This window comes from Oceanobacillus sp. CFH 90083 (genome assembly GCF_009389585.1).
Taxonomy (GTDB): domain Bacteria; phylum Bacillota; class Bacilli; order Bacillales; family Amphibacillaceae; genus Oceanobacillus.
In genome coordinates this window covers 403,698-461,368 of the sequence record NZ_VIYG01000001.1, presented here as the reverse complement: position 1 = coordinate 461,368, position 57,671 = coordinate 403,698, and the positions used below count along the sequence as shown (strand labels likewise).

At 38.8% G+C, this 57,671-nt stretch carries 55 protein-coding genes (1 of these 55 only partly in view); 37 read left to right on the top strand and 18 right to left on the bottom strand.

The window, feature by feature from the left end:
* Window positions 1-2 precede the first annotated feature (2 nt).
* Together sigI and FLK20_RS02220 are read left to right on the top strand one after the other, a co-directional pair.
* Entirely contained in the window at window positions 3-746 is a 744-nt protein-coding gene (sigI, locus tag FLK20_RS02225; protein ID WP_194165494.1) for an RNA polymerase sigma factor SigI, read from the top strand.
* A complete protein-coding gene (locus FLK20_RS02220) occupies window positions 743-1,576 on the top strand; it encodes an anti-sigma factor domain-containing protein (protein WP_152654923.1) in 834 nt (277 codons plus the stop codon). The genes sigI and FLK20_RS02220 overlap by 4 nt, the downstream gene beginning before the upstream one ends.
* Before the next feature lie 169 nt (window positions 1,577-1,745).
* Here FLK20_RS02220 and FLK20_RS02215 read toward each other — a convergent pair whose 3' ends face one another.
* Entirely contained in the window at window positions 1,746-1,985 is a 240-nt protein-coding gene (locus FLK20_RS02215) for a YhdB family protein (protein WP_152654996.1), read from the bottom strand.
* A gap of 209 nt (window positions 1,986-2,194) precedes the next feature.
* On the opposite strand from FLK20_RS02215, the gene FLK20_RS02210 reads away from it, so the two are divergent.
* The 5 genes from FLK20_RS02210 (at window position 2,195) to map (ending at window position 7,138) form a co-directional block, all read left to right on the top strand.
* Entirely contained in the window at window positions 2,195-2,761 is a 567-nt protein-coding gene (locus FLK20_RS02210; RefSeq protein ID WP_152654922.1) for a YhcN/YlaJ family sporulation lipoprotein, read from the top strand.
* 314 nt (window positions 2,762-3,075) lie between these two features.
* Window positions 3,076-4,455: a dipeptidase gene (locus FLK20_RS02205; RefSeq protein WP_152654921.1), complete on the top strand. Its 1,380-nt coding sequence runs from the start codon at window positions 3,076-3,078 to the stop codon at window positions 4,453-4,455.
* A 356-nt stretch (window positions 4,456-4,811) separates the two neighbouring features.
* The gene (locus FLK20_RS02200; RefSeq protein WP_152654920.1) at window positions 4,812-5,561 is read left to right on the top strand and encodes a (S)-benzoin forming benzil reductase; all 750 of its coding nucleotides are present in this window, start codon (window positions 4,812-4,814) and stop codon (window positions 5,559-5,561) included.
* 141 nt (window positions 5,562-5,702) lie between these two features.
* Entirely contained in the window at window positions 5,703-5,843 is a 141-nt protein-coding gene (locus tag FLK20_RS02195) for a YjcZ family sporulation protein (protein ID WP_152654919.1), read from the top strand.
* A 542-nt stretch (window positions 5,844-6,385) separates the two neighbouring features.
* Complete coding sequence (gene map, locus FLK20_RS02190; RefSeq protein WP_152654918.1) at window positions 6,386-7,138, top strand: type I methionyl aminopeptidase; 753 nt, start codon at window positions 6,386-6,388, stop codon at window positions 7,136-7,138.
* Between the two features lie 65 nt (window positions 7,139-7,203).
* Here the strand turns inward: map and nhaC are convergent, their stop codons facing one another.
* On the bottom strand, window positions 7,204-8,568 hold the full coding sequence (gene nhaC, locus FLK20_RS02185) for a Na+/H+ antiporter NhaC (RefSeq protein ID WP_152654917.1): 1,365 nt from the start codon (window positions 8,566-8,568) through the stop codon (window positions 7,204-7,206).
* A 604-nt stretch (window positions 8,569-9,172) separates the two neighbouring features.
* Entirely contained in the window at window positions 9,173-10,054 is an 882-nt protein-coding gene (locus tag FLK20_RS02180; RefSeq protein WP_152654916.1) for a cation diffusion facilitator family transporter, read from the bottom strand.
* 387 nt (window positions 10,055-10,441) lie between these two features.
* Here FLK20_RS02180 and FLK20_RS02175 point away from each other — a divergent pair, with 387 nt between their 5' ends.
* Together FLK20_RS02175 and FLK20_RS02170 are read left to right on the top strand one after the other, a co-directional pair.
* Entirely contained in the window at window positions 10,442-10,678 is a 237-nt protein-coding gene (locus FLK20_RS02175) for an IDEAL domain-containing protein (protein ID WP_152654915.1), read from the top strand.
* A gap of 129 nt (window positions 10,679-10,807) precedes the next feature.
* Window positions 10,808-12,118 carry an MFS transporter gene (locus FLK20_RS02170; RefSeq protein ID WP_152654914.1) on the top strand — a complete coding sequence of 437 codons (1,311 nt, stop codon included), beginning with the start codon at window positions 10,808-10,810 and terminating at the stop codon, window positions 12,116-12,118.
* Window positions 12,119-12,173: 55 nt separating this feature from the next.
* On the opposite strand, the gene FLK20_RS02165 is transcribed toward FLK20_RS02170, so the two are convergent.
* Window positions 12,174-13,088: a zinc dependent phospholipase C family protein gene (locus tag FLK20_RS02165; RefSeq protein ID WP_152654913.1), complete on the bottom strand. Its 915-nt coding sequence runs from the start codon at window positions 13,086-13,088 to the stop codon at window positions 12,174-12,176.
* 160 nt (window positions 13,089-13,248) lie between these two features.
* On the opposite strand from FLK20_RS02165, the gene fumC reads away from it, so the two are divergent.
* Together fumC and FLK20_RS02155 are read left to right on the top strand one after the other, a co-directional pair.
* Entirely contained in the window at window positions 13,249-14,634 is a 1,386-nt protein-coding gene (gene fumC / locus FLK20_RS02160; RefSeq protein WP_152654912.1) for a class II fumarate hydratase, read from the top strand.
* A 596-nt stretch (window positions 14,635-15,230) separates the two neighbouring features.
* Window positions 15,231-15,428 carry an alpha/beta-type small acid-soluble spore protein gene (locus tag FLK20_RS02155; protein ID WP_152654911.1) on the top strand — a complete coding sequence of 66 codons (198 nt, stop codon included), beginning with the start codon at window positions 15,231-15,233 and terminating at the stop codon, window positions 15,426-15,428.
* An 82-nt stretch (window positions 15,429-15,510) separates the two neighbouring features.
* Here the strand turns inward: FLK20_RS02155 and FLK20_RS02150 are convergent, their stop codons facing one another.
* Window positions 15,511-16,608, bottom strand: coding sequence for an ABC transporter ATP-binding protein (locus FLK20_RS02150; RefSeq protein ID WP_152654910.1), 1,098 nt, complete (start codon window positions 16,606-16,608; stop codon window positions 15,511-15,513).
* Between the two features lie 114 nt (window positions 16,609-16,722).
* Window positions 16,723-17,622: a PucR family transcriptional regulator gene (locus FLK20_RS02145; RefSeq protein WP_227994816.1), complete on the bottom strand. Its 900-nt coding sequence runs from the start codon at window positions 17,620-17,622 to the stop codon at window positions 16,723-16,725.
* 421 nt (window positions 17,623-18,043) lie between these two features.
* On the opposite strand from FLK20_RS02145, the gene FLK20_RS02140 reads away from it, so the two are divergent.
* A complete protein-coding gene (locus tag FLK20_RS02140) occupies window positions 18,044-18,388 on the top strand; it encodes a YlbF/YmcA family competence regulator (protein WP_152654909.1) in 345 nt (114 codons plus the stop codon).
* Window positions 18,389-18,441: 53 nt separating this feature from the next.
* On the opposite strand, the gene FLK20_RS02135 is transcribed toward FLK20_RS02140, so the two are convergent.
* Window positions 18,442-18,627 carry a YhzD family protein gene (locus FLK20_RS02135; protein ID WP_152654908.1) on the bottom strand — a complete coding sequence of 62 codons (186 nt, stop codon included), beginning with the start codon at window positions 18,625-18,627 and terminating at the stop codon, window positions 18,442-18,444.
* Between the two features lie 273 nt (window positions 18,628-18,900).
* Here FLK20_RS02135 and FLK20_RS02130 point away from each other — a divergent pair, with 273 nt between their 5' ends.
* Both FLK20_RS02130 and FLK20_RS02125 read left to right on the top strand, forming a co-directional pair.
* Window positions 18,901-19,797: an ABC transporter ATP-binding protein gene (locus FLK20_RS02130; protein ID WP_152654907.1), complete on the top strand. Its 897-nt coding sequence runs from the start codon at window positions 18,901-18,903 to the stop codon at window positions 19,795-19,797.
* Window positions 19,790-21,046, top strand: coding sequence for an ABC transporter permease (locus FLK20_RS02125; protein WP_152654906.1), 1,257 nt, complete (start codon window positions 19,790-19,792; stop codon window positions 21,044-21,046). Before FLK20_RS02130 ends, FLK20_RS02125 begins: the two co-directional genes overlap by 8 nt.
* 40 nt (window positions 21,047-21,086) lie before the next feature.
* Here FLK20_RS02125 and FLK20_RS22200 read toward each other — a convergent pair whose 3' ends face one another.
* Window positions 21,087-21,401, bottom strand: a complete 315-nt coding sequence (locus FLK20_RS22200) for a putative holin-like toxin (RefSeq protein WP_227994815.1) — start codon at window positions 21,399-21,401, stop codon at window positions 21,087-21,089.
* A gap of 193 nt (window positions 21,402-21,594) precedes the next feature.
* On the opposite strand from FLK20_RS22200, the gene FLK20_RS02120 reads away from it, so the two are divergent.
* The 5 genes from FLK20_RS02120 (at window position 21,595) to FLK20_RS02100 (ending at window position 27,404) form a co-directional block, all read left to right on the top strand.
* On the top strand, window positions 21,595-21,870 hold the full coding sequence (locus tag FLK20_RS02120; protein WP_370453153.1) for a metal-sensing transcriptional repressor: 276 nt from the start codon (window positions 21,595-21,597) through the stop codon (window positions 21,868-21,870).
* Between the two features lie 130 nt (window positions 21,871-22,000).
* Window positions 22,001-23,215: a metallophosphoesterase family protein gene (locus tag FLK20_RS02115; RefSeq protein WP_152654904.1), complete on the top strand. Its 1,215-nt coding sequence runs from the start codon at window positions 22,001-22,003 to the stop codon at window positions 23,213-23,215.
* Window positions 23,212-26,154, top strand: a complete 2,943-nt coding sequence (locus tag FLK20_RS02110) for an AAA family ATPase (RefSeq protein ID WP_152654903.1) — start codon at window positions 23,212-23,214, stop codon at window positions 26,152-26,154. The genes FLK20_RS02115 and FLK20_RS02110 overlap by 4 nt, the downstream gene beginning before the upstream one ends.
* A 30-nt stretch (window positions 26,155-26,184) precedes the next feature.
* Window positions 26,185-27,129, top strand: coding sequence for a 3'-5' exoribonuclease YhaM (yhaM, locus tag FLK20_RS02105; RefSeq protein WP_152654902.1), 945 nt, complete (start codon window positions 26,185-26,187; stop codon window positions 27,127-27,129).
* A 98-nt stretch (window positions 27,130-27,227) separates the two neighbouring features.
* Complete coding sequence (locus tag FLK20_RS02100) at window positions 27,228-27,404, top strand: sporulation YhaL family protein (protein ID WP_152654901.1); 177 nt, start codon at window positions 27,228-27,230, stop codon at window positions 27,402-27,404.
* 245 nt (window positions 27,405-27,649) lie between these two features.
* Here the strand turns inward: FLK20_RS02100 and FLK20_RS02095 are convergent, their stop codons facing one another.
* The 5 genes from FLK20_RS02095 to FLK20_RS02075 form a co-directional block, all read right to left on the bottom strand.
* The gene (locus tag FLK20_RS02095; RefSeq protein ID WP_152654900.1) at window positions 27,650-28,528 is read right to left on the bottom strand and encodes a peptidylprolyl isomerase; all 879 of its coding nucleotides are present in this window, start codon (window positions 28,526-28,528) and stop codon (window positions 27,650-27,652) included.
* 117 nt (window positions 28,529-28,645) lie between these two features.
* On the bottom strand, window positions 28,646-28,831 hold the full coding sequence (locus FLK20_RS02090) for a hypothetical protein (protein WP_152654899.1): 186 nt from the start codon (window positions 28,829-28,831) through the stop codon (window positions 28,646-28,648).
* Window positions 28,832-29,297: 466 nt separating this feature from the next.
* Window positions 29,298-29,669 carry a YtxH domain-containing protein gene (locus FLK20_RS02085; RefSeq protein WP_152654898.1) on the bottom strand — a complete coding sequence of 124 codons (372 nt, stop codon included), beginning with the start codon at window positions 29,667-29,669 and terminating at the stop codon, window positions 29,298-29,300.
* Window positions 29,670-30,080: 411 nt separating this feature from the next.
* Window positions 30,081-30,599: a tryptophan transporter gene (locus FLK20_RS02080; RefSeq protein ID WP_152654897.1), complete on the bottom strand. Its 519-nt coding sequence runs from the start codon at window positions 30,597-30,599 to the stop codon at window positions 30,081-30,083.
* A 123-nt stretch (window positions 30,600-30,722) separates the two neighbouring features.
* Window positions 30,723-31,154, bottom strand: coding sequence for an HIT family protein (locus FLK20_RS02075; RefSeq protein WP_152654896.1), 432 nt, complete (start codon window positions 31,152-31,154; stop codon window positions 30,723-30,725).
* 197 nt (window positions 31,155-31,351) lie between these two features.
* Between FLK20_RS02075 and FLK20_RS02070 the strand changes: the two genes are divergently transcribed.
* Window positions 31,352-32,095 (top strand): ABC transporter ATP-binding protein, encoded by a 744-nt coding sequence (locus tag FLK20_RS02070; RefSeq protein ID WP_152654895.1) that lies wholly within the window; start codon window positions 31,352-31,354, stop codon window positions 32,093-32,095.
* Window positions 32,088-33,308 (top strand): ABC transporter permease, encoded by a 1,221-nt coding sequence (locus FLK20_RS02065; RefSeq protein WP_152654894.1) that lies wholly within the window; start codon window positions 32,088-32,090, stop codon window positions 33,306-33,308. The genes FLK20_RS02070 and FLK20_RS02065 overlap by 8 nt, the downstream gene beginning before the upstream one ends.
* Before the next feature lie 92 nt (window positions 33,309-33,400).
* Here FLK20_RS02065 and FLK20_RS02060 read toward each other — a convergent pair whose 3' ends face one another.
* Window positions 33,401-34,585 carry a M20 family metallopeptidase gene (locus tag FLK20_RS02060; protein ID WP_152654893.1) on the bottom strand — a complete coding sequence of 395 codons (1,185 nt, stop codon included), beginning with the start codon at window positions 34,583-34,585 and terminating at the stop codon, window positions 33,401-33,403.
* Window positions 34,586-34,760: 175 nt separating this feature from the next.
* Window positions 34,761-35,195 carry a ferritin-like domain-containing protein gene (locus FLK20_RS02055; protein ID WP_152654892.1) on the bottom strand — a complete coding sequence of 145 codons (435 nt, stop codon included), beginning with the start codon at window positions 35,193-35,195 and terminating at the stop codon, window positions 34,761-34,763.
* A 111-nt stretch (window positions 35,196-35,306) separates the two neighbouring features.
* On the opposite strand from FLK20_RS02055, the gene FLK20_RS02050 reads away from it, so the two are divergent.
* From FLK20_RS02050 to FLK20_RS02035, 4 genes are read left to right on the top strand one after another with little or no spacing between them, the layout of a single operon-like run.
* The gene (locus tag FLK20_RS02050) at window positions 35,307-35,972 is read left to right on the top strand and encodes a phosphatase PAP2 family protein (RefSeq protein ID WP_152654891.1); all 666 of its coding nucleotides are present in this window, start codon (window positions 35,307-35,309) and stop codon (window positions 35,970-35,972) included.
* A gap of 53 nt (window positions 35,973-36,025) precedes the next feature.
* Complete coding sequence (gene liaF / locus FLK20_RS02045) at window positions 36,026-36,805, top strand: cell wall-active antibiotics response protein LiaF (protein ID WP_152654890.1); 780 nt, start codon at window positions 36,026-36,028, stop codon at window positions 36,803-36,805.
* A gap of 13 nt (window positions 36,806-36,818) precedes the next feature.
* Window positions 36,819-37,877 carry a sensor histidine kinase gene (locus FLK20_RS02040; protein WP_152654889.1) on the top strand — a complete coding sequence of 353 codons (1,059 nt, stop codon included), beginning with the start codon at window positions 36,819-36,821 and terminating at the stop codon, window positions 37,875-37,877.
* Window positions 37,878-37,895: 18 nt separating this feature from the next.
* The gene (locus tag FLK20_RS02035; RefSeq protein ID WP_152654888.1) at window positions 37,896-38,537 is read left to right on the top strand and encodes a response regulator; all 642 of its coding nucleotides are present in this window, start codon (window positions 37,896-37,898) and stop codon (window positions 38,535-38,537) included.
* A gap of 339 nt (window positions 38,538-38,876) precedes the next feature.
* On the opposite strand, the gene FLK20_RS02030 is transcribed toward FLK20_RS02035, so the two are convergent.
* The gene (locus FLK20_RS02030; protein WP_152654887.1) at window positions 38,877-39,374 is read right to left on the bottom strand and encodes an antibiotic biosynthesis monooxygenase family protein; all 498 of its coding nucleotides are present in this window, start codon (window positions 39,372-39,374) and stop codon (window positions 38,877-38,879) included.
* Between the two features lie 183 nt (window positions 39,375-39,557).
* On the opposite strand from FLK20_RS02030, the gene FLK20_RS02025 reads away from it, so the two are divergent.
* The 5 genes from FLK20_RS02025 (at window position 39,558) to FLK20_RS02005 (ending at window position 46,132) form a co-directional block, all read left to right on the top strand.
* Window positions 39,558-41,765 (top strand): transglycosylase domain-containing protein, encoded by a 2,208-nt coding sequence (locus tag FLK20_RS02025; RefSeq protein WP_152654886.1) that lies wholly within the window; start codon window positions 39,558-39,560, stop codon window positions 41,763-41,765.
* Window positions 41,766-41,919: 154 nt separating this feature from the next.
* Window positions 41,920-42,957, top strand: coding sequence for a uroporphyrinogen decarboxylase (gene hemE / locus FLK20_RS02020; RefSeq protein WP_152654885.1), 1,038 nt, complete (start codon window positions 41,920-41,922; stop codon window positions 42,955-42,957).
* A gap of 118 nt (window positions 42,958-43,075) precedes the next feature.
* Entirely contained in the window at window positions 43,076-44,011 is a 936-nt protein-coding gene (gene hemH, locus FLK20_RS02015; RefSeq protein WP_152654884.1) for a ferrochelatase, read from the top strand.
* Window positions 44,011-45,423: a protoporphyrinogen oxidase gene (gene hemY, locus FLK20_RS02010; RefSeq protein ID WP_152654883.1), complete on the top strand. Its 1,413-nt coding sequence runs from the start codon at window positions 44,011-44,013 to the stop codon at window positions 45,421-45,423. The genes hemH and hemY overlap by 1 nt, the downstream gene beginning before the upstream one ends.
* A 166-nt stretch (window positions 45,424-45,589) precedes the next feature.
* Complete coding sequence (locus FLK20_RS02005) at window positions 45,590-46,132, top strand: GNAT family N-acetyltransferase (protein WP_152654882.1); 543 nt, start codon at window positions 45,590-45,592, stop codon at window positions 46,130-46,132.
* Window positions 46,133-46,238: 106 nt separating this feature from the next.
* Here the strand turns inward: FLK20_RS02005 and pepF are convergent, their stop codons facing one another.
* Complete coding sequence (pepF, locus tag FLK20_RS02000) at window positions 46,239-48,059, bottom strand: oligoendopeptidase F (RefSeq protein ID WP_152654881.1); 1,821 nt, start codon at window positions 48,057-48,059, stop codon at window positions 46,239-46,241.
* A 401-nt stretch (window positions 48,060-48,460) separates the two neighbouring features.
* On the bottom strand, window positions 48,461-48,592 hold the full coding sequence (gene yhfH, locus FLK20_RS01995) for a protein YhfH (protein WP_152654880.1): 132 nt from the start codon (window positions 48,590-48,592) through the stop codon (window positions 48,461-48,463).
* A gap of 260 nt (window positions 48,593-48,852) precedes the next feature.
* On the opposite strand from yhfH, the gene FLK20_RS01990 reads away from it, so the two are divergent.
* The 7 genes from FLK20_RS01990 to addA all read left to right on the top strand — a co-directional run.
* A complete protein-coding gene (locus FLK20_RS01990; protein WP_152654879.1) occupies window positions 48,853-49,581 on the top strand; it encodes an MBL fold metallo-hydrolase in 729 nt (242 codons plus the stop codon).
* Window positions 49,582-49,656: 75 nt separating this feature from the next.
* Complete coding sequence (gene lplA, locus FLK20_RS01985) at window positions 49,657-50,652, top strand: lipoate--protein ligase (protein WP_152654878.1); 996 nt, start codon at window positions 49,657-49,659, stop codon at window positions 50,650-50,652.
* 231 nt (window positions 50,653-50,883) lie between these two features.
* Window positions 50,884-51,351 carry a competence protein ComK gene (locus FLK20_RS01980; RefSeq protein ID WP_152654877.1) on the top strand — a complete coding sequence of 156 codons (468 nt, stop codon included), beginning with the start codon at window positions 50,884-50,886 and terminating at the stop codon, window positions 51,349-51,351.
* A gap of 344 nt (window positions 51,352-51,695) precedes the next feature.
* Complete coding sequence (locus tag FLK20_RS01975; protein WP_152654876.1) at window positions 51,696-52,349, top strand: TVP38/TMEM64 family protein; 654 nt, start codon at window positions 51,696-51,698, stop codon at window positions 52,347-52,349.
* Window positions 52,350-52,512: 163 nt separating this feature from the next.
* Complete coding sequence (gene lepB / locus FLK20_RS01970) at window positions 52,513-53,061, top strand: signal peptidase I (RefSeq protein ID WP_152654875.1); 549 nt, start codon at window positions 52,513-52,515, stop codon at window positions 53,059-53,061.
* A 201-nt stretch (window positions 53,062-53,262) separates the two neighbouring features.
* On the top strand, window positions 53,263-56,760 hold the full coding sequence (addB, locus tag FLK20_RS01965; protein ID WP_152654874.1) for a helicase-exonuclease AddAB subunit AddB: 3,498 nt from the start codon (window positions 53,263-53,265) through the stop codon (window positions 56,758-56,760).
* Window positions 56,753-57,671, top strand: partial view of a helicase-exonuclease AddAB subunit AddA gene (addA, locus tag FLK20_RS01960; protein WP_152654873.1) — the 5' portion only. It continues 2,795 nt past the right edge of the window; only the first 919 of its 3,714 coding nucleotides appear in the window; its start codon is at window positions 56,753-56,755; the stop codon falls past the right edge of the window. Before addB ends, addA begins: the two co-directional genes overlap by 8 nt.

Sequence of the window (57,671 nt, the reverse complement as noted above, 5' to 3'; positions counted from 1 at the left end):
AAATGATGATGACTAGGCAATTAGCAGATACCCCTATTGAAGAGAAAATTGAAGAAATTCAAGAAGGTAATATTGTATTACAAAATGAACTTCTTCAAACGTACAAGCCATTTATTGCCAAGTGTGTTTCGGAGGTTTGTAAACGGTATATTGATCCTAAAAAGGATGATGAATTTAGTGTCGGATTAATGGCATTTAATGACGCTATCTTTTCCTACGAGCGGGATAAGGGCAGTTCATTTCTATCCTTTGCCAAGCTTGTTGTGAAGCGAAAAGTGATTGATTATATTCGCTATCATCAAAAGCGGCCGCACCTGTTATCATTAGATGAAATATATGAAGAAGAGCAGATGGAAAATCCGCTTGTGATTGCTGCAGCAAAAGAAAAGTATCAAATTGAAATAGAGAATAATAAAAGAAGAGAAGAAATTGCTTTATTCAAAGAAAAATTAAAAACGTACCGGCTTACGCTGGAAGAGCTTACAGATGTTTCCCCTAAACATAGAGATGCCAGAGAATCAGCAGTGCAGGTAGCTTATATTTTATATCAGGACAGTCAATTAAGTGAGTATGTTTATCGCAAGAAGAAGCTGCCAATTAAAAAATTATTAATGAAAGTGGGAGTAAGTAAAAAAACTTTAGAGCGGAACCGGAAGTTTATTATAGCCATCTTTATTGTGCTGAGCAGTGAATATGCTTATCTTAAGGATTACCTTAAGGATTATCTCAAGGATGTGAAAGAATGAAAAAAGGAATTGTGATGGAAATCCATCGCAAATATGCTGTTTTACTTACAAAAGACGGCAGTTTTGAAAAAGGTATCATTTTAACAGAGCATGCAGAACTGGGAGAAGAAGTTGTTTTTCAGCCAGTATCAAAGCAAACCATGTGGAGGAGGTTTTGGAAAAAGTCTTCAATCACTGTAAGGCTATCCGCTTTTGTTATCCTGGCTCTATGCATTTTTTTCTTTTCTCTGCTTCAGGAAAGCGATGATAATAAAACACATGCTTATGTTGCAATTGATATCAACCCCAGTATTGAATTAGAGCTGAATGATGACTTCATAGTTACTGATATCAATATGTTAAATGAATCTGCGGGTCAGCTGATAGACAAAATTAGCAATATGCAGGATAAATCCTTTAGCTCAGTTTTAACAGATATTGTTAATGATAGTGAAGATCAGGGCTTTGCGGAGCATAAAACAATGATTGTAGGAATTAGCTATGAGGACCAGAATGATAATCCGGGAGAACTTATTTCGAAAATTAGTCCCTACATAGAATCACTATCCGATTGGAAAGTGGCAACGTTGATTATTCCAGAGGAGATTCGGGAGCTTGCTCAGGATAAAAATAAATCAATGAATGAAATGCTGGCTTTGGAACTGGTGAATCACAATATTGAAATAGAACAGGTAAATTTTCAAATGACAGACTCTGATGATCATGCTATTATTGAATTTTTTTACGGAAAACGAGAGTCTGATATTAATGTTGACCGTTCTATAGAACATGAAAAAATACCAATGGATCCGGGAGATAGTCAATATATGGGTGATATTCCAAATGGTTGATAAATTCAATATGCTGATTACTTCCAGATGCAACAAGATGATGAAAAATTGCTTAATCCAGAAAGTACCTTATCTCTCTTGAAGCTGAACTGAGTACAGGGTACGGCAGCAAAAAGCAGATGTCAATCCAGTTTTGGTGTGACATCTGCTTCCCTGAATCCTGATCAGATTATTCAAATTCGTACATCCATGGACTGCTGATTTGAAGGGCGTGTTCTAAATAATAAAGCAGTGTATCATGTGATTGATCGACATGTTTTTGGCTCGAGGAATGATGATAAGCGTAGAGAAAGTGCTCAATTTTTTTAGCGAGCAGATCATCATTTGTCCGTGACATTAATAGGAATAAATTATCCCATTGTCCCCAGATGGTGTAATATAAAGCTTTATCGTAGTCAGGTATCAACATTTTCACTCCTTTTATTAAGAAGGAACTCTGTAGGAAATAAAGGGCAGATGACCCCATTCTCAGAAGGTCTCCTTACATATCTTCTCCAGTGTGCTTTAAATATCTCCTTTACTTTCATGGTCTCATTTCCATAAATTAACGTTTTCCATATGCATAAATCCTTCTCTGCCTAACCATAATAAAAAGCAAACAGGTAAGGAGGAATGAAAATGAAATTACGTTTATTTACGGTTTTAACCGTTCTGATGATGGTTTTAGTTGCTTGTCAAAATACGAATAATGAGGATACAAATCCAAATAACACAGATGGAAATGTAGAGCCGACACGTTATCAGGGTCAAGACATTGGTGATGATGCAAGAAATCAAGGGCGTGACAATACGTTTGAAAGAGTTTCTGACCGTGACGCAGATGCGGATTATAATGTATCCAAAGAAGCAGCAGAAAAAATCACAGATGAAATGGATGAAATTGATAATGCCTATGTATTAACAACAAGAAATAATGCATACGTAGGGGCAAACCTGGATATAGACAATAATAATGATGCTGCGAATGAAAGTAGTATGGAGGTTACGGATGAGGTGAAAGACAAAATTGCCGATATCGTACGCTCTGTCGATTCATCCATTGATAATGTTTATGTAACCACTAATCCGGACTTTTTAGACTTAGCTGACAGATATGTCAATGATATGGACAATGGCCATCCGGTTGAAGGCTTTTTTGACCAAATTGGCAGTATGATTGACCGTGTTTTTCCAGATGCAAAATAACACATTTAACGAATTGTGTATCATTTAATCTGATTAAAATCCAATTTCTTCGTTATCGTAAGGGATTGGATTTTTATTTACATAAGTATCATGAGCTTTTCAGCTTAAGGATATGCAAAGTATAAAAAGGCTTAATTATTTAAATATAACGTTAACGCTCTCTGCTTTTCTTACTTCATTTTTTCATGTATGATGGAAAAAGATAAGTACCCCACAAAGATTTTTGCATACCTGAAAAGGATACTTCTTACTAAGGAAATTTTTCGATGTAGTACAATGATGGATGTGCGAAAAGGTGAAAGAGGAGTGGAATAATGAGTGAAAAAGCAATTGCTTATTTAAAAGAGAATCAAGATGCGTTATTACAAAAATTATATGACTTTTTGGCAATACCAAGTGTAAGTACAGATCCTGCTCATAAAGCTGATGTACAACGTGCAGCTGATTTTTTAACGGATTATTTACGTGAGTTAGGATTTGAAGGTGTTGAAAAAATGGAAACGAAGGGTCACCCGCTTGTCTATGCAGAATACACAGAAGCGGGGCCGGATGCTCCGACAGTTCTCCTTTATGGACATTATGATGTACAGCCGGTTGACCCGCTTGATTTATGGGATAGTGAACCATTTCGGGCAGAGGTTCGCGATGGAAGAATCTATGCCCGTGGATCGAGTGATGATAAAGGACAAACCTTTATGCATCTTGCCGTTTTTGAAGCTTTCTTAAAAACAGAAGGAAAATTGCCAATGAACGTAAAGGTTTGTATCGAAGGTGAAGAAGAGATTGGCAGTGAAAATCTCTATGAGCTCCTGCAAGATAAGAAGGATCAATTTCAAGCAGATTTTGCGGTGATTTCTGATTCTGGTATGGCCGAAAAAAATCAGCCGACTATTTTATATGGCTTAAAAGGGTTTACAGGAATTGAAATTACGTTGACAGGACCAGACCATGATCTTCACTCTGGTATGTATGGCGGTGCAGTCCGTAATCCGTTAATGGCCATGAGTCACCTGCTTGCATCGATGAAGGATGAGAATGAAGTGATTACGGTAAACGGATTTTACGATGTTGTAGAGGATCTGACACCAGCTGAAAGAGAGCTGATGGAAAAAGCACCGGGAGAAGACTTTGTAAAAGCAACAAATATTCCGGAGACTGTATCGGAAAAAGGTTATACAGCAAAAGAGCATACGATGGGCAGACCGACGCTGGAGGTGAATGGACTTTTTGGCGGATATCAAGGAGAAGGAACGAAGACAATCATTCCATCTAGAGCAACTGCCAAAATCACCTGCCGCCTTGTCCCGGGTCAGGATCCGCAGGACGTTCAGGAAAAATTAGTAAATCATGTTCGTCAGCATGCGCCATCAGGTGTACATGTTCATGTGCAAAAAGAAAAGCTCTCTGCAAAAGCTTATAAAGTAGAGCCTGACCATCCATTAATAAAAAAAGCAGCGAGAAGCTATACAAAAGCATTTGGAAAAGAAACAGTTTTCCTGAGAATGGGTGGCTCGATTCCTGTTGTAGAGTGGTTAGAGGCTACCTATCAATACCCGATTGTACTATTAGGTTTTGGAACACCGGAAGACCGTCTGCATTCGCCAAACGAAAGCTTTCCGGTAGACAGTTTTGAAAAAGGCATGGAAACATTGGCTTACTATTGGAGTGAGCTGGATGAGACTATTCCTGAATAAGAAGTTATGCACGCAAAACTATTCCATTTTCCTATTCCATAAAAAGAAAATGCTTTTATAAATTTGAAAAAGATCAGCTTTAATGAGCAGGACCTTGTTGAAGCGGATCTTTTTTCCATTTTAAGAAAGTATAAAGAATCTAAGGAAAAAAGCATACATGCAACGCTTTTTGTGGAGCGGGTAATCGCAGACCAACTAAGGCAATCCTGCGCCTTTCAGGCTTGGTTTGCCAAGTTTTCTTTAAATTATATAAGAATAATAAACGTATTTTATAATGGCTATAAAAATTTCATGTGCAAAGGACAGAAAAAAGGGGTATACAGTAATAAGTTATTATATAGAGAGGAGCGAAGCAGATGGAGGTAGCAATAATTACGGGGGCTTCAAAAGGCTTGGGAGCATCGGTTGCCAAGCTATTTTTAGAATCGGGAATTAATGTAGTGGGGATTTCCCGGACAGATAATGCCAAGCTGTATCAATATGCAAAAGAAAATAACACAAATTATCATTTTATCGCATGTGATTTATCGGAGAAAGCTTCGATACAAAGAGCGTGTGACCGTCTTGATGAGATGCTGTTTAAAGAAACGCTGTCCCAAATATTCTTAATTAATAATGCAGGCTTAGTAGATCCGATTGAACGTGCTGAAAATATTGATATGGATGATTTAATGAAGCAGGTTCATGTCAATACAGTTGCACCCATGATTTTAACGAATCATTTCTTAAAAAAAGCATCAGAACATCATGTCCGGCTTCTTACAGCCATAGTGACCTCGGGAGCAGCTGAAAAGCCAAAGTATGGCTGGAGTGTTTATTGCTCAACAAAAGCTAGTATGAATATGTATACACAGACCGTAGCGATTGAGCAGGCAGACACAGAGCATGCGATTATTGCGTTCAGCCCGGGGGTAATGGACACAGGGATGCAAGAGACAATCCGTTCCAGCTCACAAGGAGCGTTTCAGGATGTAGAAAGTTTTCGTGCATTAAAGGAAAACAATGAATTAAGAGATGCCGAAATTATAGGCGGTGTTTTAGTAGATATTTTAATGGATGACAACATGGAGAATGGAAAAATTTACGACATCCGGGAGTATATTTAGTATCAGCAACATATTATACGATTTCGGATGAGAGAAATAATGGATGTCGGTGTTTTTCTGAAAAAAAATAGTCATTCGCCTTCCCAATTTGGATGAAGCTGCATAAGTTAAAGTAGTTCAAATAGAGGAGGTTATATACACATGGGTAAAGAATGTTGTGATGATCGCCAAAGCTTTGGCTCAGCGGGCTTTGCGTTATTAGTTGTGTTATTTATTTTGTTAATTATTATTGGAACAGCATATTCAGGCAACCAGTGCTACACGGGTGGCCACTACTGTTAATCATTTAAAGAAAGCCTGGTTGTCACCAAGCCTTTAGGTGACAACCTTAGTTACGCTTATACTTTCTTAAAGTAAAAAATAAGAAGACTTGCTGGGGGAAGTTCTCAGGCAAGTCTTTTTTCCATTAGCTCTCTAAATGTTTCAATGTTTTCCATATTATCCTTTTTTTATAAATAGGGGTTTGTGCAAAATTGATAACTGCGAGTGTAACAATCAGCAAAATGAACATAACCGGATCAACATGCATTTTATTTGTATTCCAAAGTATAGTCATTAAAAAGCCAATGAATTATATCCAAAGAAATTTTTACATAAATTCAAGCTCTAAAAATACATTTTTCAGCGACTGTTCTGTTTTTTTATTGCTGCTGATAATCAGCTTTACACAAATGTGGTTACTGTACAGGTAAAGGTAATATGCTGTTCGTTTCAGAATGGTTGTGTTAAAATTTACAATGGACTGTAAATACGAACCCTCAATTAAAAATAGTTGATTTCCATTAAATACTGCGTAGATAGAACATGGAAAGGAAGAAGAGTAAATGATAACTAGAAAAAGTAAACGTGAAGTACAGCAAATGCAAAAAGCGGCTGATTTGCTTGTTGCTACACATAAAGAAATAGCAAAGCGGATCAAGCCCGGTGTGACTACACTGCAATTGGACACATTTGTGGAAAAGTTTTTAAAAGAGCATGGAGCAACGCCGGAGCAAAAAGGCTATAACGGTTATCCATATGCTATCTGTGCTTCTTTAAATGATGAAATTTGTCATGGTTTTCCTAATGATAAGCCTTTACAGGACGGTGATATTGTAACAATTGATATGGTTGTTAATTTAAATGGAGGCTTAGCTGATTCTGCCTGGACCTATCCGGTCGGAAATGTAGATGAAAAAGGTCAGAAGCTGATTGAAGTCACGAAGGAAGCTTTATATAAAGGAGTTGCTCAAGCAAAGCACGGCAGCCGTTTAGGTGATATCGGTCATGCTATTCAATCGTATGCAGAGGCAGAAGGATTTTCTGTTGTACGTGATTTTACTGGCCATGGAATTGGATCAACGATTCACGAAGATCCGCATGTGCCGCATTACGGCTTGCCGAATAAAGGTATCCGTTTAAAAGAAGGTATGGTGATTACCATTGAACCAATGATTAATGAGGGTGACTGGCGCAGTAAGATGGATGATAATGGCTGGACTGCGAGAACGCTTGATAAAGGTCGTTCTGCACAGTTTGAACATCAAATTGTCATTACAAAAGAAGAGCCGATTATTTTAACGGAACAGGATAAATAATAAGGAAGTAAATCAAAATAATCCCTCATGAATGAGCATAGTCACGCATGAAGGATTATTTTTTTCTATTTTTTAGCTGTTCTTGCGCCAAATAAAATTGTAATGACTGGACTCAACAAGCAAAAGAATGCAAACGGCAGGTAGGCCAGTACTGATACACCCAGGACGTTGGCGATAAATACACCGCAGACACTCCAGGGAACAAGCGGGTTAATTACTGTTCCTGCATCCTCTAAAGTCCGGGCTAAAGCTTTCTTTGTTAAGCCTGCGCGTTCATAAATTCGCTGGAACGTTTCGCCGGTAAGTAATATGGATAAATACTGCTCTCCGATAAAGACATTGATACCAATTGCTGTACCGGCAGTTGAAGCGATAATAGATCTTGTTCTTTTAAGCTTTGTTTGAAGTGCTTTTAGTATCACAGGCAAAACCCCTGTAACAAACAATAATCCTCCAAAGCTTAAAGCAAGGATGACAAGGGTTATCGTGAAAAACATACTTTCCAGACCACCTCTTGTAATTAATTCATTGACAGGTTCGAAGTCAGAATTGCCAGCATATCCGCCAAACCAAGCTCCAAGAATATCACTTAATGGAAAATGATTTACTGCAAATGCAAGGATACTGGCAATCACGCTGCTGATCGATAATGATAAGAAAGCAGAGAGTTTAAAAACAGTACAAAGAATTAACACAATTAATGGAATCCAGGAACTCCAATGAATCAACCCTGTTTCCTGTAATGCTTCCTGGTAGCGGGCAATATTATTTCCGGTATTGGCTTCACTTGGCGATAATATAGCAAAAGCAATAAATGATATGATAAATGCAGGAATAGTTGTTAAACTGATATGTTTAATATGTTCAAATAAATCTACACCGACAATTGCTGATGCGAGATTAGTTGTATCAGACAATGGCGACATCTTATCGCCAAAGAAAGCACCGGAAACAATCGCTCCTGCCGTAACTGCTAAAGAAGCATCCATGGCACCAGCCATTCCAATTAATGCAACCCCCACAGTTGCTGTCGTTGTTAAAGAGCTTCCTAAAGAAATACCGATAATGGCGGTGACAGCAAATACAATGGCATAGAACCAAGTCGTCGAAATGATGGATAAGCCCGTCATCATCAGTACAGGAATGGTCCCGCTGATCATCCAGCTGCTGATTAAAATACCGATAACAAAAAATAAAAATACTGCTCCCATGGCAGAGCCGGCACCTAATCCCATCGCATTTTGCAAGGATTGATAGCTGATTTTATTCCATAAACCATAGCCGATTAAAATAAAAATAGCGATAAGAATCGGTATATGTGGTGCGGCCTCCAGACCGATCATGAAAAAGCTAATAATACCTACAATCATGATCAGAAAAATGATTGACACAGTTAATGAGGGATGATGCTTTGCTTTAATTTCGTTCATTTTATTATTTCCTCCTTTGACCCTACCTGCGATATAATAATTTTTTAATAAGTGCGTGTTCTGCACTGTATATCGTTTTTTACCAATAAAAAACTCCGCCCCTTAAATAGGGACGAAGTGTATCTCCGCGTTACCACCCTAGTTGATGTACGAATATATTTATCGCAGTGTAACCGACTGTAAAACTCCCGCTTCTAGAATAGAGAAAAATCGAATATTCTAAACAGGAGGGGGCAGCCAGTAACAGCCCGATTGGTTCAAGAGCCTTTAGATCATGCCCTTGTGGTACTAACATTCAGTGGGGATGAAATAACCCCCACTGAATGAAGCTCCACTTTATGTACATCCACTTTATTGAAGTGACAAGTATGCTTACAAAGCCTGTAATTCAATTCATTATACACCAAGGTTTGCACCGGCCACCTTGTCTCTAACCGCTGTTATATAATGATTTACTGCGGACTTTTACTGTCAAACGATAGAATTGTTAATAATGACTATACAATTAATTTACTTGAATTGTCAATAAGAGATTTGAACAGAACTTCTAATTAACATACAGGCACAGACTTACCTAAACCGAGAATGATTTATATATCCCTGTTTATTTTTTATCTTCCTCATAAGGCTCAATATGAATTAATGCATGATTAATTCCATATTCTTTGTAAAGATAGTCTTCAATATGCTCTGTAATGGCGTGACTGTCTGCTACATTCAAAGTGGCGTCCACGGAGATAGTTATATCTAAAAGCTCTTGATTCCCATGAATACGTCCTTTGATATCAATCACATCCCGTACATTCTTAAATGTCCGGATATTCTCCTTCATTTCATCTAATTTTTTATAATCAAATCCATCTGTTAATGTAACCGTGGAATCTTTAAAAATATCCCAGGCTGTTTTACAAATAATTAATCCGACTAATATAGCCACAATCGGGTCTAACCAAAAAAGGCCAAATTGTGCACCGATAATACCGATAAAAACACCAATACTTACAAAAGCATCAGATCGATTATCCATAGCAGCCGCATAAAGTGCACTGCTTTCGATTTTTTTGGCCAGCTTTAAATTGTAGCTGAATACACCCAGCATAACAAATGCAGCAAATAAAGCTACCCAGGCTGTCAGCATATCAGGCTGTTCGTAATCAGATGCGTAAAGGGTCTGCCCGGCAGTAAATATAACCTGAAGTCCGATAAACATCATAATAAATGCAGCAAATAAAGAAGCGATACTCTCTGCCCGGTAATGTCCATAACGATGTACAGAATCAGCAGGTTTGCGCGCTATCTTTAACCCTACTAAGACAGCAACCGAAGCAATAATATCTGTAAAGTTATTTAATCCATCTGCTCGCAGTCCTTCTGAATTCCCGACAGAAGCGAAATAGAGCTTTAAAATAGCTAAAAAGATATATGCGATGATGCTCAACCAGGCACCCTTTTCTCCTGTTTTTAAGTTTTCATTATGATTATTCATAGTTATCCCACCATATTTAAAATTTGACTGTATCGTGTGTGTTGAAAAGTTCCGTTTTCGATTTTTGGCACAGCTGTACATCTCCTCCGTAAGGATTTATAGTATTTTCAAGTCAGCTTATATAGTCTACCAAATCACTATCTGGTGGGTCTAGAGAAAAATAACAGAATGCAGGAAGAGTTATTGAGAGTTGTAAGCATATTTTCCTTTGGGAAACAATCATTGCTTTGGCATTATTTAGTGTTGCTTTTCGTAAAAAAATAATTCAGAAAATAAGGTTTTAATATAGAAGTAAAATAATCGGAAATATTTTTAAAAATATCTTATAGTTGAAATTTAGGGAAAGTTTATGCATAATGAGTAAAAGGCTTTAAGGGGGAAACTTCCATGAAACAAGAAAAAATCGTTTACCGCTTTTTTCAGTACGTAGGAGAGCCATTAACAGCACGAAAAGAGCTGGCATTTGAAGATAAGCTGGCTGCTCAATTATTATTGGACGAACTTGTGTTTAAGTGGAATAAAGCCCACTTGGAAGAAGAAATAAATCAAGCTATTGAAACAAATAATTATGCAGATTTTAAAAAATATAGTGAAGCTTACAAGCAATACGTGTGGGAAGATTAAAAATATTACAAGGCATAGCGTACAAAGTAAAGTGCGTCTATGTCTTTTTTTATGAATTGTATTAAAATTAAAAAAAGATAGGATTTACTAAATAAATCCACTATAATGCAAGTAAAGGAGGGGGATAAAGTGGACGAAAAATCAAAAAAGAAAATACAGAGCAGTTGGATGATGTACGACTTCGGGAATTCTGCTTTTGCGACAACAATGATGGCAGCTGTACTTCCGGTTTATTATTCAACTGTAGCTGCATCCGGTCTGGAGGAGCATTTAGCAACAAGCTACTGGGGGTATTCACAATCTATCTCTGTTTTAATTGTTGCGATCCTTGCACCAATTTTAGGTGCAATCAGTGATTTTTCGGCAGCTAAGAAAAAGTTTCTCCGTTTTTTTGCATTTATGGGTATTATTGCGAGCATTCTGATGATATTTATTAGTGAAGGAGATTATTTACTGGCTTCGTTATTATTTATTATTGGTTCCATTGGATTCTCCGGCGGGAATATATTTTATGATGGTTTTTTGCCGGAGATTGCGGAAAAGAAAGAAATTGATAAAGTTTCATCAGGCGGCTTTGCCTATGGATATATTGGCGGCGGCATTTTGTTAGCAATTAATGTCATGATGATATTAAATCCATCCTGGTTTGGAATTCCTGATACAGAATGGGCAACCAGGCTATCACTTGCTTCTGTAGGTATCTGGTGGCTTGTTTTTACGATTCCGCTTCTGAAAAATATAAAAGAAGAGAAAAAGGAAAAAGTAGAACGGAATAAATCCTATGTAGCCATTGGGTTTTCCAGAGTTGGAAATACTTTTCGGGAAATAAAGCAATTTAAGCAGCTGGCTATTTTCCTGCTTGCTTTTTGGCTTTATAATGACGGTATTTCAACGATTATTCGAATGGCGACCGTCTATGGAAGTGAAATCGGCATCAATCAAAACGATTTAATTGTTGCCTTATTAATCACACAGTTTGTCGGCATTCCTTTTACATTCTTTTTCGGCTGGCTGGCATCAAAGATTACAGCGAAGAAGGCATTATTTATAACCTTATACATTTATTTAGGAATCGTCATTATTGGTTATTTTATGAATACAGCATTCCATTTTTATATTTTAGCTATTATTGTAGGTATGGTTCAAGGGGGAGCGCAATCATTGAGCCGGTCTATTTTTGGAAGAATGATACCAACGGGCAAGCATGCGGAGTTCTTTGGTTTTTACGGAATTTCGTCCAAGTTTGCGGCTGTTGTTGGCCCATTTATGTTTGCAGCAATCGGGCATTTGACCGGGAATAGCCGGTTAGGAATTTTGTCGCTTATTTTCTTCTTTATTGCCGGAATTATTCTCTTGAAGTTTGTGGATGTGGATAAAGGAATAGCAGAGGCTGAGAGAGCTTCAGATAGAAAGGATGAAGTCAACATACGTCCGCAATAGCAAGAAGCACATGCTGTCTGGTTTTTATTAAACCAAATAGTATGTGCTTTTTCTGCTATACAATCGGCACACTAAAACGGTTTATATCATGATTTGCCAAAGGAGTTCCTGTATCATATGAAATATTGCCAATACGGCGAATAAGCTGTTCTTTCACGGATTTCCCCCCCTCATCCCAAAAGTCTATCACAAGAGGAAGCAAACTGACAGCATCATCTAACGCATCAGCATACAGTTCTTCAAAGCTTTCCGTATGACTTTCCCCTGTAGCTGAATGAATCCATAGGGATTTTTCTTCATTCAGATAATCGATATTTTCATTAACAGGCTGGTGGGAATAGGGGCTGATCAAGGTCATGAAGATTTTATTTTTCAAACCGGCAGGATCTGCGAACAGCTTTTGGGCAGTAATCATATCCTGATAGGCAATTTGAATATCTTTCGTTTGAAAAGATAATTCAGGGTAATACTTACGAATGCTTTCATCTAACAAATAAAGAATAGATGCAGGTAACGTTTTACCGACATTAATTTCTTTATATGCCGGATGCTTCCATAGTTCCATTTTACGGGTGTTTAAAGCCCATTTTGTATCAATGATGGTTTCCAGTTTCTGATGGTTATTAGCCTGATAGCCGGATCGATAGTGGATATAAGGATGTGTATGGAGATCCAGCAGATGGTGGGTAATAAAACCCATCACATACGCTTTTATTTCATCTGATTGTTTTTGCGCTTTTTCGATCAGGTGCATTAAAAAAGAACCGCATTCTTTTGTATGCAAAGCATGACCAATTTCTTGGCCTGTTTTTTGATTGGAAAGCCATGGCCAGAACCGGTAATAAAAGAAAGGATCAGGACCCTGTGCTCCCAAGAATAAGGCATGTCTATCGGGAGAGTCAGGTATATCATAGGATAGAGAGCTGCAGACATCCTCTGCGAAAAAAATATGTGTCCACATATTTGGCATGCTGTATTCCGCCTTTCTATCAAGTTGAAGTATACGAAAAATGTCATGTATTTTAAGGAAATATATTTATCCTTATCATATCAGAAAAAGAAATCGAAAAAAATTAAAAAATTTGGTACACTAGATATGGATAAAAGGATAAGTTCAAGGAGGAGTCAGTATGGATTATCGTATAGAAAAAGATACAATCGGGGAAATCAAAGTTCCAGCAGACAAATATTGGGGGGCACAGACACAGCGCAGTAAGCAGAACTTCCCGATTGGACAGGAAACGATGCCTGTAGAAATTATTAAAGCGTTTGCAATTTTAAAAAGAAGTACAGCGATTGCTAATTTTGAGTTAGGTTTAATGGAAGAAGAAAAAGCAGAGGCTATTAAATATGCTGCCGATCAGGTATTAGCAGATAATTTAAATGACCATTTTCCATTGGTTGTTTGGCAAACAGGAAGCGGTACACAATCAAATATGAATGTAAACGAAGTATTGGCTTATGTTGGAAATAAGTGGCTGAAAGAGCAGGGAAGCGAATTAAAGCTTCATCCTAATGATGATGTAAATAAATCACAAAGCTCAAATGATACATATCCGACCGCAATGCATGTCGCAGCTGTGTTAAAGCTTGAGGATACGGTACTTCCGGCTGTAAAGCAGCTCATGGGAACGCTTGAAGAAAAGCAAAATAAATTCGCTGATATTGTTAAAATCGGCCGAACACACCTGCAGGATGCGACGCCATTGACATTAGGGCAGGAAATCAGCGGCTGGCACCGGATGCTGGAAAAATCATATACCATGATTAAAGAAAGCAATGAGCATCTGAGAGAGCTTGCCATTGGCGGGACAGCCGTAGGAACTGGTTTAAATGCACACCCGGATTTCTCAGAAAAAGTTTGTAAAGCAATCTCGGCATATACTGGAAAAACATTTATTTCTGCTAAAAATAAATTTCATGCCTTAACAAGTCATGATGAGACTGTGTATGCACATGGTGCCTTAAAAGGGCTTGCAGCAGATATGATGAAAATAGCTAACGATGTTCGCTGGTTAGCAAGTGGACCCCGCTGTGGTATTGGAGAGATTACAATTCCGGCGAATGAGCCGGGAAGCTCTATTATGCCAGGAAAGGTAAATCCGACACAAAGTGAAGCAGTGACAATGGTTGCAACACAGGTAATGGGAAATGATGCAGCAATCGGCTTTGCAGCAAGTCAGGGAAACTTTGAATTAAATGTATTTAAACCAGTCATTGCCTATAACTTCCTGCAGTCCAGTCAATTATTGGCAGATAGTATTATTTCCTTTGATGAGCGTTGCGCTGTCGGAATTGAAGCAGACTTAGCACAAATTGAGAAAAACCTGCATGGATCATTGATGCTGGTTACTGCCCTAAATCCGCATATCGGCTATGAAAATGCAGCAAAAATTGCCAAAACAGCCTTTGCAGATAATGCAACATTAAAAGAAACAGCGGTTAAACTTGGTTTATTAACTGCCGAGCAGTTTGATGAATATGTAAAACCGGAAGAAATGACATATCCAAAATAAAGCGAGCTGGAAAACTGCTAAGTTTTAAAACTTAGCAGTTTTTTGCACGAAGAAAAATAGATATTTGTGAAAAAACTTTTTAAGAAAAATCCAATATGTAGAGGAGCGCTCTCTATAAACAACATAAGCGTGATCATTACCGGGAAATTATCATGAGATTCATTTTGCTTCCCTTGCAACCTTTTGCAGGGTACTATAAGCTGAATTTATAATAAATTATTAATTGTCGAATTTTACTTATTTCACTTTTACTTATTTTCTTGTTCTCCTCTCTCTATTTTTTTGAACAAATCAATGCAGAGCCAACTCCGAAAGCTGTAATAGATAATATTGAACAAATATGCCGAAAAAATGTACAGCGTTTATTTACAGAAGCAGAGAAACAGCAGATGGTGTGGTAAATGAACTTTTTCAGCCTGGAAAATGTGATTCATTAGCATACGGACTCTTTTTAAAGAGCAAAATGGAGAATACAGCAATGTGTTCTCCATTTTTTACATACAAATATAATGGTTGTTTCCCATTGCTATTACCAATAATTAACTATCATAACTTCAACAAAAATGCAGATGATATGTGTACAGGAGGTGATAACTATGGCAAACAACAATTCAAACCAATTACTAGTTCCTGGAGTACAACAAGCTCTTGATCAAATGAAGTACGAAATTGCTCAAGAATTTGGTGTAAACCTTGGTGCAGATTCAACTTCTCGTGCAAACGGTTCTGTAGGTGGGGAAATTACAAAACGTTTAGTACAAACTGCTCAACAACAAATGCATCATGGTCAATAATTTTATTAAATAAAATATTACTGGCTAAGAAGGGGAACTTATCATGAGTTCCCCTTTACCAATATTCGTTCTCATTAATGTATTAACGTATACGCTGTTCATTCTCCTTATCAAAGAAATGGATTTTATTCATATCAAAGGAAAGCTCTAATTCGTCGCCTCCTTGTACATCTGCACGAGAGTCAACGCGCGCAACAAATTCTTGGCCATCAATATTGGAATAAAGGATGGATTCCGCTCCCATTAACTCAGCAACCTCAATTTTTGCTGTTAACTTTGATTCAGGAGATGATTCTATGAAGACTAATTCATCATGAATATCTTCCGGACGAACACCGATAATCAGCTCTTTTCCTTCATAGCCTTGCTCTTTCAGCGGTGCAAGCTTTGGTTGTGGAATCAGGAATGAATTGCTGCCTATTTTAAATTTGTCTCCTTCTAATGTACCGGTAAAGAAATTCATAGACGGGGAGCCAATAAAACCGCCGACAAATACGTTTTCAGGTAAGTCATATACATCCTTTGGAGCACCGACCTGCTGGATAACTCCATCCTTCATAACAACCAATCTTGTAGCCATTGTCATTGCCTCTGTCTGGTCATGGGTTACATAAATGGTTGTCGTTTGCAGGCGCTGATGAAGCTTTTGTATCTCTGCCCGCATTTGTACACGCAGCTTTGCATCTAAGTTAGATAAAGGCTCATCCATTAAGAATACCTTTGCATCCCGGACAATAGCACGTCCTAATGCGACACGCTGTCTTTGTCCGCCGGATAATGCTTTTGGCTTTCTATCCAAGTATGCCTCTAAGCCAAGAATTTTAGCCGCTTGATCGACACGTTTTTTAATTTCTTCTTTTTTAAATTTACGCAGTTTAAGTCCAAATGCCATATTATCGTATACATTCATATGAGGATACAGGGCGTAGTTTTGGAATACCATCGCAATATCACGATCTTTGGGAGAAACATCATTCATTAGCTTTTCATCAATATAAAATTCTCCTTCAGAGATTTCTTCCAAACCGGCAATCATACGCAATGTTGTTGATTTCCCGCAGCCGGATGGACCGACAAATACAATGAACTCCTTATCCTGAATATGTAAATTGAAATCTTTTACCGCTAAAACGTCTTTATCGTACCTTTTCTGAATATGATTTAATTTTAATTCTGCCATAATGTACATCTCCTCTAAATGGTTTTGATAGAAACTCTAAAATGAAAGCGTTTTTTAATCTGATTTCATTCTACTGAAAAAATTGCAAAAACAATATGGAGATGTTGCATAAAATTACGTTTGGTTATTGTGCATGTTTGCTAAAATAGCTAAATACACAGTAAATGCTTTATTAAACTGCTTTATATCAATGCCTGTGCTGTCATAAAATTTATCCAGGCGGTATTGCAGGCTGTTCCGGTGAATGTATAGTTTCTTTGCTGTTTCGGAAACATTCAAATTGCACTGGATAAACATCCAAATTGTTTCTAAGGCCTCCGGATCTGTTAGAAACTCCTTTAAAACCCATTCACTTAATTGCTGTCTCTGCTGTTCGGGGATGCTTTCAATAAGAAAAAGCGGGTATCCTTCTGTGTAATCCATGACAGGTGTATCCATTTTTCGGGAGCTGCTCTCTGCCATTTTGGTTATTTGCTGCATATAGTCTTCTAATACCTTATCATTTTCTAAATATGGACCGATAAAAAAGTTGGTTTTCACATACAATTCACTCATTAACGTATCAGCAATATGATGATACGTGATTTCTTCCTCTAAAACACTGTTCGGCTCCTCGATGATAAAGCCTTCATGAGCGTTATTCCATAACACAGATAAACCCCCGTTAAAAAATTCCTGTAATGTATTTTTAAATATGATGGGATCAAGCTGTCCATTATCAATCCGAAAATAGATAAAGCGGTAGCGTCCTTCTTTTCCAAGGTTTTTGTCTGTTTTTTTCTGAATACGTACTGCCCAATCTTTTTCTCTTGGCGATTGAGCCGGCAATTGAATCTGATAAGAAGAAAGAAAAGTCCCTAAAAGTATTTTATCTTTATCTGTTAATTCTTTCTTGTCGATGCCGATGATTTTGTTTTCAAACTGATACCACTTATAATCAGGATGAATATCCTTCTGATTTTTTGGGAGCTCCATGATACTGGGGTAGAGCTTCTTCAATCGCTGTAAATACAATGGGATTCCTCCTTCTGAAGCTTATATAAATATTACATTAGATCTTATTATAGAGGATGTTCAAAAAGTCCCCAAATGATAAGCGGCAAATTCTTTAGTTGGCATGTCTTTTCCGATGGTACTGGGACTGGAACTGCGATTCCTCGCCCTTTCAAAACCGTATTTAAGCATAAAGGAACTTCTGTTAAGACCGTCACGTTCTTGTGGACAAAAACAGTAGTCATCACATCCTGTGAAAGCCCGTTCGTAAAAGCTGCGTCGCATTGACCTTCTTGCTTCTAATTTAGCTCCTTTTTGAACACCCACTTATACTATGAAAAATCAATTGAAGTTATTTTTTCCTTCATCAAATAGATATGGCTATACATACTCAGGCAGCTTTGTTATAGTAGCAAGAGACGATGAAGGAGGAGTTACTTTAATGGCAAATTTACAAGAGCAAGCAAATCATTTAGAACAAGCACTTCGTGAAAGCAAAGAATTTCAAGATTTAAAGCAGGCCTACGATGCAGTAATGTCTGATGCTTCTGCAAAGCAAATGTTTGAAAACTTCCGTGAAACACAATTAAACCTGCAGGAAAAACATATGCAGGGCTTAGACATTTCCGAAGAAGAAATTGAAAAAGCAAGACAAATTGTTGAAACGGTTCAACAGCATGATGCCATCTCGAAATTAATGGAAGAAGAACAAAAACTAAACAACGTCATTAATGAGATCTCTCAAATTATTACAAAGCCATTAGAAGAACTCTATGGTACTGAGTAATCCAATTTGATAATCCCCCGCTGCTACGTAACTATCTGTAGCAGCGGGGGATTTTAACGATGGAAGAGAACCAGCTTAGCACTTGGACTGACGCAGCGATGTGTATGTTCAGAGTAGTTCTCTTTATCGAGCTTCTCTTTTCCAATTTCTTTTGCATCTGAATCATTAGAAGCTTCGAAATGTTCATCAAGCAGTTTTTCTCCGGTTTTTGAAAATACAGTTAAATAGTACGTACCCATGATGCACCCTCCAATCAATGAAATCGCTTTATTCATAAATTGTAAATCAAAACAAGTCCTTATTGCAATAATTATGAATTAGTATTCATTTTTAAGATTGGGAAATGTTTTAAATATGAATGTCAGGGAAAAAGAGATAGTAGGCACAAAGGAATAAAAAATGAAACGATTTTATTTTTTGTACGTATTACAAGTTGAAAAAAATTTGAAATATCAGTGAACCTTTTCATCCGTTTAATTGTATAAGGTAGTAAAGGGAGAGGAGAGAGTTATGTGCTAAAACTAACAAATGTAACCAAGCAGTTTGGAAATCATACTGCGGTAAACAATTTATCTCTGGAGATACCGGAAAGTGAAATGTTTGGCTTTTTAGGCGGAAATGGTGCGGGAAAGACAACGACCTTCCGAATGATTCTCGGCTTACTGGATAAAACAGCAGGGGATATTACCTGGCAGGGAGGGTCCATTTCTTATAATGAAAGTCATTTAATTGGTTACCTGCCGGAAGAAAGAGGGCTGTATCCGAAATTAACTGTGAAAGAACAAATTATTTACTTAGGACGGCTACGGGGAATGCAGAAGCAGGATATTCTAAAAAAACTGGATGAATGGCTGGACCGGTTTAAAGTGCCAGAGTACTTAGATAAAAAAGTACAGGAATTATCGAAAGGAAATCAGCAGAAAATACAGTTTATTTCTGCCGTGATTCATGAGCCGAAGCTATTAATATTAGATGAACCATTTTCCGGATTAGACCCGGTTAATGTAGAGATGCTGAAGGATGCAGTCAAAGACTTGAAAAACCAAGGGACATCAATTGTTTTCTCCTCACATCAAATGGAGCATGTCGAGGAAATGTGTCAGCATATCTGTATTTTGCAAAAAGGAACTCCTGTGGTTCATGGTTCATTACGGGAAATTAAACAAAGCTTTGGAAAGAAAAATCTTGATATCCGTGGTGATTTTTCCATGGAATTTTTAAAGGATCATCGTGGTGTTGCTTCTTATAAAGAGTTACCGGATGGGTGTGCCCTTCAGATTGAGAATGAACAGGTTGCACAAGAAATTTTTTCTGAGCTGCACGGCAAGGGGTTTGTCCGAAAATTTGAAATTGAAGAACCATCCTTAAATGACATTTTTATCGCGAAGGTAGGTGCTTCCTATGAGTAAGTTCTGGACAATAGTCAGCCACACATATTTTTCACGGGTGAAGTCAAAATCATTTATTATTACTACGGCAATTACGTTAGCGATCATCATCGGATTGGCAAACTTACCTTCGATTATTGATATGTTTTCTGGTGATGAGGACTCATCTGAGCAGGTACTTGTTATAGATGATTCAGAAAGATATAGCGCTTATTTAGCAGAAGACGGGCTTAGTCAAGGTACAGGAGTTGCCTATGAATTTTTTGAAGGAACGGAAGAGGAAGCAAAGGATGCAGTAGTGAATGAAGAGTATGATGGCTTACTCGTCATTACAACCGACGAAAATAATCTGCCTGAGGGGGAATACTATGCAAATCGTATTACTGAATCGGGAGAGCAGATACAGATTGAACAAACACTGCAGCAGCTAAAGGTTATTGTGGGAACACAGGAGGCAGGAATTGATCAGCAAACTTTAGATACGATTTACGCTCCAGTGACTTTGCAGACAGAACAGCTGGATGACAGTGCCAGAACAGCTGAAGAGATGAATCAGTCAAGAGGATTAGTGTATGTGATGCTATTTGTACTGTATATGACTGTTTTAGTCTATGGACAAATGATTGCCACAGACGTTGCAACGGAAAAATCTTCACGAGTAATGGAGCTGCTTATCTCCAGTGCTCCGCCGATTACGCATATGTTTGCAAAAATCGTTGGAATTGCCTTCTTAGGATTGACACAAGTCATCGTTCTGCTTGGCGGAGGTTATTTTGCGATTCAAGCAAATCAAGGTACGATGGCAGGAGAATTTTTTGAAGTGATGGGACTTACGAATAATGATCCGGTTATTTATATTTATGCAGTTGTCTTTTTCTTATTAGGATATTTCCTTTATGCAACCTTAGCTGCGATGCTGGGATCATTAGTCAGCCGGATTGAGGATGTTAATCAATTAGTTATGCCAATGGTCATGTTAATTGTGATTGCATTTATACTTGCGGTAACAGGTTTAAGCATGCCTGAATCGACAATGATTACCGTAACATCCTATATACCATTCTTTGCGCCGATGATTATGTTCCTGAGGATCGGCATGCTGAATATTCCAATCTGGGAAATAGGCTTATCCATCGGAATTCTTGTGTTAACGATTGTTTTATTTGCTGCATTGGCAGCGCGGGTCTACAAAGGCGGTGTGTTGATGTACGGCAAGTCAGGCTCATTAAAAGACTTAAAACGTGCGATAAACCTGTCGAAAAAAGAATAGGTGCGGGAAACACCAATATTGAAGCTGGGGGCTGCAGGCTTCAGATAAAAAATAGTTGTTTCCTTAATGAAAAATAAGATATCGTATAAGTGAAGCAGAAGCAGCATACAATAAACGTCCGGTAGCGGTAACACCGAACGTTAGCGCAACAGCCCTTCAAGGGGGCAGCTACACGAATTGGTTGAAAATAACCACTCCATCCGCTTGCCAGGCTGGTGAACTGCACCCCGATTGTTAGACACAAATCTAATAATTGGAGGTGCAGTTTTTTATGGCTAAAGGACAGAATTGCAACAATTAACGAGCCGAAAGAAATCATCAGTACGAGTGCTCCAAACACTGTCAGGGGCTTCATCTCCTTCTAAAGGGGGAGGAAAGTCTTATGCTAGCATCATTATTAAATATGTTCGGTTGATTAATAATTTACTATTAGCAATTAGATACCAATTTTTAAGAAAAGTTTTCCTGTTGACATATATACGGTAGGGTGGTATTTTAAAAGTGAAGACAAAAGGAGGGATACGGTGGATTCCTTACATGAGCATACAATGAAACCAAGAACAGAAGCAGAGAAAAAAGCAGTTACGAACCGGTTAAAACGAATTGAAGGCCAGGTGCGCGGTATTCAAAAGATGATTGATGAAGATAGGTATTGTGTCGATATTCTTGTCCAAATCAGTGCGATCAATTCTGCTTTAAAGCGTGTAGGCTTTGAAGTAGCTGAACGGCATATTAAGCATTGTGTCAGTGATGCAGTGAAATCTGGAGAAGGCGATGAGGCCATTGATGAGCTGATGGATGTTCTTAATCAGTTTACAAAATAATACATGTATCAAAAAAAGTCTACGCTCATAGTAGGCTTTTTCATTTGCTTGCAATAACCAGCTTATAGAACGTGCATTCTGTTATGTCCTCTGTTAAAATAAGGATATCATGAAACGGGGAGGGGATACCATGCATTCATCGGTTACTTTTTTGCATGCAGCTGATTTGCATTTAGACAGTTTATTTAAAGGGTTAAGGCATATTCCGGCAAATATATTTAAAGAAATTCAAGAGAGTACGTTTACCGCTCTGAATCATTTAGTTGATAAAGCGATTGAGCACAGGGTAGACTTTGTTTTATTAGCAGGCGACTTATACGATCATGAATCACAAAGCTTAAAAGCACAAATAAGACTGCGACGTGCTTTTGAACGGCTGGCAGATGAAAATATTGCTGTATTCTTATCGTATGGAAACCATGATTTTATAAAAGGTGATTCCTTTGATGTGGAATATCCTGATAATGTACATATTTTTCCTGGCGAATCTGTAACATCCATTCCTTTTTATAAAAAGGGCGAGCCGGCTGCAGCTATATATGGGTTCAGCTATGAAAACAGGGCAGTATATGACAATAAATCTTCAGAGTATGAACCGGCAGATGGGGAATTTCCATTTCATATTGCTATGCTGCATGGCAGTGTAGCAACAAATACAGAGCATGATAGCTATGCGCCATTTCAGCTTAAGGATCTGTTAAATAAACAGATGGACTACTGGGCATTGGGTCATATACATAAACGGCAGCAGCTCCATACAAACCCTCCCATTATTTATCCCGGCAATATACAAGGCAGGCACCGGAAAGAAACTGGAGAAAAGGGATGTTATCTTATTACTTTGGACAAACATCAGGTCAAACAAACATTTTTACCCCTCCAGGCAATCCGTTATGAAGAAGCAGAGGTGGATATTCAGGACTGCCTTACACCGTCCCAGGCCGAAAAAGAAATTATGAGACAATTGCCGAAATACAGTGAACCCAGCTTATTGTATTTAAAAATAACAGCTAAAGAAAAGGAAACGCTCACGCTGGATGAAGTAATGGTGCAGGAATTAATCGAAGTGATAAATGAAGCATTAGTTGAGGCTTTTCCATGGCAGTATATTTATCATTATAAAATTATCCTGGAAGAGGAGTCATCTCAGCTGGCAGATGCTTTTTTAAAAAATATATTAGCAGAATCTGATACGGCATTTATTCGGGAAGGGATAAACGAAATCTATCAACATAAGGATGCCCGAAGGTTTTTATCCTCTTTGTCAGATGAAGAGGAGCAGGCTATCCAAGCAGATGCATACAGGTTGCTGAATAAACTGTTACGGAAGGAGCGGGCAAAGTGAAAATAAAGGAAATAACAATTTACGGGTTTGGCAGGTGGGTTGACCAGACATTTTCCTTTTCTAATTCGCACCTGATAACGCTTCTTGGCAATAATGAATCTGGAAAAACAACCTTGCATCAATTTATTTTATATATGCTTTTCGGAATGACCAAGAAGAAAGGTGATTTTTATCGTCCAAAGACAAGCAGCAAGCTTGGAGGAAGAATGGTCATCGAACACTCTTCTGAAGGGATGATTATCATTGAACGATTGGAAGCCTCGGAAATCAGGTGCTTTGGCAGCGACGGGGAGGAAAGAGGCCCATCCTGGTTTAGTGATCTGTTGGGAAATGTGAATAAAGAAACTTTTCAATCCATTTATTCCTTTTCCGATCAGGACTTAGCGGTATTAGAGGGGATGAAAGAGTCGGATCTGAGTGAGCTCCTATTAAGTGTCGGCTTAACAGGCTCAGCAGCGATTTATAATGTGGAGAAGAAGCTTACGTCTGAGTTACAAAAGCAATTTAGACCATCCGGGACAAAACCGGTTATTAATGAAAAATTACGTGAGCTGCGTGTAAAGGATAAACAGGCAGCAGAAAGCAAGCAGCTGGAAAAATCCTATAAAGAGCAGATAGAAAAAATGCATGCACTGGAAAAAAAATATATCTTAAAAAAAGAGCAGATTGCAGTAACAAATGAGCAGCTGGAAAAAGAAAAACAGCTGGAAAAAATCCTTCCCATTCGGAAAGAAATGCTGCGTATTTCAAAGGAACTGCAAGCGCTGGCAGATGTTCGTGATTTTTCATTGGATAATCAGGAGCAGATCGAGACGTTACATGCAGATATGAGTCATGTTGATAGAGAGCTCAGATCCCAGCAGACTGCAATAGATACCTATACCGAAAAAATGAAAAATCTGGAATCAATTTCTCTCCCAGATAAGGAAAAAGAGCAATTAAACCAATTCTTAAATCAAAAATCGGAAATAGCATTAATGATAGAACGTCAAAAAACCTTAAAGCAGGACTATAACTATAAGACCCGTGAAATAGCGGAGATGATTCAGGAGAAGCAGGTTCATATTACCATGGATGATTTAGAACAGCTGGATTTGCCGTTTTATCTTGAAAAAGAATGGGCAGTGCTGCGGAAAGAGCGGGAAAGTATCCACGAGAACTTGGCTGATAATATGCGGCAAAAAGAGCAGCTTATCCAAGAGCAGCTGAGAATCCAGACAGAATGTAAGGCTGTAGAAAAAGAATTGCTTGCAGATGTGCATGTAGAAGAATTACAACAGCGAATAAATGCTTATCAACAGACAAATAATCTGGATAAAACGCAGCAAAGGTATATGGACCAGATGCTTAATCAAATGCTTCAGGAGAAGCTGAAGCAAGCAAGATTCGTTGTCATTATCGGGGTTATGGTAGCCTTGGGAGCAGCTTTGATCGGGTACACTGGAAACATGCCCTGGTTATATTTATTAAGCCTTGCTAGTGTAGTTGGGGTATATTATTATCGACGTGTACAACAGCAGGATATCAAAAATATAAAGCAGGAGCAGGAAAGCTGGCAGACAAATCAATCAGAACCTGAAACCGATGTAACGGAAGCGGAATATTTAGAGGCACAGGAAATTCTAAAAGAGCAGCAAGCCTTGCACAGGCAGATGCATAATTTAAAAGCTGCATTACAACAAATAATTAGTCAGATCGAGGTAAATGAAGCAGTACGATATGATTTAACAGAGCAAAAGCAAAGACTAGAGGAGCGTATCGTCAGCCAGCAAAAGCAGTTTCCGTTTTTACAAGCTGTCGATGTTTTTTATTGGCAGGATATCTATCACTTGCTGCAAAAACTGCTTCAGCTGACCAATGAAAAGAATAAATTAAAAAAGGAATTAGATAGAGTCAAAGAACGAATAAGTACATTTTCTGCTCAGGTTAAGAAGTGGTTTGAACAACAAAATGGGGCGGCCAGTGAGATAAGTTTGGAAGAGATGATGCTTACATTAGAGAAGATACAGCAACAGGAGCAGCGGTATCAGTATGAGCGCGGGCAGCTTGCCCAATGGATAAAAGATGTACAAAATAAACAGTCAGTGCTAACCCAAAAGAAACAGTATTATAAAGAGGAGCTGGATAAGCAATTAAAAGCAGCAGGAGCAGCGTCTGTAGAGATTTATGCTGAGAAGAAAGCAAGGAAAGAAGATTATAATAAATTGGATGCCCGCCAGGAGGAACTGAAAGAAAGAATCGATATCATGCTTCCGGAAAAATGGCAGCAGAAATGGACAGAGGAGTCATTGGAATTTGATAACCATTATAAAAATATAAAAGACCAGGAGCTGGCATTAGCAGATTACGAAGAAGAATTAGAACAATTAAAAAGTCAGCAGGCAGAACAGAAATTACGCATTGAACAGCTGGAATCAGCGGAGGACATATCCTTACAGATGCATCAACTGGCAATGGGAAAGGAAGAATTAGAGGATTTAGCCAAGAATTGGGCTGTACAAAAAACAGCTTTACGGATGCTCACTGCTGCAAAAAAACAATACAAGGATACCTATTTGACTCTTGTAATGGAGGCTGCACAAATATATTTTAAAGAGATTACTAGAAATCAATATGATACAATATACTCACCAGCAGCGGAACAGCCTTTTCAGGTAGAAAACAGTAAGACGAAACAGCGGTTTCGTATCGAGGAGCTTTCCCAGGGTACAAGAGATCAGCTATATATATCCTTGAAACTTGCGATTAATGAAGTGATGGCCAAAACATCCGGCTTGCCATTTCTTATGGATGATGCTTTTGTGCATTTTGACAGGGAACGTACAGAGAGCATGCAACAGGTATTAAAACGGTTGTCTGAGAATCAGCAGGTCTTATTATTTACATGTCACAGGGAGCTGGCTCAGGCGGTCAATGGAGAAGTAATTATTCTTGATTGATGCGATGCTTGATTTGGGAGGAGGAAGAAAATGAAAAAAGGAATTGCAAATTTAACAGTCGGGGATAAATTTGAAGGGTTTTTATTAATAAAGGAAGCTACCAAGGGCACCACGAGCAATGGAAAACCATTTTTAACATTAATGCTGCGGGATGAGTCTGGTGAGCTGGAGGCCAAGCTTTGGGATGCCACCAAAGAGGACGCAGAGAATTTGATTGCTGAGCAGATTATTCATGTGACAGGAGATATTAATCAATTCCGCGGCAAAAATCAATTACGGATACATGCGATTCGCTTATCACAGGCTACGGATCAGGTACAGGTAAGCGACTTTGTCGGCAAGGCTCCATTAGGAAAAGAGGAGCTCGGTGCCAAGCTGACAGAAGCCATTTTTGAAATGAAAAACCCTACTTTACAACGTATAGTACGTGGTTTTGTGAAAAAATATCAGCATGAATTACTTATCTATCCGGCTGCTGCGAAAAATCATCATGATGTAGCATCCGGGCTGGCGTATCATATTGTCAGTATGCTGGGGATTGCACGTCAGCTTCATGAGCTGTATCCTTCCATTAATAAAGATTTACTATATGCAGGCATCATTCTTCATGATATTGGAAAAATAAAAGAACTATCCGGTGTTGTATCAACAACATATACACTGGAAGGCAAGCTGCTTGGCCATATTACGATTATGGTAGAGGAAATAGCAGAAATGGCTAAGGAATTGCAGGTAGAAGACAAAGAGGAAGTGCTTATTTTACAGCACATGATTTTAAGTCATCATGGTAAAGCGGAATGGGGCAGCCCAAAGGCTCCAATGATCAGAGAAGCTGAGCTGCTGCATATTATTGATTTAATTGATGCGAAAATGAATATGCTGGATAAAGCTTTGGACAAGGTGCAGCCAGGTGAATTTACAGAGCGTCTCTTTGCAATGGAAAACCGCTCTTTTTACAAGCCTTCTTTTGAATAAATTTAACAGTGAATCCAACAGATGAAAGTAAAGATGATGTCATTTTCTATGAACTTGTTCATATATATTTAGTAAGGAGTGGACAAGGGGGATGTAAGATGAGCTCGATTCCAATTTGGGTTTTTGCAGTGATTCTGTTAATTTTATTCAGCGGATATATGGCAGTACGTGCATTTTTAGCTGAAAGAAAGCTGGACAGGCAGTTTATTGAACGTGAAGGTAAAATATATATGGAACGCATTCAAAAGGAGCGGATGAAAAGAAGAGAGCAATAAAGCAGCTGCATAAACACGATACTATTCACATTGCCAATGAATAATATCGTGTTTTCTGTTGGAAAAACAGGATTGCCAAATAACAGAATGTATTCGAGGCTTACTATTTGTTTGAAGGGGAGGTCTATAGAAGAGGAGAAAACGAACCAGGGGTTTGAACACGAACGATAACAAAATAAAAACAATCACATGCATTATGGCAGTGATTGTTTTTATTTTGACGTATCTACGAATATTAGTATTTATTACTCAGCAGATTCTTCAGAAGGAGCTTCTTCAAATAAATCCTCAAGTCCATCTGCTGAAATATCTACATTAGCTTCTTCGATAAGACTTTGAAGTTTTGCTTGGATATCTTCTTGATTTGCCTGTTGAAGAACCAGGTCACTTCTTATTTGATCTTTTAATTCCTCAAAGTCACCGATGGACTCTTCTTTTTCGCGTACATCATTTACTTTAATGATGTGAAAGCCAAATTGAGATTGTACCGGATCACTAATGTCACCTGGCTCCATAGAGAATGCTGCGTCTTCAAATTCAGGAATCATGTCACCGGTAGAGAAGTAACCAAGATCACCGCCATCTTCTGCACTGCCATCTGTAGAGTATTCTGCAGCAAGGTCTTCAAATTCTTCTCCATCATCTAATTTCTTGACTACCTCATTAGCGGTTTCTTCATCCTCTACAAGGATATGCTGAGCTTCTACTTCTGTATTCATTCTATCGTATTGCTCCTGCAGGTCTTCCTCCGTGATTTCCATATCTTCAGAAATAGCGGCTTCTTGCAGCATTCCTACATAAACCAGATTTCTGAGCTCTTCTTCATCACCAAATTGCTGTGCAACCATAGAGTCGAACTGTTCTTCACCCAGTTCACTTTTCATGCTTTCAATTTCGTCATCTATTTGACTGTCTGTTACTTCGTATTTGTCCTCCAGAACTTTTATTGTAATAAGCTCCTCCAGAACAGCTTGACCGTTACGATCTTTTAATTCTTCATAAAATTCTTCTTTTGTAATATCGCCAGCATCTGTTGATGCAACTACTTCACCGTCTGAAGAGTTACATGCAGCTAGTGCAAGTACGCTTGCAGATATTGTTGCAGCTAATGTCCATTTCTTCATATCTGATATACACTCCTACTCTTTCCTAATCTTACTTTTATTGTTTACCATGATTAATAATATATCATACTTTTCTCATTCAAATCATTATTTTCAACATTTTACTTAAAAATCACATTAAACTGTCACATTTAAAACACGTAGATAAGAACAAACAAGCATGGCTACTAATATCATATTTGTAACCCGATCCATTCTTTCTGATTTCTGCTTGGAAAGCTCCATCTTTGCGCTCAAAGCGCTAATCATGACGTTGAAGATAAGTAATATAAAAAAACCAAAAATAATATAAAAGATAGCCATGTTCAATTTACGCCCCTTTACAATAATGATACCCCTCTAACTCTATCAAAAACAATCACTGTTGAACAGTGATACAGCAAAACTTGATGGAGCAGGATAGTTTACCGGCTAAAAGATAACAATAAAGAAAGCCTTCACCAGCGGTAATTTGCCAGCAAAAGCTTTCTTTTTATCACAGCATGAGTGTCGGTAATTTCCCCTGCTAACAACAGAAAAATCACTTTATAAGTATGAGGGGAAAACGGAGCACTACATTTCCTGATTGGTTCAACTAAAATTTAACGGGAAAAACCCGCCCGCTAAATTAAGTTTCACCGTATCACAGCATGAGTGTCCGTAATTTCCCCTGCTAACAACGAGAAAAATCACTTTATGAGTATGGGGGAAAAACGGAGCACTACATCTCCTGATTCACTCAGCTATTATTTACTGGGGTAAATGCGAACCCGGTAAATAAAGCTTTGTTTTATGAATTGGCATTTGTGTTTTTAAGTTTTTCTTCTAATTCACGAATACTTGATTCAATTTGTTCCAGTGATTGATGGATATTTTCCTGCTGAGGCTCTACAGCAGTTTTCCAATCTTCAACGGATTTTCGCATTTCTTCTGTCAGCTCTTTAACTAAAACAGCACCTTCTTTAGAAGTTCGAAGCAGCTGTTCTTTCAAGCGGATACTGTCTTCTTTTAGATTCATCAATAATTCTTTTAATTCTAAGGATTGACTTTTTACTCTTTGACGAACATCCTTACCTGATTCAGGTGTGCTTAATAGTGCAATACCAGCACTGACAGATGCTCCAACGATAAATCCCAGGGTTAATGATTTTTTCTTAGACATAATAGGAAACGCACTCCTTTCTTCTTTCACATATACCTTTTCCTTTTACTATATGTACTTAAACATGCTCCTGTAAAGTAAATGTTTATGTATAGTATAGGAAATAGAATCATTTTCTGCTAGTATGAATGTTTTCTACTCCCTTTATTCTAACACAAAATGGACGGGATAGGATAAATATGCTTTGTTTCTTAAAGAAAACTTAGCAAGTCAAGCCTGATAGCGCAGGATGGATCGCCTTCGTTGCGCTTATACTTGGTACTTTAAAATTTTTACTGCGCCGAATTACTTCCAAGCTAAAATTTTTTACTTTTCTAACGTGTAAAGAAAAAAGCATTCGCTCCAATTTAAAATGGAACGAATACTTTGGAAGACGGGAAGGGAATCATATTTTTCTCCCTTCCTCCTGCATTAAACCGTAGCTGCTTTACTTCGTTTCATAATCCCCTCTACAATTGGATAAACAACCAAAATAATGACTGTATTCATAACTGCTGCCGGAAGAACGACAGCTGCTAATAAAGCTGAAAAACCGCCTTCTAAGAATCCGATGAAGAATAGGGCTATTGATAAAAAGATAATGCCGCTGATAAGTGTGCCCACAAAAGTTAATGCTGCTGCTGTGGCTTTTGTGTTCATGTGCTTTCTTACCAGTAAAAATAATAAAAAGAAAGCAAATGCTGTTAACGGTTTATCAATTAGATTGGCAATTTGTCCTCCCGGAGCTGCTGTTGTTAAAGCAGAAATGGCTCCAGTTGCAAACGCAAGCAGAAGAACATAGTTCCACTTCGGAAATAAAATAATTCCTAAAAACATCATCGCCAGCATCATATCAGGCTTTACTCCAAATAATAGCGGGGGCATAATAAAATGCAGCACGGTTCCGATACTCACCAAAAGAGCGAGTACAGTTAAAATTTTTGTCTTCATTACTTAACTCTCCTCTGCTTTTCTAAACTCAGCTTTCCGGTTGTGCGCTCACCGCCAGCCGCGAAAGGTTACAGTCAGTATATCAAATACATTAAAAAATAAAAAGAATGAAATGAACCAGATTTACTGCTTGATTTGTCCGCTAATTGCTTTTGCAACAGCCTGTAAATCGTCTGATGTATAATCCTCTGTATGCGTTATCCAGTTTGGTGTATAACCATCTCCATCGCCGTAACGAGGAATTAAATGAATGTGCAGGTGGAACACAGACTGTTCAGCTGCTGCTTCATTATTATTGAGCAGGTTGATTCCTAACGGCTGATACGCATCACGTATAGCGTTGGCAATAACGGGTATTTTGCTGAATAATTCCTTTGCCACTTCTGGCGGAGTTTCATAAATATTTTTCGTGTGTTCTTTCGGGATAACAAGGGTATGACCTTTTGTTACTTGACTGATATCCAGAAAAGCATAAACCTTTTCATCCTCGTAAACTTTAGCAGAGGGGATATCCCCGTCAATTATCTTGCAAAAAATACAATCTTCATGTGCCATACTTTCTTCCTCCTTAACTATTTTAAATGAATTCTTTTATCTATTGTATAGAGTTGGACCGGGTAAAGTAAAGCATTCTACATTAAACCTTTTAGAAACACTGCAAAAATCTTCCCGTAATTTGTAGAACAGTTCATTTTGGAATATTTTCCGAATGATGATAAAATCTAAAGTAATGAAAGAAGGAGGTTGACAAGGTGAGCCCTTTATTACATATTGAAAACTTATACGGAGGCTATACTCATAAAAATGTGCTGCATGATATATCATTTGATTTAAACAAAGGAGAAATCGTCGGACTGATCGGGTTAAATGGTGCTGGGAAAAGTACCACGATTAAGCACATTATCGGATTAATGCATCCAAAGAAAGGGAAGGTGCTTGTACAGGGGAAAAGCTTTCAGGATGATCCGGGAGCATATCGTAATCAGATGGCATACATTCCAGAAATGCCAATCCTGTATGATGAGCTGACCTTGTACGAGCATCTTAAGCTGACAGCAATGGCTTATGGCATTGAAGAAGAGGTGTTTGAGCGAAGGCTGCCTAAGCTTTTAAAGGAATTCCGGCTGGAAAAGAAATTAAACTGGTTTCCAGTCCATTTTTCCAAAGGGATGCGGCAGAAGGTCATGATTATGTGTGCTTTTCTGATTGAACCGCCGCTTTATATCGTTGATGAGCCGTTTGTCGGCCTGGACCCGTTAGGTATTCAATCTTACCTGCAAATGATGGACTCCATGAAAAAGCAGGGGGCAGGTGTATTAATGTCCACGCATATTTTGGCAACAGCTGAAAGGTACTGTGATCGTTTTATTATTTTACATGATGGAGAATTGCGGGCAGAAGGAACGCTGGAAGAGCTTCGTAGAGAGTTCCAGATGCCGGCTGCGACATTAGATGATTTATATGTTCAGCTGACAAAGGAAGATGATCATGTTTGATTCTCATGCTTTTTATAAAAAACGTTTATCTGCACATGTGAAAAATTTAAGCAGGTATTTAAAATATATGTTTAACGGGCATATTGCATTTGCGATGCTATTTTTCACAGCTGCAACAGCATATTATTATCAGCAGTGGCTTGAACAGCTGCCGGAGAATTTCCCGACCGGGATAATCATGGGAAGTGCACTAGGGCTGCTAATCAGCTATAATCCGATCCGGACATTGCTGCAGGAGCCGGACCTGGTATTTCTTACTGCCGCTGAACAGCGAATGGGAGCGTATTTCCGAAATAGCATTATGTATAGCTTTATCATTCAGATGTATCTGATTGTATTGGCCGCAGCTGCCTTTGGTCCACTATATTTTACAAGCTTTAACGGGCGGGCTGGAAGTGTATACCTTGTCACCATTTTCTTATTTCTTATTTTAAAAGGAATGAACATGCTGACTAACTGGAATATGATGAAGGCGCGGGATAAGAATCTGCGAACAGTGGATTTAACAGCGCGGACACTGCTTAATATCGTGACAGCTTATTTTGTTGTAGAAGGACAAGCTTTATTTGCTGTGATAACGATCGTGCTGCTGCTTCTTATTATCGTATATGATTTTATTGTAGCAGCAAAACAGCCGGGAATTTTTTGGGAACTGTTAATAGACAAGGACCAGAGCAGCCAGCAATCCTTTTACCGTATTGCCAATTTATTTGCAGATGTTCCACATTTGAAAAATAGGGTGAAAAGAAGAGAGTGGCTGATAAAAACCTTTATCAGCAGAATTCCATTTGAGCGGCCTGCTGCCTATGATTATTTATACCAGATTTCCTTTTTGCGCAGTGGGGATTATTTAGGAATGTATATACGGCTCGTAATCATTGGAGGTATTTTTATCTGGATTATTCCAAATGTCTGGATAAAAATATTGTTTGCTATTTTGTTTATATATTTAAGTCTATTTCAAATGATGGCTCTTTACCAGCATCACCGTACACAAATGTGGCTGGATCTTTATCCGCTAAATCCAGGCTTAAAACAAACAGCGGTTATGAAAATTATTCGCAAGCTTGGCTACGTGCAGTCATTTGTATTTACATTTTTATTTATTTTTCAGCTGGAGTGGCTGGGGAGCGGGATCATATTAATTGGCGGTCTTACCTTTGTATGGGGCTATATTAGATTTTATGTAAAGCCTAAATTAGATGAAGTATAAAAACAAGCTGACGGCAGAATGATTTCCGTCAGCTTATTTTAGTTAGAGAAAAATGAAATATTGTATAATTATATGTTTTTTTGAGCACACACTTAAAGAGCTTCTTTTGCTTGTTCCTGATAGGCTAAGTAAATATTGGCAAATGCTTTTGCAGCAATTACCATGGAACGCTCATCAATATCAAATTTTGGATGATGATGCGGATAATCATTCCCTTTCAGATTAGCACCTGTCAGGAAGAAAGATCCTGGTTTTTCTAATAAATAGTAGGCAAAATCTTCTCCTACCATTAATGGTTCCGTAATCGCAGCGATATCTACACCTTCAATGGATTTTGTTGCTTCCAGGACAAGATTTGTCTGTTCCGGATGGTTGATAACTGGCGGGTATCCTTTAACATAGTCGAACTGATAGGAAGCATCGAAAGAATCGCAAATGCCTTTTAAAATTCGGTCCATTTCCTGAATGATTTTCTCCTGCACAGCTATATCGAAATGTCTGACGGTTCCAACTAATTTTGACTGGTCGGCAATGATATTAAAGGCATTTCCGGCTTCAAAAATACCGATAGAGATAACGGCAGAAGTTAGCGGACTTAACCGCCTGCTTACAATCTGCTGGAACCCGGAGACGATCTCCGAACCAATCACAATTGCATCCTTTGTATCCTGGGGAATGGCGCCGTGTCCGCCCTGACCCTGAATCGTAATTTCAAATCGGTCTGTGCCTGCCATAATAGCCTGATGAGTCGAATAGATACTGCCAAGCGGTAAGGTTGCCCATAAGTGCGTACCAAATACAGCATCTACATCTTTTAAAGTACCAGCTTCAACGATTGGCTTTGCCCCGCCCGGAGCATATTCCTCTGCATGCTGATGAATAAAAACAATGGTTCCTTCCAGTTCATTTTGGAACTGCAGCATCACCTTGGCAAATGTAAGCAGGATAGCTGTATGTCCATCATGCCCGCAAGCATGCATGACACCGGGAACCTGTGATTTGTAAGGAACATCCTTCTCATCCTGAATAGGCAGGGCATCAAAATCAGCGCGAAAAGCAACAGTTTTTCCCGGCTTTGCTCCTTTCAGCGTGGCAACAACACCATTTCCGCCAACATTTTTTTCATAAGGAATACCTAATTTTTCATAATAATCTGCAATGTATTTAGCGGTTTTCGTTTCTTGAAAGGATAGTTCCGGATGCTGGTGCAAGTACCTGCGGATGTCTACCATTTCGTTATATGTGTTATCAATGAGTGAATGAATTGCTGATAACATGTTAATCACCTCTTCAGATTGATAGCTTTGAGAGTAAAAAGAAATGCAATCTCTTCCATTATAGCATTAATCCATAGTACTGTAGAGTAAAATACTTCGAGAGTTGAAATGTTTGGCGTAAATAAAAACCATGAGGGGGATCACCTCATGGATAACAAAATATATTTATTGTTTTTTAATGAATACGTGGGTCTTCTAATAATCTTTCAATTTCTTCTTTATGGTGTGTTTCATCAGAAATTAAATCCTCCAATTTAACCACAAGCTCTGTTAAACCCAGCTCTTCAGCTTGTGCTTTTCTTTTTTCATAGCGTTCAATCGTATCTGCTTCTGATTGCAAAGCCGCCTTCAATAAATCAACAACTTGTGCAGGCTGTGGCACGGGAGCCGCCGTTGTCGTCGGTGTACCGCCAAGCGATTTAATTTTTTCTGATAAGTAAAGTGCATGACCTAATTCGTCTGTAATTTCTGATTCAAAGAATGGTTTTAAAGCTGATCTGTATAGTCCGGAAACAACAGATGCGCTATACGTATATTGAATCGCAGCAGCATATTCATTCGATAAATCTTCATTTAATCCATCAATTAATTCTTGTAGTTTTGCATCCATTTCTTCATCACCCTTTTTATGACTTTTCTTTTTCTTTTATTTATATTTCCCATTGTTATTTTTTCCAAACCTGTATAGCATAATTATAGAGAGCGAAAAAGGAGAGGTTGCATGAAAAATAGATCAGCATCCGTTTTATGGAGCATATGGTTAGTGGCATTTTTACTAAGTATCGTCTGGGTCATACAAATCAGGCTGGAGGTACTTCCTTATACTGATCAATGGACAAGGGAAGTTGTTACCCTTGTTCATGGAACTGGTATATATGATTTTTTTCGTGCAGTTACAGAGTTAGGGTCTTCGCATGTGCTTATCCCGATAGCTGTTACAGCCGCGATAGCTGTCATGCTTTTATATAAGCGTTGGTATCCAGGGTTACTGCTCTTAGGAGGTTCGTTATTTGCTCATTTATTGAATGTATGGATCAAGCAGCTGGTAGCCAGAGAAAGGCCAAGTATTTCTGCTGCTCTCAATGCAGAGGGCTTCAGTTTTCCATCCGGACATAGTATGATTCCCATGGTTTGCTATGGATTGATGGCTTATTTATTATGTAAAAAAATTCGTTCAGAAAAAATAAAGCTGGCTGTACAGATTGTATTAGGAACGCTCGTATGTTTGATTGGAATCAGCCGCTTTTTTATTAATGTGCATTATCTAACGGATATTGTTGCCGGATTTACGGTTGGCTTTACGCTGCTTTGTTTATATATACGTATGGACAGAGAGATCTCAGACCTGAGACGGAGGAGAAAACATTCTAAAGAAGGTTCTTTGTAAATTGCTTTTTGAAGTAAAATGGAAGCAGAGAGAGAAAGGAGTTGATAAAACGCATGAAAAGAGTTTTATCCTATTTTATAGCAATTTGTTTTATTTGGGTTGGAATAATGATTATTGTAAACAGTTTAAATATAGATGGTTTTGAATTAAAGTTTGGCTGGAAATATATTTATCCGTTATTCTTTGTTGCTGCCGGAGCAGTGCTGCTAGGTTCAGCTATTATTAAAAATCGGGGAAGCTGGATGATAGGTACCTTCTTGCTTGTTTTTGGGGGGCTTTTGTTAGCAGGTCGTTTTGGCGTAGTCGACTTTACATTTTGGAGTGTGTTTAAGCTTTGGCCAATGATTCTGATTTTCATGGGAATAAGTTTATTCCGTGGCGTTCATTTTTATTTAGGTCGTATTAATAGAGCAGGAAAAGGAAGAAAGTGGAGAGAAAATAATAAAGGGTTTTACACCCAGTCAGATAAAAGAGAGACAGTGTTTAGCATAGGTGATATGGAGAAGAAGGGTAACTGGAATCTGGAGACAATGCATATAAATACATTGGCTGGCAGTTTTTATCTGGATTTAACGGATGCGTATATTCCGGATGAAGAAACAGAAATATCGATTCGCTCGATGGCAGGGGATGTTACAATGCTTATCCCGGAAGAAGTGGAATTTCAGGCACATGCAACGGCTAAGGCAGGGGACATAAAGATTCTGGACGAAGAATCAACAGGGATTAACACGGAAGTATTTTATGAAACAGATCAGTACGAAAGTGCTACTAAAAAATTACACATTGTCTTACGATTAAAGGCAGGCTCTATTCGTATTGACCGGGTTTAAAGGAGGACAGGTAATGAAACAGCGATGGAAAAGTGTCCGGTACAGCTTTATTAAATTGCATCTATACCATTTATTTTTAACAGCTTGTATCCTGCTGGCAATTATTCTATCTTTATATGTTATTTGGGAGCCTGTATGGTTAACAGCACAAAGTATCTTTTTATTTATCGGTCTGTATATGGTTATCGGCTTTATTTTATCCTTACAGGCAGGATTTACACAAATCGGAAACTTTTTAAAGGTTCGTTTAGATGCCATCTCCATTCAAATCAAGCAATATGCCAATGGAAATTATACTTCTAAAATTTCGAAGGCTCATGAAGAGATAGACGAGACAGATCGGATCATTGATGAGCTTAATGATTTAGGGGACAAATTACAACGCCAGGTCCAGTCATTACAGCGAATGGCTGATGAAAAAGCAGATTATGCGAAATCAGCACATAAAGCCGCAGTTATTGAGGAAAGACAGCGGATTGCCCGCGACCTTCATGACGCTGTCAGTCAGGAACTCTTTGGGCTGGCGATGCTGTCCGAAACAGCATTAAAGCTGTTTGATAAAAATCCGGCCGTTGCAAAGGAGCAGATGCAGGAGGCAGTGCATTCAGCTCATCAGGCACAAGCAGAAATGCGTGCATTATTACTTCATTTACGACCGGTTTATCTTACAGGTGGCGAGACACTGGAAGAAGGTGTGCAAAAATTAATAGATGCTTTGGAACAGAAAAGTAATCTGACATTCCAAATTGATATTGATGAAAGATTACATTTAAAAGAAGTCGTTGAGGAACATCTGTTTCGAATTGTTCAGGAATCTTTATCCAATATACTTCGGCATGCGAATGCAAATACTGTTCAAATTGAAATTAAACGAAAGCAGGAAGAAATATTTGTCCGGATTGAAGATGATGGAGTAGGATTTGAAACAGAAAATCAACAGAATAATAAAGCCTCCTATGGATTGAAAACAATGAAAGAACGCTGTGAGGAGTTAGGTGGAACGTTTACCATCCGTTCGAAAAAAGGGCAGGGTACATACATTTATATTCGAATTCCTAACCAGGGGAGTTAGCAAAGGGGAGAATGTGTTATGATTCGTGTTATTGTAGTTGATGATCATGATGTTGTACGAAAAGGGGTTATTTCTTTTTTACAGACAGAGGATGATATAGAGGTTGTGGGGCAGGCTGACAGTGGCTTTGAAGGGGCTAAGCTGGTTATCGAGGAGCAGCCGGAAGTTGTGCTGATGGATTTAATTATGGAAAATGGGAACGGGATAGAAGCGACCAAGCAAATCATAGCATCCCACCCGGCCTGCAAGGTTATTATTTTGACATCCTATTACGATAATGAACAGGTTATCCCTGCACTGGAGGCTGGAGCGTTCAGCTATATATTAAAAACGTCCAATGCACAGGAAATCGCTGATGCTGTACGAAAAGCTGCCAAAGATGAAAATGTGATTGAGCCGAAAGTTGCCAGTAAGATGATGAGCCGTTTTCGCTCCCCGGTTAAAAAACCTCACGAAGACCTTACCGAGCGGGAACTGGAGGTGCTTTTGTGTATTGGAGACGGGATGACGAATCAAGAAATCAGTGAAAAACTCTACATTGGGATTAAAACGGTCAAAACGCATGTGAGCAGTATTTTAAGCAAACTGGAAGTGAATGACAGAACCCAAGCTGCTGTTTACGTACACCGCAATCAATTGTTTAAAGTAACGGAAGATTGATAGAAGCATATCAGGAAGTAAAGGTATGTTGTTCGCATAAAAAGGTTGTCCGCAAATAAAGGGAGCAACCTTTTTATTTATCGCAGTGTAACTGGCTGGGACTGGGGCTGCGATTACTCGCCCCATCGAAGAGCTTTTGTAAGCCTCCCACTTCAAGAATGGAGGGAATCTGAAAATTCTAAGCAGTAGATCAAACAGCCAGTAACGGCCCGATTCGTTCGGGTCTACAGGATGTAGGTCACAAAGGCTTTGTGACACGCGAACTTAGCCTGTGTTCCTTATTCAGAGGGGGATGAAAGAATAACTCCTCTGAATAAAGTTTCACTTTATAATGAAATTTTATTCTTCTTTCTCATGCATATGACCCGAAATCACGAACGGACGGTCCATAAAGTAGCTTGGCTGCTTTGCCTTTTGAGAATCATGCGCTTTTTTAAATTGATCAGAGTTTTTCCAGTTCTCAAAGTCGGAAAATGATTTCCATTGTGTCAAAACGACATATTTACTCGTCTTTTCCTGACGTAAAAAACGCCATGCCTGAAAGCCTTCCATCTCTTCAATGCCGCTGTCACTATGCTTCATTCGATATTCGAAAGTGGAACTGCTATCCTCAGAAACCGGGAGGTGGTTCATCACAACATATCCTTCTTTTGATAATTTGCCGACGGATTTTAATATTTCAAAGCATTGTCCGGCTGTAAAAATGTTTTTAGAGCTATTTTCATAGTAGGCAATCCCGCCATCATTACTGGCAATAAAGTAAAAATCAATATTTGCATGCTTCCGCTCTAACGTTTCCAAAAAATTGATCGTTCCTCTTGACATAAATGCTTTCATAAAATTTCCTCCTTGTTATGGATCATCTAAAACAGCCTTTATTATTAAATTGTACACAAATACAAATAATATTGAAAACAATATCCTTTTGTCGAATGCCCACGGAATTTAAGGGTGTCTATTCTTTATCAAAAGATAAGAATGGCGTATAATATAGGGGTACATGCTACTTGAGGTGAGCTTATGAGAAGTGAACGAAGAAATGAAAGAAGAAGCGAAAAGCGAAATGAAAGAAGAAAAAAACAGAAGAATGTTTTTCGACAAAAGATAAAGTGGTTTGGAGTGGCAGTTGCTGCCGTTTTTATCCTGCTGTTAAGCGGCTATGGTCTGCTTATTTTAGGCGGAAAGATGATTGCAGATGAAGATGATTTACTGCTGGATTTAACGACCACCATTCGCACGGAAGACGGAGAAGTGATTAGGACGTTATATAACGAGAATAGGGAATATATTTCGGTAGATCATATCCCGGATCATGTTTTGCAGGCATTTATTGCTGTAGAGGATCGCCGTTTCTATGAACATCAGGGTATTGATTTACAATCGATCGGCCGGGCTGTTTATCGTGATATTATAGCGAGGAGTAAGGTGGAAGGGGGCAGTACCATTACACAGCAACTATCTAAAAACCTGTTTCTTTCAAACGATAAATCCTGGTCCAGAAAAATAAAAGAGATGATGGCATCTCTTTACCTGGAACGGACGATGAGTAAAGATGACATATTAGAGCTATATGTGAATCAGGTCTATTTTGGTGAAGGGATATATGGTTTGCAACGGGCTTCCGAATATTTCTTTTCAAAAGATGTCGATGATTTAACGATTTCCGAAGGGGCATTGCTTGCCGGATTGATGAAGGCTCCTAATGGGTATTCGCCGTTAAATCATCCCGACAAAGCAGCAGAGCGCCGGAATGTCGTCCTGATGACAATGGAATCAGCCGGCTTTATTGATCAGGAAACACGTATTGCTGAACAGGAAAAAGGATTGGGAATAAATCTGACAGAAGAAGAAAGAGGAACCAACCCCTGGGTGGACAGCTATGTTGATATAGCGATTAAAGAAGCAGCGGAAAAGCATGATTTAAGCTTTGCTGAGCTGCAAAGCGGGGGCTATGAAATCACGGTTTATATGAATGATGATTTTCAACAGATTGCTTACCAGAACTTTCAGGAGGATGCATTTTTCCCAGGTAATACAGAAGGGATAGAAGGCGCCTTTGTTATGCTGGATAAAAATAATGGGCATATTATATCTGCTATTGGCGGGCGCAACTATACTTTTGGGGATTTAAACCGGGCAAATGTACAGCGTCAGCCGGGATCAACCTTTAAACCGGTTGCCGTCTATGCACCTGCACTGATGCAGGAAGATACGTATAATCCGTATACGATTATTCCGGATCAATATATGGAAGAGTATGAAGTAACTAATGTCAGTGGAGAATATAAGAATAATATTACCATTTATCAAGCTATTGTAGAATCAACAAATACCTCTGCTGTCTGGCTGCTGGATGAGATTGGTATAGATAACGCCAAATCATATCTGGAAAAAATGGATATGCCGATTGATGATAAGGGGCTGTCCATTGCATTAGGAGGATTAGAAAAAGGTGTTACACCGCTGCAAATGGCGCAAAGCTATCAGACCTTTGCAAATGATGGAAGTATGTCAAAAGCAACGGCTATCGCAGAGATTAAAGACCGTAACGGCGAGATTATTTATCAGTCCGAAACAAGAAATAAAGAAGTATTTACACCGCAGGTTGCCTGGGATATGACAGAAATACTTAAAGAGACTGTCCGGTCGGGAACAGCAAGTGCGGGCTATTACGGGAAAGAACTTGCAGGTAAAACAGGAACAACACAGCATCCGTTTGTAGATGGAGCGACAAAGGATGCCTGGTTTGTAGGTTATTCGCCAGACTATGTTACGGCGATGTGGATGGGGTATGATCAATCAGACGCAAATCATTATTTAACCGGCGGCAGCTCTTATCCTACGTCGTTAACCAAAAAAATATTGACAGAAATTGATAATCAGACAGGTTCCGCATTAACAGCAGCCTTTGAAATGCCAGAAGGTGTAGAGCCGTTGCCGGAGCCAATTGATTTACCAGTTATTGAGCATGTAGATGCAAGCTATACCTTTGGCGGCTTTGCCCTGTTAAAAGGAAAGCTTACTTGGCAGGGAGCTGAAGATGACCGAGTTATCTATCGTATCTACAAGGAAGAAGATGGTCAAGATGAGCTGGTAGGAGAGGTAGAAGGTGAAACAGAATTTATCGTTGACGATGTCTGGTTCCGTAATGAAACGTACTATGTTGTACCAGTTGACCCTATTACGAATTTAGAAGGGTCTCATTCAGCATCTGTATCCTTCTTTTGATAGGACGTAGTTGAAGACCTTTTTAGAAGAAATATTTTCTTAGAATAATTATAAAATGAGACAATTTAATGACAAACAGTTTATAGCTCTATACAGATGTGGAATAAATAGATATAGTTATAGATGGAAAAAGACTATAAAGGATGAACGTTGTATGGCAAAAGTAAAGAACACGACAATTTTAGACGCTTATCGCGGACAAAAAACAGATTACACACCAGCCTGGTTTATGCGTCAGGCTGGAAGGTCACAACCAGAGTATCGGGCACTAAAAGAAAAGTATTCTCTTTTTGAAATTACACACCAGCCAGAGCTTTGTGCGTATGTTACAAGACTTCCGGTAGAAAATTATGGCGTGGATGCAGCCATTCTTTATAAAGATATTATGACGCCGCTTCCTGCTATCGGAGTTGATGTAGAAATCAAAAGTGGTGTTGGTCCGGTGATTGACCAGCCAATTAAAACGAAGCAGGATGTTGACAAACTGGGTGAGATAAACCCGGAAACGGATGTTCCATACGTTCTGGATACGATTCGTCTGCTGACAGAGGAGCAGCTGGAAGTGCCATTAATCGGCTTTTCTGGAGCACCGTTTACATTGGCAAGCTATATGATTGAGGGAGGCCCCTCTAAAAACTATACGAAAACCAAAGCATTGATGTACCGTGAGCCGGAGACGTGGTTTGCATTAATGGACAAATTGGCACAAATGATTATCCGTTATGCAGAAGCGCAAATAAAAGCTGGTGCAAGCGCTATTCAAATTTTTGATTCTTGGGTCGGCGCATTGAATGTAGCAGATTATCGCTATTTTATTAAACCGGTGATGACGGATATTTTTTCCGCATTAAAAAAGTATGATGTTCCGCTGATTACCTTTGGTGTAGGAGCAAGTCATCTGCTTTTAGAGTGGAATGATCTGCCGGTAGATGTCATCGGTCTGGATTGGCGCACTTCTGTAGAGGAAGCGAGAAGTCTCGGGGTCACGAAAACATTGCAAGGGAATCTGGATCCTGCTATTTTACTTAGTGATTGGGAAATAATTGAAAAGAGAACGAAAGCAATCCTTGACCAGGGATCGAATACAGAAGGGTATGTTTTTAATCTTGGCCATGGTGTTACACCGGATATTAAGCCGGAAACGTTAAAGCGGCTGACAGATCTTATTCACAGCTATTCCAAACAAAAATGAATAGTGTTCAAATCTGGACCTGTTTAAATTAGATTTAAACTTTGTCTGGAAAGTAGATTCATAAAAATATATACTTTTCCAGCTTTTGAACAACAAAATGTAACGAGGTGTATTGGGAATGGGAAAGAAAAAATTAGGACTATTAGTAATGGCGTACGGAACGCCGTATAAAGAAGAGGATATTGAACCTTATTACACACATATTCGTCATGGCAGAAAGCCGGATCCGGATGCGCTGCAGGATTTAAAGGATCGTTATGAAGCAATTGGCGGCATCTCCCCTTTAGCAAAAATAACGAAGGAACAAACGTATGCACTGGAAAACAAGCTGAATGAAGTACAGGATGAATATGAATTTAAAGCATATATCGGCTTAAAGCATATTACGCCATTTATTGAGGATGCCGTAGAAGAAATGGCAAAGGATGGGATAAAAGAGGCGGTATCTATCGTTTTAGCGCCGCATTACTCTACATTCAGTGTAAAGTCTTATAATGAACGTGCCAATCAAACAGCAGAAAAGCATGGTATCAGCATTGAATCTGTTCAGGATTGGTATACAGAACCAGGGTTTATTGATTTCTGGGCTAAAGGTGTGAAAAATACATTTGCGAAAATGCCTGAGGAAGAAAAGGATCATGCTGTGTTAATCGTATCTGCACACAGTCTTCCGGAAAAAATTCTTCAGCACGGAGATCCATATAAGCAGCAATTAGAGGAAACAGCACAATTATTAGCGGAAGCTGCAGAGGTAAAAAATTATGAAGTGGGCTGGCAAAGTGAAGGAAACACGCCAGATCCCTGGCTGGGACCGGACGTTCAGGATTTAACAAAGGAATTATATAACAAAGAAGGGTATAAAGCGTTTATTTATACACCAGTTGGTTTTGTAGCAGATCATCTTGAGGTTCTATATGATAATGATTATGAATGTAAAGTAGTCTGTGATGAAGTTGGAGCAAGCTACTATCGTCCAGAAATGCCAAATGCGCGCCCAGCGTTTATTGAAACATTGGCAAATGTGGTGCTAAAGAAAGTGAAGCGTGCTGCGTAATGAATAAAAAAAGAGTTGTCATCATAGGCGGCGGCATAACAGGGTTATCTGCTGCCTATTACCTTCAAAAACAGGTGAAATCAGCAATGCTGCCGATTGAAATTGCACTGGTTGAAGGCTCTGACCGGCTCGGTGGACGGATTCATACGATAAAAAAAGATGGCTTTACGATTGAAAAAGGACCCGATTCTCTTTTAGCACGAAAACCGGCTGCAATGGAATTGGCGGAAGAATTAGGTATACTTGATCAAACAAAACGTAATTCCACCGGCCAATCCTTTATGCTGCTTAAAAGTAAGCTGCATAAAATGCCAAAAGGGGCATTTATGGGCGTGCCGAAAGAAATTGGACCGCTTCTCCGTTCAAAGTCATTCACGCTGACAGGAAAAATCCGCGCCTTAATGGATCTGGTCATGCCAAAGAAAAAAAACACAGAAGATGAATCACTTGGACACTTTATGCGCCGCCGTTTTGGCGATCAAATCGTTGATAATCAAATTGATCCGCTGCTTTCCGGAATTCACTCGGGCGATATTGATCAAATGAGTCTTCAAGCAATTTATCCTATTTTCGGGAGAATGGAGCAGGAATACGGCAGTGTGATGAAAGGCCTCAGTAAAACGATGCCGAAGCCTGAAAAAAACAAAAATGCTAAAACAACGCAAGGCCAGTTTTTCTCTTTCACAAACGGTTTGCAGACACTTGTCGACACGCTGGAAGCAAAGCTTGATGCAGTTGAAATCATCCGTGAGAATAAAGTAAACCATATCGAGAAAAAAGCAGCAGGCTATCATCTTCTGTTAGATTCTGGTGAAGTCTTAACAGCTGATTTCGTTTTGCTTGCCGTACCGCATACACAGGTTCCCGGCATGCTGAGCAAGCATCAGCCTTTGCAGGAACTATTTGATATTCCGGCGACATCGACTGCGAATGTTGTACTCGCCTTTGATGAAAAACAGATCAAACGTGATTTGGACGGAACAGGCTTTCTGGTCACCAGAAATAGTAATTACCGCATTACTGCATGTACCTGGACCCATCGTAAATGGGAAGGAACAGCACCGGAGGGAAAAGCTTTATTACGCTGTTATGTCGGCAAGCCTGATGATCAGGATATTGTAAACGAAACAGATGAGACGCTGGTTGATATTGTCATAAAAGATTTAAATAAAGTAATGAAAATCAAGGGACAGCCTTTATTTTATGAGATCACCAGATTTGTTGATGCCAGGCCGCAGTATCATACCGGTCATTTGGAGCTTGTCAGCCGGATTAGAGATTATGTAACTCATCAACTCCCAGGCTTAGCATTAATCGGCAGCTCTTATGATGGAACAGGGATTCCTGACTGTATCGAGCATGGGCAAAAGGGTGCTGCATTGGCACTTCAAGCATTAACAGAAAATAAATAGGTTATCAAAACAGCTATGGAATATATGATTCTATAGCTGTTTTTCATATGGAAAAATTGTAATGAATGATAGAATAAAAGGAAATAATTTATTTTTAAATAAAGAGGCTTTAAGAAATTATCAGACAGTACAGATCTAATGAATGAAAAAGAGGGGAGGGAGCAAGGTGCTCAATTATCAGGTGAATCAAGATATTATACTTTCCTTGCTGGAAGAAAATGATGCACAAAGCTTATTTGGATTAGTAACAGCCAACAAAGATTTTTTAAGTCAGTGGTTAAGCTTTCCCGCCATTACAAATCAAGTAGAAGATTCACAGGCTTTTATCAAAAGGTCTTTATTTCGTTTTGTAAATAAAGAAGGTTTTTGGGTCGGAATCTGGTATCAAGGGAGCTTAGCCGGTTCGATTGGATTTTTATATTTTGATTGGAAAGTAAAGAAAACAGAAATCGGATATTGGCTGGCAGAAACATATACAAATAAAGGAATAATAACACATGCCTGTACAGCGATGGTGAATTATGCCTTTAATGAACTGGAATTAAATAAAGTGGAAATAAAAGCAGCGGCCAAGAATATAAGAAGTGCAGCTGTCCCAAAAAGGCTTGGATTTCAATATGAAGGAACCATTCGGGCAGATGAAGTGATAAGAGGGACATTCCATGATCGGGAGGTGTACGGGATGCTGAGAGACGAATGGAATGGATAAGATTTAGTACCATTGACCCAGATTCCTAGAGGTAATTTAAGCAAGGTTTTAATACAAAAAGCCGGACTGAATCTCTCAACAGTCCGGCTTTTATAGTTTACAATTTTTACTCAGAATAGCTTTCGATTAATTGATCAATCAAAGAGCCGACATAATCAACAGCTATCTCAATATTTTCTGGATTAGACATATCGATACCTGCATCCTTGATTAAGTCAAGCGGCTGTTTCGTTCCGCCTGCTTTTAGTACGTTCAGCCAGTCGTCAACAGCCGGCTGCCCTTCTTCACGGATGCGCTTTGCCATGGTTGTAGAAACGGTTAAGCCGGCAGAGTACGTATATGGATATAAGCCCATATAATAATGCTGCTGCCGCATCCAGGTTAAACCTGCACCATCATCAAATATGACTGTATCACCCCAGAAGGATTCTAATACATTGCGTTTTTCCCTGCATAAAACATCGGCAGTTAATGGAGTACCTGCTTCAGCAAGGGCATAAACCTTGCGCTGGAATGCGCCTTCCAATAAATGTGTAATAAAGTTATGGTAGTAGGTTCCTAATAATTGCGTGATAATCCAGCGTTTCATCCGCGAGTTATCTGTATTTTGATCCATTAAATGATCCGCGAGCAGCAATTCATTTAATGTCGATGGTGCTTCAATAAAATAGGTTGACGGGCGTGTATTAAAAAGCGTCTGGTACTTGCCGGCTAAATAGAAGTGACCGGCATGGCCTAATTCATGTGCAAGAATAAAGGCATTGCGCATTTTATCAGCCCAGGTTACAAGAATATACGGATGTGCTCCATATGGACTGGCACAAAAGGCGCCATTTGCTTTGCCGACATTTTCAGCTCGGTCTACCCAACGGCTGGATAATGCTTTTTCCATTCCTTCTATATACTCTGGTCCCATAATCGTCAGCGCATTTAAAATGGTTTCGGAAGCTTCTTCATAAGATGTACTGGGGTTAAAAGAAGGGTCTAATGGTGCTTTTAAATCACAAAAGCGCAATTCCTTGAGTCCCAGTTTTTCCTTTAATAATTTCGCATATTTCTGCATATGCGGTGCTAATTTTTCTTGAATAACATCTAATTGATTATGATACATTTCTGTTGTTACTTGCTGCGGTGCTAACAGCATATCTGTCACAGAATCATATTTTCTTAATTTTGCAAGCTGTACTTGTTTGGTAATCTCTGTCTGATATGTTGCAGCATACGTATTCTTATATTGCTCCAATGTTTTTATAAACGAGTCGTATGCATTTCTTCTTAGCGCAGTGTCCTCTGAATACTCATAGCTTTCTTCGTATAATGGTTCACTCATCGGCTGTGTATTTCCCTTATTATCTATCACTGATTCAAATTGCATATCGGATTGCTTACTGCGTGAAAAGATATTATGCGGAGCGTCTAATACTTCGCTTAAAGCAGATAGTGCCTCCTCTAGTTCAGGGGAAAGGATATGTTCCTTCTTCTCCAAAATATCAAATAAATATTTCCGGTATGTTTTCAGCTTTGGTTCATCGTCTATAAACTGTTCTATATCAGATGATGTTAAGGTAAGAAGCTCCGTTTCAAAGAAGGAAAACTTTGAGCTAATGGTTGCGAGTGCTGCACCACTTTTTGCTGCTGCGCTCTGATTAGCGGGATCGCTGCCATCTGCACTTGCTAATAAATTCGCATAAACAGCAACATGGATCACCTTTTGCCGGTAAGCCTCTGCTGCTTCCAAAGCTTCTGCCAAAGTGTTTGCGTTTTCAGAAAGCTTTCCTTTAAAAGCAGTGATCCGGTCAACCTCTTCAACAATTTCCTGCAATCCTTTTTCCCAGCTTTCTTTGTTGGGAAAAAGATCTGTTAAATCCCAGGTTTCTTCTGTTGGAACATCTTTCCGGTATTGTCTGTTTGTTTCTGACATCATCATTCCTCCTTTAAATACTTGAAATATTGCTGTTTATAAAAGAAAATAAAAGCATAGCAATATTTTTATTAATTAATTCGATTACCTAATTAATTATAGTACAGGAAGAGAAAAAATTATAGTTTTTTCCACTTAAGCGATGTATAAAAGTAGGAACGAATCTTTTTGGCTGGAGAAGTCACTGCAGTTTGGAAGAGATATTGTGGCGTAGCAATAACGTAAGAGCTATAAGTAAAATAAACGCTCATTAATAAAAAGCAAATGGTAATAAGATGCCAAAAAAAAGAATAGCCCAATATAAATCGGCTATTCAGGAGAAGGATTTTGTCACTTATGGGAATTCACATTTATTAAACAGAGCGATTATTACAGTAATTCACAACTATTTTTTTTTACTGGTTATATTAACGCCCTGGATAATCACAATCATCACAAATATTGCCATAACAATCTGCTTTTTCATGCATCATTGCATTTCCACATTTTGCACATTTCTTTTTTGGCAGATTTTTAAAAAATTCGATAATTCCAGTCATTTCGATTCCTCCTAATATTTTAATTGATTTAAATCTATTGTACTATAACAGATTATCGATGTCAACACTGTTTTGATACAATTTTAGAAAATTTGACTGGAACCAAGCTTTTAGGTGACAGCCTTAGTTACGCTTTCATCGACTAAGTACAGTCACGTCGTATGACCAGCGTCGATACTAGGACATCGTGTCCGTCATACTTTATTCCTTAAATTCTTTATACTTAAAGTGAAAAAAATATTAAAAGGAGCTGTTTTATAATGAAATTGACTATTGTCGGCTTTTGGGGAGGCTATCCAAATAAAGATGGCGCCACGTCAAGCTATTTATTAGAAAAGGATAATTTTAAATTGGTGTTGGATCTGGGAAGCGGAGCATTATCCAAGCTGCAAAAATTCGTATCTGTACCGGAATTAGATGCAGTGGTTTTATCGCATTATCACCATGATCATGTAGCAGATATCGGTGTATTGCAATATGCAAAGCTGATTGATTATTATGTAAATAATAATGAAAAGAAGTTAAAAATTTATGGCCATACAGAAGATAAAGAAGGTTATCAATCCTTATCCCACCAATACACAGAAGGAATAGCTTATCACCCTGATAAAGTATTAAACATAGGTCCTTTTCAAATCTCTTTTTTAAGAACCGTGCATCCGGTTCCGTGCTTTGGGATGCGTATTACAGATGGTAAAAAGACAATTGTATACACTGCCGACAGCAGCTATACAGAAGCATGGATTCCATTTGCAAGGAATGCAGATGTACTTATAACAGATTGCAATTATTTTAAGGGGCAGGATGGTACAGCAGCCGGGCATATGAATAGTGAAGAGGCAGCCCGCATTGCGCAAGCTGCCAATGCGGGGCGTTTAGTGCTCAGCCATTTACCACAATTCGGTGTACTAGAACAGTTGCGGAAAGAAGCGAAACAGATTTATACAGGTCCGATTTCATTGGCGGAGGAAGGTTATGTTTGGAAATAAACTGTAGATGGTTATTTTGATTTGCAATTACTTATGCGTTAAAATAAGACTTATGAACACAAGGGAGGAATTACGTTGAAATTTATTGATAATAAAGGAATTACAGATCCCCGAATTAACCTGGCTATTGAAGAATATATTCTTGAAAATTTTGGTGAGCAAGATACATATCTATTATTTTATGTAAATAGTCCTTCCATTATTATTGGACGAAACCAAAATACAATTGAAGAAATTAATACGGACTATGTGGATGAAAATAATATTAAAGTGGTCAGACGTCTTTCCGGCGGCGGCGCAGTTTACCACGATGAACAAAATTTGAATTTCAGCTTTATTACAAAGGATGACGGGGAGAGCTTTCAAAACTTTGCTAAATTTACACAGCCTGTGGTTGATGCTTTAAATAACATTGGTGTTCCAGTTGAATTACAAGGCAGAAATGATTTGGTGGTAGAGAGCAGAAAAATCTCTGGTAATGCGATGTTCTCTACACGGGGGCGTATGTTTAGCCATGGAACTTTAATGCTGGATTCACAATTGGAGGAGTTAACTAAAGCGTTAAAGGTAAAAAAGATTAAGATTGAATCCAAAGGTATTAAATCTATTCGCAGCCGTGTAGCAAATATCGCTGAGTATTTGGATCACCCAATCTCTATGGATGAATTTAAGGAATTAATTTTGCGCTATATCTTTGATGTAGAGGACGTGAAGGACGTTCCCCAATATGTATTAACCGAGGAAGATTGGGCAAAAATCAATGAGATTTCTGAAAAACGCTATCAGCAATGGGATTGGAATTATGGAAAGTCGCCTTCATTTAACTATCAGGAATCTAAAAAATTCCCGGGCGGACTTGTCGATGTCCGGTTGGATGTGAAAAAAGGCATTATTGAGAATTGTATCATTTACGGTGATTTCTTCGGGTTAGGTAATATCAAAGAATTAGAGAATGCTTTGACAGGTATTCGTCATAATCGTGATGCTATTAAAGAAGCAGTAGATCAGGTCGATGTTTCCCATTATCTTGGAAGAATTTCTAAAGAAGAATTTTTAGAGCTGCTGTATTAACTGCATCATTATCATTTAAACACTATCAAGAAACTTCATTCTGTAAAGTAGTAATATACTATACAGAATGAAGTTTTTTATAGGTACAAAAACCTGTATTTATCAAATGTTTTTTCTTTTAATTTTAAAATAATACAAAATTTTAAAATTAAATGTATCTTTTTCTATGGTTAGCTGCTATAATAGTTCTAAACTCATCCATATCACTAGGGGATAAGGAGGAATTTTGGAATGAAAATGAGAGAAATCACCCCTTACACCATGGCAGTATTATCTGATAAAGACGAGAATGGAAAATATGTTACTCGTGTTTTAGAAGATGAGGTAGAGTATGTATTAGAAGGCAAACCAACAAAAGTTATTGAATACGCATGTGCCTATTTTGGATCTGACTTAAAAGGCAGACAAAATGGCATTAAAAGTATTTCTGGTATTACACACAAAACACCAATACCCATTGATCCAAGAAACAGAATGTATTTTTTTCCTACGAAATCCCCATCCCATGAAAGCTGTTCCTGGATATCACATACCCACATTGATACGATAAAAAGAATAGACAGTAAATCGACGGAAATTTCATTTAAAAATGGAAGAACAATCAAATTAGATGTTTCCCACGGCATTGTTATTAACCAAATACAGCGAACTGCTCAAATTCGCTATCTGATGGATGAGCGGGGCAGTGTGTTTGATTAATTATCCACATTAATGAAGTCAGAGAAAGGCTGAATGATTGACTGAAATTCTTCGCTCTACCTTCTTTCATCTAGCTTCCCTTAGAAGACACCGTACACAAAAGTTATAAAAACTACCTAGAATAAAAATCGGTTTCTAACTGGCTGCGCATAAAATAATGCTATTTCCTAAGAATAGCATAATGAATACTTCATCATTTATTTCTATGATCAAAATAAGAACAAAAAATAGCCCCTGGTGATAGTTTGAGTTTTAATTAGCAGAGAAGTTTATACTTTTCAAAAAAACTGCAGTAGCATATAATCATCAATAAGATTGTTGGGACTTTAAGGGAGACTGACCGCATGTACGTAATGAACATTACATTTTCAAACTGGCAGGCATTTTTAAGAGAAGAAGGCTGGGAGGAATTCATTCGTCAGCTGTTGGAGCAATATGAAGGACTTGGTCCGTTACCTGGTATTGCACTGCCTTTTTTAGAGGCGTTTTTACCATTTTTACCGCTTATTGTATTTGTGCTTGGAAATGCCGCGGCCTATGGATTATTTGAAGGCTTTCTTTATTCGTGGCTTGGTGCCAGCTTAGGTGCTATTCTTGTATTTCTGGTGATTCGCCGTTTAGGGAACACAAAACTTTTAAAACGGATACGCCATAACAAGCAGGTATCCAGAATTACAAATTGGGTAGAAAAACATGGGTTTGGACCGTTATTTTTATTATTATGTTTCCCGTTTTCTCCATCTTCTGTTATTAATGTTGTGGCAGGGTTGTCTAAAATCAGTATCTATCCGTTTATGCTGGCTGTGCTGTTAGGGAAGACCGTGATGATTTTTTCTATTTCTTATATTGGCTCCAGTATCATGGAATTTGCACAAAAACCAATACGTACCATTGTAGTAGGAATAGGTATTGTCATTTTCTGGATATTTGGAAAATACTTAGAGAAAAGACTGCATAACAAAGTGGATAAGCATCATTCGCTACAGGAGAAAAAGTAAGTCCTTATTGCAGCTTAATATAATGGAGATTATGTAAGAGAAATCAATGAATTCACATTTTAAATCATAGACGGATACTTCTAACTGCGGACGGGTCAAAGATTAAAATACTTTGCTTTGGGGTATGCTATTAGTAATAAACTAAAGCGAAGGAAGAATAACAGTGAAAAAATATAACTATGTGAGAGTTTCTGTTGTAGCTCTTTTATTAATCGCTGTGTTTTTAATTATTCGGACATCCTTATTTGAAAACTATGTTGTCAATGGAAAATCAATGGAGCCGACACTCTATGACGGAAATTTAATGATGGTCAATACATTTACCAATAATATTACAAATATTCATCGTTTTGATGTGATTGTATTTCATGCTTCAGAAGAAAATGATTATGTGAAACGTGTTGTTGGACTTCCCGGAGAAACCGTAGAATACAAGAATGATCAATTATACGTCAATGGCGAGTACATCTCTGAAGATTTTCTGCAGCAGGAAAAAGAAAATACAGAGGCGACGCCATTAACAGAAGATTTTACGCTTCTGCAAGTGACGGGTGAAAAAACGGTGCCTGAAGACCAGCTTTTTGTACTGGGAGATAACCGTGGGGACAGTTTAGACAGCAGATCTATCGGGTTTGTCCCTGTTGAGAAAGTGGTCGGCAAGGTTGATATCACGTATTGGCCAATCACACAATTATTTAAACAACCGCGCTGACATAGATGAATCTATTCGTGCTATATAATAAGTCTTTCCAGGGATAACAGTGATGTAACAGATGAAAATATAAATTACTATGATTAGGAACAAGCTTCTATCTTTGCTAAAATAAAAGAATAGAAGCTTTTGTTTTGGAATGAAGTACATGAGAGCGTCTTAAGCCTTTGCATATATGTTGAAAAAGGAGTGTGTATCAGATTGACTGTGCGTTTTATTTTAGGCAGGTCCGGTACAGATAAGAGTGAATGGATGATGAAGGATCTTGAACATCATTTACAAAAAGAGCCGATTGGACCAGGAATTTTTTATATAGTGCCGGATCAGATGACCTTTCAATTGGAAAGAGATTTATTTAACCGGGACCATTTAAATGGAAGCATCCGGGCACAGGTTGCCAGCTTTACTCGGCTTGCTTGGAGGGTTTTACAAGAAACTGGGGGCGGTTTAAAGCCTTTTATCAGTTCGGTTGGAACACAGATGATGCTTCGGAAAATTATTGCTGAAAAAAATGGAGATTGGATGGCATTCCAAAAAGCAATGCAAAAGCAAGGCTTTTTGGATCAGCTGGAGTCTGTTATTCAAGAATTTAAAAGATATGAAATTACACCTGATGCACTCCGGTTACAGCAGGACCAATTAAAAAAATTTGTCCATCAATCTCCGGCAGAAGCGGGATTAGTCCGAAAGCTGGAGGATTTTATATATATTTATGAACAGCTTCTTAAGCAGCTGCAGCATGCTTATATGGATAATGAAGACAGATTACAAATATTAAAGGAAAAAATCTCACAGGCTGGCATGCTGGAGGGGGCCCGGATTTATATTGACGGCTTCCACCGTTTTACACCACTGGAAATAGCAGTCATTGCTGAATTAATGAAGAAATGTGCGCAAGTTCATATTGGTTTGACGTTAGATCCTGCAAACACAGAAAATCTTGAGGAGCTGGATATCTTTTATCAGACGAATCAAACCTATCAGCAATTAACAGCTGTCGCAGAAGAAATCGGTGTTTCGCTGGAGCAGCCAGTTTATTTAGATCCAGCATACGATCAATTTAAAGATCGTCCCTATTTTGCCCACTTAGAACAAAACTTTGACGTTCGTCCTGCACCAGAATATAGAGGAGAGGCTCCGATTCAAATAGCTGAGGCAGTGCATCCCCGTGCAGAAGTAGAGGGTGTTGCCGGAGAAATTCTTTCGCTTGTCAGAGATGAAGGATATCGCTATCGGGATATCTCGGTTTTAATCAGACAATCGGAGGTATACGACGATTTAATTAAAACGATTTTTGATGATTATGATATTCCTGTCTTTATTGACCAGAAACGCTCCATGCTCCATCACCCATTCATTGAGCTGATTCGTTCGATGCTTGAGGCAATTGAAAATGGCTGGCGATCTGATGCGATTTTCCGTGTTTTAAAAACGGGTTTGATTCCTGCCAGCGATAAGGAGTTTCCTTTAACAAGTGATGCGATTGATAAATTAGAGAACTATACGATTGAATACGGCATTCGTTACCGGAAGCAATGGCTCGATGATAAGCCATGGAAATATCAGCGTTTCCGCGGTTTTGATCAAGCGGCCCAGACAAGCTTTGAAAGTGAAATGCAAAAAGAACTCAATCACTATCGGGAGCAAATAACTGGTGCACTCCGTCAATTTGACAGGAGCTTTCGCGCTGCGACAAGTGTCAAAGAGCGTTGCGAAGCTATTTTTATTTGGCTGGAGTCCTTAAATGTTCCTGAAAAACTGGAGGAAATGCGTACTTTCTTTGATGAACAGGGAAACCCTGAAAGAGGAAGAGAGCAGCAGCAGGTATGGGATGCCGTGATACAGTTAATGGACGAAATGGTAGAGATAGCTGGTGATGAAGAGCTTGATATGACAACCTTTAATGCATCGATAAATGCCGGCTTTGAGGCTTTGGAATTTTCACACGTTCCACCGACAATGGATCATGTTCTGGTGGGAACGATTGACAGGTCCCGGATGTCTGGTGTCCGTTGTGCTTTTTTAGTTGGTGTAAATGAAGGGATATGGCCAATGAAGCCGGGAATCGATGGTATGATTGACGATGAGGAAAGAGATTTACTGGAGCAAAACGGATTGAAGCTGGCCGATAATGGTAAAAGACAGCTGCTCGATGATTGGTTTTATATCTATTTATCGTTAACAGTGGCTGCGGATAAGCTGATGATTAGTTATCCAATTAGTGATGAAGAAGGTAAAGCAAAGATTCCATCTCAAGTAATCAGCAGAGTAAAAGATTTATTCCCTGTCTGCGGGGAGCATCTATTATTTCAGGATGTGGAGGATACTGCTGATACAACAAGATTTATTACAACCGGGACAAAAACAAGGGCGGCTTTGACAACACAATTTGCAAAACTGCAGCGGGGCTATGAAATAGACGATGCCTGGTTTGCTGTTTACAACTGGTATGTGAAAAATCAATCGCAGTCCAGTATGACCTATCGTATCTTACAAGGTCTGTACTATAAAAATCAGCCGGAACAGCTGCAAAAAGAAACTGCCGAAGCGCTCTATCCAAAGCAAATTAAGGCAAGTGTCAGCCGTCTGGAGTCTTATTACAGATGTTCTTATCAGCATTTTGCGCGTTACAGCTTGAAGCTGCAGGAAAGAGAAACTTATAAATTAGATGCTCCGGATATTGGCCAATTATTTCATGAGGCATTACGTCTCATTACCGAGTGGGTGCAGGATGAAAAGGCAGATTTTAAACAGCTGACGAAGGAATCTTCTGCAAAATATGCACATCGGGCGATTCAGAAATTATCTCCTGTTCTTCAGCATCAAATTTTGCATAGCTCAAATCGTTATACCTTTATTCAGCAAAAGCTGGAAGAGATTATTGCCAGAGCAGCATTTATATTAAGCGAGCAGGCAAGACAGACAGATTTTAGTCCAGTCGGTCTGGAGCTTAGTTTTGGAGAGCAGGATAGCCCGCTGCCACCGCTTGTTTTGCCGCTTGAAAATGGCTATGAGCTGCTTTTGCGCGGAAGAATTGACCGTGTTGATAAAGCACAGCTCCATCAGGATTTATATTTGCGGATCATTGATTATAAGTCCAGCTCCCGGGCTTTAGATTTACTGGAGGTATACTATGGTCTTGCTTTACAAATGCTGACCTATTTAGATGTTGTCCTGACACATTCGGAAAAATGGCTCGGTCAGCAGGCAAACCCGGCAGGTGTCCTGTACTTCCACGTGCATAATCCAATGATTAATCTGGATAAAGAGAAAATAGGCAGTGATATAGAAGCGCAAATCTTGAAGTCTTATAAGATGAGAGGGCTGCTTTTATCAAATGAAGAGATTGCTAAAATGATGGATGAGTCATTAGGTACGGGTACAAGCCACATTATTCCCGCTGGTTTGAAAAGAGATGGTACCTTCAACCACCATTCGAAAATTGCGGATGAAGATACATTTCAGCAGCTTCAAAACCATATTCACGGTTTGCTGAAAAAAGCAGGCCTGGATATGACATCTGGTGGAGTGGAAATTAATCCGTTCTTGAAAAAGGATGCAGAAGCATGTACCTATTGTCCGTTTCACGCAGTTTGTCAGTTTGATCCGGCTTTACAAGGAAATCATTATCGAAAAATAGCCAATATGAAGGAAAAAGAAGTGATTGATCTGCTAAAAGGAGGGGAAATCCGTGGTTAAATGGACAGAAGAGCAGGAGCAGGCAATTTATAAAAGTGGTACGGATATCCTCGTAGCCGCAGCGGCGGGATCCGGGAAAACAGCTGTCCTTGTAGAACGTATTATTCAGAAGCAGCTAAATGAAGAAGCTGCGATGAACATTGATGAATTATTAGTTGTTACTTTTACCAATGCAGCAGCACAGGAAATGCGGGCGAGGGTCGGAGCTGCTTTAGAAAAGGCACTAGCTGAAAAGCCCGACTCACTCCATTTAAAAAAGCAGCTGTCCTTGTTGCAGAGAGCATCTATTTCCACATTGCATTCTTTTTGCTTAGATATTGTACGGAAAAATGCATATATAATTGACTTGGACCCTTCCTTCCGAATTGCCGATGATATAGAGATGGATATGATTAAGCGGGAGGTTCTGGATGAGCTGCTGGAGGACTGGTATGATGACGCAAATACAGAACAGGATTCGTTTTTTGAAGTGGTCAATCGGTTCTCTAACGATAGAAGTGATAGAGATGTAGAAGAATTAATTTTACGGACAGCAAATTTCGCTGTTCAGCATCCGTCTCCAAAAGAGTGGCTCCACCAGCTGACAACAAATTATGACATAGAGGAAGGCTGGACAGAGGAGACCCTTCCCTGGCTGCTGGAAGTAAAAGAAGAAATTGCCAATCAGTTGAAAGCGATGAAGCAGGAGAATGCTTTGGCGATTGCTTTAGCAAGGGACCCGGATGGTCCATATCATTATTTAGATGCCTTGGAAAAAGATATAGCAATGCTGGAAGCTGCGCTGGAAAAGTTAAAGAACTGGGATGAACTGCAGCAATTTGTACAAGATGCAAAATTTGCTGCTTTGTCAAGAAAAAAGGTAGAGGATAACCCACAGAAACGGGAACAGGTGAAAGCTTTCCGGGAAAAAG

Bases quoted from the DNA above. Each gene is read 5' to 3' on its own strand.
- sigI (WP_194165494.1), top strand. From the start codon at position 3: ATGATGATGACTAGGCAATTAGCAGATACCCCTATTGAAGAGAAAATT.
- FLK20_RS02220 (WP_152654923.1), top strand. From the start codon at position 743: ATGAAAAAAGGAATTGTGATGGAAATCCATCGCAAATATGCTGTTTTA.
- FLK20_RS02215 (WP_152654996.1), bottom strand. From the start codon at position 1,985: ATGTTGATACCTGACTACGATAAAGCTTTATATTACACCATCTGGGGA.
- FLK20_RS02210 (WP_152654922.1), top strand. From the start codon at position 2,195: ATGAAATTACGTTTATTTACGGTTTTAACCGTTCTGATGATGGTTTTA.
- FLK20_RS02205 (WP_152654921.1), top strand. From the start codon at position 3,076: ATGAGTGAAAAAGCAATTGCTTATTTAAAAGAGAATCAAGATGCGTTA.
- FLK20_RS02200 (WP_152654920.1), top strand. From the start codon at position 4,812: ATGGAGGTAGCAATAATTACGGGGGCTTCAAAAGGCTTGGGAGCATCG.
- FLK20_RS02195 (WP_152654919.1), top strand. From the start codon at position 5,703: ATGGGTAAAGAATGTTGTGATGATCGCCAAAGCTTTGGCTCAGCGGGC.
- map (WP_152654918.1), top strand. From the start codon at position 6,386: ATGATAACTAGAAAAAGTAAACGTGAAGTACAGCAAATGCAAAAAGCG.
- nhaC (WP_152654917.1), bottom strand. From the start codon at position 8,568: ATGAACGAAATTAAAGCAAAGCATCATCCCTCATTAACTGTGTCAATC.
- FLK20_RS02180 (WP_152654916.1), bottom strand. From the start codon at position 10,054: ATGAATAATCATAATGAAAACTTAAAAACAGGAGAAAAGGGTGCCTGG.
- FLK20_RS02175 (WP_152654915.1), top strand. From the start codon at position 10,442: ATGAAACAAGAAAAAATCGTTTACCGCTTTTTTCAGTACGTAGGAGAG.
- FLK20_RS02165 (WP_152654913.1), bottom strand. From the start codon at position 13,088: ATGCCAAATATGTGGACACATATTTTTTTCGCAGAGGATGTCTGCAGC.
- fumC (WP_152654912.1), top strand. From the start codon at position 13,249: ATGGATTATCGTATAGAAAAAGATACAATCGGGGAAATCAAAGTTCCA.
- FLK20_RS02155 (WP_152654911.1), top strand. From the start codon at position 15,231: ATGGCAAACAACAATTCAAACCAATTACTAGTTCCTGGAGTACAACAA.
- FLK20_RS02150 (WP_152654910.1), bottom strand. From the start codon at position 16,608: ATGGCAGAATTAAAATTAAATCATATTCAGAAAAGGTACGATAAAGAC.
- FLK20_RS02140 (WP_152654909.1), top strand. From the start codon at position 18,044: ATGGCAAATTTACAAGAGCAAGCAAATCATTTAGAACAAGCACTTCGT.
- FLK20_RS02135 (WP_152654908.1), bottom strand. From the start codon at position 18,627: ATGGGTACGTACTATTTAACTGTATTTTCAAAAACCGGAGAAAAACTG.
- FLK20_RS02125 (WP_152654906.1), top strand. From the start codon at position 19,790: ATGAGTAAGTTCTGGACAATAGTCAGCCACACATATTTTTCACGGGTG.
- FLK20_RS22200 (WP_227994815.1), bottom strand. From the start codon at position 21,401: ATGAAGCCCCTGACAGTGTTTGGAGCACTCGTACTGATGATTTCTTTC.
- FLK20_RS02120 (WP_370453153.1), top strand. From the start codon at position 21,595: ATGAAACCAAGAACAGAAGCAGAGAAAAAAGCAGTTACGAACCGGTTA.
- FLK20_RS02115 (WP_152654904.1), top strand. From the start codon at position 22,001: ATGCATTCATCGGTTACTTTTTTGCATGCAGCTGATTTGCATTTAGAC.
- yhaM (WP_152654902.1), top strand. From the start codon at position 26,185: ATGAAAAAAGGAATTGCAAATTTAACAGTCGGGGATAAATTTGAAGGG.
- FLK20_RS02100 (WP_152654901.1), top strand. From the start codon at position 27,228: ATGAGCTCGATTCCAATTTGGGTTTTTGCAGTGATTCTGTTAATTTTA.
- FLK20_RS02095 (WP_152654900.1), bottom strand. From the start codon at position 28,528: ATGAAGAAATGGACATTAGCTGCAACAATATCTGCAAGCGTACTTGCA.
- FLK20_RS02090 (WP_152654899.1), bottom strand. From the start codon at position 28,831: ATGGCTATCTTTTATATTATTTTTGGTTTTTTTATATTACTTATCTTC.
- FLK20_RS02085 (WP_152654898.1), bottom strand. From the start codon at position 29,669: ATGTCTAAGAAAAAATCATTAACCCTGGGATTTATCGTTGGAGCATCT.
- FLK20_RS02080 (WP_152654897.1), bottom strand. From the start codon at position 30,599: ATGAAGACAAAAATTTTAACTGTACTCGCTCTTTTGGTGAGTATCGGA.
- FLK20_RS02075 (WP_152654896.1), bottom strand. From the start codon at position 31,154: ATGGCACATGAAGATTGTATTTTTTGCAAGATAATTGACGGGGATATC.
- FLK20_RS02065 (WP_152654894.1), top strand. From the start codon at position 32,088: ATGTTTGATTCTCATGCTTTTTATAAAAAACGTTTATCTGCACATGTG.
- FLK20_RS02060 (WP_152654893.1), bottom strand. From the start codon at position 34,585: ATGTTATCAGCAATTCATTCACTCATTGATAACACATATAACGAAATG.
- FLK20_RS02055 (WP_152654892.1), bottom strand. From the start codon at position 35,195: ATGGATGCAAAACTACAAGAATTAATTGATGGATTAAATGAAGATTTA.
- FLK20_RS02050 (WP_152654891.1), top strand. From the start codon at position 35,307: ATGAAAAATAGATCAGCATCCGTTTTATGGAGCATATGGTTAGTGGCA.
- liaF (WP_152654890.1), top strand. From the start codon at position 36,026: ATGAAAAGAGTTTTATCCTATTTTATAGCAATTTGTTTTATTTGGGTT.
- FLK20_RS02040 (WP_152654889.1), top strand. From the start codon at position 36,819: ATGAAACAGCGATGGAAAAGTGTCCGGTACAGCTTTATTAAATTGCAT.
- FLK20_RS02035 (WP_152654888.1), top strand. From the start codon at position 37,896: ATGATTCGTGTTATTGTAGTTGATGATCATGATGTTGTACGAAAAGGG.
- FLK20_RS02030 (WP_152654887.1), bottom strand. From the start codon at position 39,374: ATGAAAGCATTTATGTCAAGAGGAACGATCAATTTTTTGGAAACGTTA.
- FLK20_RS02025 (WP_152654886.1), top strand. From the start codon at position 39,558: ATGAGAAGTGAACGAAGAAATGAAAGAAGAAGCGAAAAGCGAAATGAA.
- hemE (WP_152654885.1), top strand. From the start codon at position 41,920: ATGGCAAAAGTAAAGAACACGACAATTTTAGACGCTTATCGCGGACAA.
- hemH (WP_152654884.1), top strand. From the start codon at position 43,076: ATGGGAAAGAAAAAATTAGGACTATTAGTAATGGCGTACGGAACGCCG.
- hemY (WP_152654883.1), top strand. From the start codon at position 44,011: ATGAATAAAAAAAGAGTTGTCATCATAGGCGGCGGCATAACAGGGTTA.
- pepF (WP_152654881.1), bottom strand. From the start codon at position 48,059: ATGATGATGTCAGAAACAAACAGACAATACCGGAAAGATGTTCCAACA.
- yhfH (WP_152654880.1), bottom strand. From the start codon at position 48,592: ATGACTGGAATTATCGAATTTTTTAAAAATCTGCCAAAAAAGAAATGT.
- FLK20_RS01990 (WP_152654879.1), top strand. From the start codon at position 48,853: ATGAAATTGACTATTGTCGGCTTTTGGGGAGGCTATCCAAATAAAGAT.
- FLK20_RS01980 (WP_152654877.1), top strand. From the start codon at position 50,884: ATGAAAATGAGAGAAATCACCCCTTACACCATGGCAGTATTATCTGAT.
- FLK20_RS01975 (WP_152654876.1), top strand. From the start codon at position 51,696: ATGTACGTAATGAACATTACATTTTCAAACTGGCAGGCATTTTTAAGA.